At 60.6% G+C, this 57,671-nt stretch carries 51 protein-coding genes and 1 pseudogene (2 of these 52 running past the window's edge); 18 read left to right on the top strand and 34 right to left on the bottom strand.

The genetic code is table 11. The annotated features are described in order from the left end of the window. A protein-coding gene (locus AC3EA7_RS19740) for a transposase (protein WP_488615786.1) crosses the window boundary here: on the top strand, positions 1-475 show its 3' portion. 179 nt of this gene lie to the left of the window's left edge; 475 of the gene's 654 nt are visible here — the last part of the coding sequence; its start codon lies beyond the left edge, outside the window; the stop codon is at positions 473-475. A gap of 143 nt (positions 476-618) precedes the next feature. Then, positions 619-762: a hypothetical protein gene (locus AC3EA7_RS19735; RefSeq protein ID WP_488615785.1), complete on the top strand. Its 144-nt coding sequence runs from the start codon at positions 619-621 to the stop codon at positions 760-762. A 4-nt stretch (positions 763-766) separates the two neighbouring features. Here the strand turns inward: AC3EA7_RS19735 and AC3EA7_RS19730 are convergent, their stop codons facing one another. The 7 genes and pseudogenes from AC3EA7_RS19730 to AC3EA7_RS19700 all read right to left on the bottom strand — a co-directional run bounded on the left by AC3EA7_RS19730 (position 767) and on the right by AC3EA7_RS19700 (position 3,868). Next, positions 767-1,093 carry a hypothetical protein gene (locus AC3EA7_RS19730; protein ID WP_488615784.1) on the bottom strand — a complete coding sequence of 109 codons (327 nt, stop codon included), beginning with the start codon at positions 1,091-1,093 and terminating at the stop codon, positions 767-769. A 54-nt stretch (positions 1,094-1,147) separates the two neighbouring features. Continuing rightward, positions 1,148-1,867: pseudogene (locus AC3EA7_RS19725) on the bottom strand (YwiC-like family protein); the annotation flags it as partial. Positions 1,868-1,966: 99 nt separating this feature from the next. Then, entirely contained in the window at positions 1,967-2,443 is a 477-nt protein-coding gene (locus AC3EA7_RS19720; protein ID WP_488615783.1) for a hypothetical protein, read from the bottom strand. A 7-nt stretch (positions 2,444-2,450) separates the two neighbouring features. Beyond that, positions 2,451-2,774 carry a cupin domain-containing protein gene (locus tag AC3EA7_RS19715; protein ID WP_488615782.1) on the bottom strand — a complete coding sequence of 108 codons (324 nt, stop codon included), beginning with the start codon at positions 2,772-2,774 and terminating at the stop codon, positions 2,451-2,453. Then, positions 2,771-3,118, bottom strand: coding sequence for a hypothetical protein (locus tag AC3EA7_RS19710; RefSeq protein WP_488615781.1), 348 nt, complete (start codon positions 3,116-3,118; stop codon positions 2,771-2,773). Before AC3EA7_RS19710 ends, AC3EA7_RS19715 begins: the two co-directional genes overlap by 4 nt. Before the next feature lie 33 nt (positions 3,119-3,151). Continuing rightward, complete coding sequence (locus tag AC3EA7_RS19705; RefSeq protein ID WP_488615780.1) at positions 3,152-3,535, bottom strand: class I SAM-dependent methyltransferase; 384 nt, start codon at positions 3,533-3,535, stop codon at positions 3,152-3,154. A gap of 90 nt (positions 3,536-3,625) precedes the next feature. Beyond that, positions 3,626-3,868, bottom strand: coding sequence for a hypothetical protein (locus tag AC3EA7_RS19700; RefSeq protein WP_488615779.1), 243 nt, complete (start codon positions 3,866-3,868; stop codon positions 3,626-3,628). 574 nt (positions 3,869-4,442) lie between these two features. Between AC3EA7_RS19700 and kynU the strand changes: the two genes are divergently transcribed. After that, positions 4,443-5,693 (top strand): kynureninase, encoded by a 1,251-nt coding sequence (gene kynU / locus AC3EA7_RS19695; protein ID WP_488615778.1) that lies wholly within the window; start codon positions 4,443-4,445, stop codon positions 5,691-5,693. Between the two features lie 6 nt (positions 5,694-5,699). On the opposite strand, the gene AC3EA7_RS19690 is transcribed toward kynU, so the two are convergent. Further along, complete coding sequence (locus AC3EA7_RS19690; protein ID WP_488615777.1) at positions 5,700-6,923, bottom strand: trans-sulfuration enzyme family protein; 1,224 nt, start codon at positions 6,921-6,923, stop codon at positions 5,700-5,702. A gap of 324 nt (positions 6,924-7,247) precedes the next feature. On the opposite strand from AC3EA7_RS19690, the gene AC3EA7_RS19685 reads away from it, so the two are divergent. Beyond that, positions 7,248-8,546, top strand: a complete 1,299-nt coding sequence (locus AC3EA7_RS19685; RefSeq protein WP_488615776.1) for a (Fe-S)-binding protein — start codon at positions 7,248-7,250, stop codon at positions 8,544-8,546. Between the two features lie 31 nt (positions 8,547-8,577). Here the strand turns inward: AC3EA7_RS19685 and AC3EA7_RS19680 are convergent, their stop codons facing one another. Next, positions 8,578-9,924, bottom strand: a complete 1,347-nt coding sequence (locus tag AC3EA7_RS19680; protein WP_488615775.1) for a CehA/McbA family metallohydrolase — start codon at positions 9,922-9,924, stop codon at positions 8,578-8,580. Positions 9,925-10,843: 919 nt separating this feature from the next. On the opposite strand from AC3EA7_RS19680, the gene AC3EA7_RS19675 reads away from it, so the two are divergent. Together AC3EA7_RS19675 and AC3EA7_RS19670 are read left to right on the top strand one after the other, a co-directional pair. After that, on the top strand, positions 10,844-11,647 hold the full coding sequence (locus tag AC3EA7_RS19675; RefSeq protein WP_488615774.1) for an HpcH/HpaI aldolase family protein: 804 nt from the start codon (positions 10,844-10,846) through the stop codon (positions 11,645-11,647). A gap of 146 nt (positions 11,648-11,793) precedes the next feature. Beyond that, positions 11,794-12,429 (top strand): HD domain-containing protein, encoded by a 636-nt coding sequence (locus AC3EA7_RS19670; protein WP_488615773.1) that lies wholly within the window; start codon positions 11,794-11,796, stop codon positions 12,427-12,429. A 155-nt stretch (positions 12,430-12,584) separates the two neighbouring features. On the opposite strand, the gene AC3EA7_RS19665 is transcribed toward AC3EA7_RS19670, so the two are convergent. The 5 genes from AC3EA7_RS19665 to AC3EA7_RS19645 form a co-directional block, all read right to left on the bottom strand. Beyond that, positions 12,585-13,373, bottom strand: coding sequence for a sirohydrochlorin chelatase (locus AC3EA7_RS19665; RefSeq protein ID WP_488615772.1), 789 nt, complete (start codon positions 13,371-13,373; stop codon positions 12,585-12,587). 230 nt (positions 13,374-13,603) lie between these two features. After that, positions 13,604-14,722, bottom strand: a complete 1,119-nt coding sequence (locus AC3EA7_RS19660) for an MFS transporter (RefSeq protein ID WP_488615771.1) — start codon at positions 14,720-14,722, stop codon at positions 13,604-13,606. Beyond that, on the bottom strand, positions 14,722-14,883 hold the full coding sequence (locus AC3EA7_RS19655; RefSeq protein ID WP_488615770.1) for a hypothetical protein: 162 nt from the start codon (positions 14,881-14,883) through the stop codon (positions 14,722-14,724). The genes AC3EA7_RS19660 and AC3EA7_RS19655 overlap by 1 nt, the downstream gene beginning before the upstream one ends. Before the next feature lie 822 nt (positions 14,884-15,705). Then, complete coding sequence (locus AC3EA7_RS19650; RefSeq protein ID WP_488615769.1) at positions 15,706-16,314, bottom strand: SH3 domain-containing protein; 609 nt, start codon at positions 16,312-16,314, stop codon at positions 15,706-15,708. A gap of 139 nt (positions 16,315-16,453) precedes the next feature. After that, complete coding sequence (locus AC3EA7_RS19645) at positions 16,454-16,888, bottom strand: hypothetical protein (protein ID WP_012119378.1); 435 nt, start codon at positions 16,886-16,888, stop codon at positions 16,454-16,456. A 554-nt stretch (positions 16,889-17,442) separates the two neighbouring features. On the opposite strand from AC3EA7_RS19645, the gene AC3EA7_RS19640 reads away from it, so the two are divergent. Next, positions 17,443-17,634, top strand: a complete 192-nt coding sequence (locus AC3EA7_RS19640; protein ID WP_488615768.1) for a hypothetical protein — start codon at positions 17,443-17,445, stop codon at positions 17,632-17,634. 273 nt (positions 17,635-17,907) lie between these two features. Here the strand turns inward: AC3EA7_RS19640 and AC3EA7_RS19635 are convergent, their stop codons facing one another. The 3 genes from AC3EA7_RS19635 to AC3EA7_RS19625 form a co-directional block, all read right to left on the bottom strand. After that, positions 17,908-19,104 (bottom strand): radical SAM protein, encoded by a 1,197-nt coding sequence (locus AC3EA7_RS19635; protein ID WP_488615767.1) that lies wholly within the window; start codon positions 19,102-19,104, stop codon positions 17,908-17,910. A gap of 119 nt (positions 19,105-19,223) precedes the next feature. Continuing rightward, positions 19,224-21,392, bottom strand: coding sequence for an ATP-binding protein (locus AC3EA7_RS19630; RefSeq protein ID WP_488615766.1), 2,169 nt, complete (start codon positions 21,390-21,392; stop codon positions 19,224-19,226). A 53-nt stretch (positions 21,393-21,445) separates the two neighbouring features. After that, positions 21,446-22,126, bottom strand: coding sequence for a response regulator (locus AC3EA7_RS19625; RefSeq protein ID WP_488615765.1), 681 nt, complete (start codon positions 22,124-22,126; stop codon positions 21,446-21,448). Positions 22,127-23,080: 954 nt separating this feature from the next. On the opposite strand from AC3EA7_RS19625, the gene AC3EA7_RS19620 reads away from it, so the two are divergent. The 3 genes from AC3EA7_RS19620 to AC3EA7_RS19610 all read left to right on the top strand — a co-directional run bounded on the left by AC3EA7_RS19620 (position 23,081) and on the right by AC3EA7_RS19610 (position 25,236). Next, on the top strand, positions 23,081-23,653 hold the full coding sequence (locus AC3EA7_RS19620; RefSeq protein WP_488615764.1) for a DUF2085 domain-containing protein: 573 nt from the start codon (positions 23,081-23,083) through the stop codon (positions 23,651-23,653). Positions 23,654-23,791: 138 nt separating this feature from the next. Continuing rightward, a complete protein-coding gene (locus tag AC3EA7_RS19615) occupies positions 23,792-24,367 on the top strand; it encodes a TlpA family protein disulfide reductase (protein ID WP_488615820.1) in 576 nt (191 codons plus the stop codon). Positions 24,368-24,378: 11 nt separating this feature from the next. Next, a complete protein-coding gene (locus AC3EA7_RS19610) occupies positions 24,379-25,236 on the top strand; it encodes a DUF2085 domain-containing protein (RefSeq protein ID WP_488615763.1) in 858 nt (285 codons plus the stop codon). Position 25,237: 1 nt separating this feature from the next. Here AC3EA7_RS19610 and AC3EA7_RS19605 read toward each other — a convergent pair whose 3' ends face one another. Beyond that, positions 25,238-25,678 carry an RrF2 family transcriptional regulator gene (locus tag AC3EA7_RS19605; protein ID WP_488615762.1) on the bottom strand — a complete coding sequence of 147 codons (441 nt, stop codon included), beginning with the start codon at positions 25,676-25,678 and terminating at the stop codon, positions 25,238-25,240. A 540-nt stretch (positions 25,679-26,218) separates the two neighbouring features. Here AC3EA7_RS19605 and AC3EA7_RS19600 point away from each other — a divergent pair. From AC3EA7_RS19600 to AC3EA7_RS19585, 4 genes are all read left to right on the top strand, one after another. Beyond that, positions 26,219-27,145, top strand: a complete 927-nt coding sequence (locus tag AC3EA7_RS19600) for a DUF4007 family protein (RefSeq protein ID WP_488615761.1) — start codon at positions 26,219-26,221, stop codon at positions 27,143-27,145. A gap of 1 nt (position 27,146) precedes the next feature. Next, the gene (locus AC3EA7_RS19595; RefSeq protein ID WP_488615760.1) at positions 27,147-27,662 is read left to right on the top strand and encodes a hypothetical protein; all 516 of its coding nucleotides are present in this window, start codon (positions 27,147-27,149) and stop codon (positions 27,660-27,662) included. A gap of 207 nt (positions 27,663-27,869) precedes the next feature. Then, the gene (locus AC3EA7_RS19590) at positions 27,870-28,913 is read left to right on the top strand and encodes an HNH endonuclease domain-containing protein (protein WP_488615759.1); all 1,044 of its coding nucleotides are present in this window, start codon (positions 27,870-27,872) and stop codon (positions 28,911-28,913) included. Continuing rightward, positions 28,885-29,685: an HIT family protein gene (locus AC3EA7_RS19585; protein ID WP_488615758.1), complete on the top strand. Its 801-nt coding sequence runs from the start codon at positions 28,885-28,887 to the stop codon at positions 29,683-29,685. The genes AC3EA7_RS19590 and AC3EA7_RS19585 overlap by 29 nt, the downstream gene beginning before the upstream one ends. Positions 29,686-30,890: 1,205 nt before the next feature. On the opposite strand, the gene AC3EA7_RS19580 is transcribed toward AC3EA7_RS19585, so the two are convergent. The 9 genes from AC3EA7_RS19580 to AC3EA7_RS19540 form a co-directional block, all read right to left on the bottom strand. Continuing rightward, positions 30,891-31,757, bottom strand: a complete 867-nt coding sequence (locus AC3EA7_RS19580) for an FAD binding domain-containing protein (RefSeq protein WP_488615757.1) — start codon at positions 31,755-31,757, stop codon at positions 30,891-30,893. Positions 31,758-32,041: 284 nt separating this feature from the next. Further along, positions 32,042-34,423 carry a xanthine dehydrogenase family protein molybdopterin-binding subunit gene (locus AC3EA7_RS19575; RefSeq protein ID WP_488615756.1) on the bottom strand — a complete coding sequence of 794 codons (2,382 nt, stop codon included), beginning with the start codon at positions 34,421-34,423 and terminating at the stop codon, positions 32,042-32,044. Positions 34,424-34,504: 81 nt separating this feature from the next. Then, positions 34,505-34,987, bottom strand: a complete 483-nt coding sequence (locus AC3EA7_RS19570; protein ID WP_488615755.1) for a (2Fe-2S)-binding protein — start codon at positions 34,985-34,987, stop codon at positions 34,505-34,507. A gap of 58 nt (positions 34,988-35,045) precedes the next feature. Continuing rightward, positions 35,046-35,750: an SRPBCC family protein gene (locus tag AC3EA7_RS19565; RefSeq protein WP_488615754.1), complete on the bottom strand. Its 705-nt coding sequence runs from the start codon at positions 35,748-35,750 to the stop codon at positions 35,046-35,048. 174 nt (positions 35,751-35,924) lie between these two features. Next, positions 35,925-37,454: an HD domain-containing phosphohydrolase gene (locus AC3EA7_RS19560; protein ID WP_488615753.1), complete on the bottom strand. Its 1,530-nt coding sequence runs from the start codon at positions 37,452-37,454 to the stop codon at positions 35,925-35,927. Between the two features lie 248 nt (positions 37,455-37,702). Next, positions 37,703-38,122 (bottom strand): response regulator, encoded by a 420-nt coding sequence (locus tag AC3EA7_RS19555; RefSeq protein ID WP_488615752.1) that lies wholly within the window; start codon positions 38,120-38,122, stop codon positions 37,703-37,705. 219 nt (positions 38,123-38,341) lie between these two features. Further along, the gene (locus tag AC3EA7_RS19550) at positions 38,342-39,208 is read right to left on the bottom strand and encodes a PHP domain-containing protein (RefSeq protein WP_488615751.1); all 867 of its coding nucleotides are present in this window, start codon (positions 39,206-39,208) and stop codon (positions 38,342-38,344) included. Further along, positions 39,205-40,338, bottom strand: coding sequence for a patatin-like phospholipase family protein (locus AC3EA7_RS19545; protein ID WP_488615750.1), 1,134 nt, complete (start codon positions 40,336-40,338; stop codon positions 39,205-39,207). The genes AC3EA7_RS19550 and AC3EA7_RS19545 overlap by 4 nt, the downstream gene beginning before the upstream one ends. A 67-nt stretch (positions 40,339-40,405) precedes the next feature. After that, the gene (locus AC3EA7_RS19540; protein ID WP_488615749.1) at positions 40,406-42,559 is read right to left on the bottom strand and encodes a glycosyltransferase family 39 protein; all 2,154 of its coding nucleotides are present in this window, start codon (positions 42,557-42,559) and stop codon (positions 40,406-40,408) included. A 292-nt stretch (positions 42,560-42,851) separates the two neighbouring features. Here AC3EA7_RS19540 and AC3EA7_RS19535 point away from each other — a divergent pair, with 292 nt between their 5' ends. Beyond that, complete coding sequence (locus AC3EA7_RS19535; protein ID WP_488615748.1) at positions 42,852-43,301, top strand: hypothetical protein; 450 nt, start codon at positions 42,852-42,854, stop codon at positions 43,299-43,301. A gap of 373 nt (positions 43,302-43,674) precedes the next feature. On the opposite strand, the gene AC3EA7_RS19530 is transcribed toward AC3EA7_RS19535, so the two are convergent. Beyond that, complete coding sequence (locus AC3EA7_RS19530; RefSeq protein WP_488615747.1) at positions 43,675-44,340, bottom strand: HAD family hydrolase; 666 nt, start codon at positions 44,338-44,340, stop codon at positions 43,675-43,677. Positions 44,341-44,390: 50 nt separating this feature from the next. Between AC3EA7_RS19530 and AC3EA7_RS19525 the strand changes: the two genes are divergently transcribed. Continuing rightward, positions 44,391-45,170: a class I SAM-dependent methyltransferase gene (locus AC3EA7_RS19525; protein WP_488615746.1), complete on the top strand. Its 780-nt coding sequence runs from the start codon at positions 44,391-44,393 to the stop codon at positions 45,168-45,170. Between the two features lie 825 nt (positions 45,171-45,995). Here the strand turns inward: AC3EA7_RS19525 and AC3EA7_RS19520 are convergent. From AC3EA7_RS19520 to smc, 4 genes are all read right to left on the bottom strand, one after another. Beyond that, a complete protein-coding gene (locus tag AC3EA7_RS19520) occupies positions 45,996-46,610 on the bottom strand; it encodes a WD40 repeat domain-containing protein (RefSeq protein WP_488615745.1) in 615 nt (204 codons plus the stop codon). A gap of 306 nt (positions 46,611-46,916) precedes the next feature. Continuing rightward, positions 46,917-47,294 carry a hypothetical protein gene (locus AC3EA7_RS19515; RefSeq protein ID WP_488615744.1) on the bottom strand — a complete coding sequence of 126 codons (378 nt, stop codon included), beginning with the start codon at positions 47,292-47,294 and terminating at the stop codon, positions 46,917-46,919. Between the two features lie 664 nt (positions 47,295-47,958). Beyond that, a complete protein-coding gene (locus AC3EA7_RS19510) occupies positions 47,959-48,624 on the bottom strand; it encodes a hypothetical protein (RefSeq protein WP_488615743.1) in 666 nt (221 codons plus the stop codon). 1,014 nt (positions 48,625-49,638) lie between these two features. Further along, on the bottom strand, positions 49,639-53,241 hold the full coding sequence (gene smc / locus AC3EA7_RS19505; RefSeq protein ID WP_488615742.1) for a chromosome segregation protein SMC: 3,603 nt from the start codon (positions 53,239-53,241) through the stop codon (positions 49,639-49,641). A 124-nt stretch (positions 53,242-53,365) separates the two neighbouring features. Between smc and rny the strand changes: the two genes are divergently transcribed. Further along, a complete protein-coding gene (gene rny / locus AC3EA7_RS19500) occupies positions 53,366-54,973 on the top strand; it encodes a ribonuclease Y (protein ID WP_488615741.1) in 1,608 nt (535 codons plus the stop codon). A gap of 199 nt (positions 54,974-55,172) precedes the next feature. Beyond that, positions 55,173-55,514: a stage V sporulation protein S gene (locus tag AC3EA7_RS19495; RefSeq protein WP_488615740.1), complete on the top strand. Its 342-nt coding sequence runs from the start codon at positions 55,173-55,175 to the stop codon at positions 55,512-55,514. Between the two features lie 81 nt (positions 55,515-55,595). On the opposite strand, the gene AC3EA7_RS19490 is transcribed toward AC3EA7_RS19495, so the two are convergent. Together AC3EA7_RS19490 and AC3EA7_RS19485 are read right to left on the bottom strand one after the other, a co-directional pair. Beyond that, complete coding sequence (locus AC3EA7_RS19490; protein ID WP_488615739.1) at positions 55,596-56,528, bottom strand: 2-dehydropantoate 2-reductase; 933 nt, start codon at positions 56,526-56,528, stop codon at positions 55,596-55,598. Between the two features lie 408 nt (positions 56,529-56,936). Further along, positions 56,937-57,671: the 3' portion of a Mut7-C RNAse domain-containing protein gene (locus tag AC3EA7_RS19485; RefSeq protein ID WP_488615738.1), read on the bottom strand. It continues 66 nt past the right edge of the window; 735 of the gene's 801 nt are visible here — the last part of the coding sequence; the start codon falls outside the window, past its right edge; the stop codon is at positions 56,937-56,939.

The following is a 57,671-nucleotide window of genomic DNA, read 5'->3' as shown; positions in this document are numbered from 1 at the left end:
ACCCAGCAGCGCAGACCAAGCCAAAGAACGGCACACCTTGGACAAAAAATACTTCGAACATTTCGACGCATGGCTCGACCGCTGCGTTGAAGAAAGCCCGCGCTGGCTAGCGGATGAGCGCATGGCACACATTGTCGCCGATGAAATTCACAGGCTAGACGGGCAACGATACCTATTGATAGCCTATTGTCTCATGCCCAACCATATCCATTTGGTCATTAAGACAACAGAACACTCCTTCAAACCAGCGCATACAGGAGTCACAGCCAAATATCCGCTCACAGACACCATGAAACGGCTCAAAGGCCGCACGGCGCGGTTATGCAATCAAGTGTTAGGAAGAAGCGGCTCGTTTTGGCAAGCTGAAAGTTATGACCACGTTATCCGCAATCAAAAAGATTACGAAAATGTCGTCTGGTACACGCTCAACAACCCTGTCAGAAATGGGAAGACTGGCAGCACACATATTTTGTAGGTCGGAATTAATTCCGACCTACGTGCAGGCAAGAGGCATGTGCTCACTGCTTTTGTATTGGGCTGTTTGCCGGGCTGCTGTACACCTTTCAGCAGGGAGGCATTCCCACCCTCAACACGCTCACTGCGGTCGAGTACGCCAAAGTGGAACGGGGTCTGACTCGCGCGCTCGACGCCTTCCTCACCGGCGTCACTGTGGTGGCGAATCTGGCAATGCTGCCGCCGCTGTGCTCGTTGGCGCGTTTGTGGAAGGAGCGCCGCTCGTTGTACTGGCGAGTTCTGGGATAACCTCTCAGTAGATAAACTCTTCGAGGTGATGCAGCGCCACTTTCACTCCGCCGCCGCAGACGCTCCGTGCGCCGGATTTGAGGCGCTCGAGTTGCTGGCGAATGGCGTCGGTGTTCAGCGGCTCGCTCTGCGCCTCGCGCAATGACTGCATATACGGACTATCAGGCGGCACAATCAGCGGCGATATGTATACTAGATCGCCGTCTCCTAGATTCATCGCTGCCAGCGCATCGAGCGAATGGGCGACGTGCGCTGCCGCCAGGCGTGTTCCTCCCGCACCTGCCAGCAAAATAATGCCCATGTTGATACCGGCGGATTTGATCGTCTGCACAGCCTCGACGCAGGCTGCCGGAGAACCGGGCTTGTTCGATGCACGCAGTATCCCTCACCAACCCATTGAGAACCCCACAGCGATTGCGGCGACGGTGAGCAGGCTAAACCCCAGTTCCTGCACCCCTACCATAGCAGTTGGCGTCTTCAGGCTGCGCGGCAGCAACCCGATCGCCGCGCGCGCCAGGAGGATGACAAAGGCTGCTGCTGCGAGCCACGGAACGAGATTGATCGTCGCCAGCCCGGCGACCGCCGCCAGTGCGATGGCATGCGCCAGATAAACCGGCGCGCGCGCAGCGGGAACATTGCGCGCCAGGCGAATCCGGGCGCGCACATAGATGATTGCAGCAGTTGCTTTGAGCGCCAGCAGCAGCCAGAGCATGAGCGCCGGGATGAGTTGCCATCCGCCGCACAGCGCCAGCGCCGCTGCCAGTGACGCGAGCGCATTCGCACCACAGACCTCCGCCGCCAACGACCGGCTCTCTTTGAGCAGGTCGTAGCGGAACTGCACGAGTGCGAGCGGCGCCGCCAGCAGCAGCGGCAACCAGAATGGATGCGCCGTCGTCAGCCAGGCGGCAAGGAACGCCAGCAGCGCGCTGATGCCGTACAGCGCGACGAATCGCTCCGCCCACGCCGTGCGCGGATAGCGTTTGCCGCGCTGCCGGTCGCCGAGCGCCAGTTTGAGCGGTTGGCGCGTCAGAAAGACACCCAACGCCGCCAGGCTCAGCCAGAACCCCGCAAGCGACGGTGCCGCCCACATGCCAAGGATGATCGGCGCGCCAAGAAACCCCTAGCCGCCATGTTCAATCGGGAGAGCAATCGGGCGCAGCCGCACCGAACCAGGAGTTGTTTCCGCCATACCAGCCTCCTCTGGCTACCACTCCCAGCCCAGACGCACCAGCGGTCGCTCGTGCGGCGTCCAGGGCCAGGGGATGGCGGCAAATGCAATCAACAGGCTGATCGAGAAGAACAGCGCGGCGCGCCGGTGGCGATCCGCATCATTGCGCCCCCTATGCGCCAGCGTGCTGCCCATATGCGCCAGACTCAGCGCAACAACCATCTGCACGCTATGTTCAACGACAAAAAAACGGAGTGATGGTTCACGCATCACCGCATCCAGGTTCGTCCAGGCCAGTTGCGCAACTGAGTCGGGCAGGCAGTAAAAGACCCCGCCGATCAGCAGTTGCAGCGAGAGCGTCAGGGCGAACCAGCGTCCAGCGCGCTGATCGGCGGAGGTCCATGGATGCGCGCTGAACCAGCCGCGATAGGCGCGGTACAGCGCCCAGATCGCAGCGATCAGCGTCACCCAGCGCATCAGGTTGTGGAGTGTGAGTAGGGTGAGATAGAGCATGTGGCGGTCAACCCTTTGCTTCTCTCAGCAACAGTAACAGCATGATTACCGGCGTTCTGGCATGAATGCTGTGCGGCAGGTGCGCTGGCATATGCATCCACGTGTTTGGCTGCGCATCAATCGTATCGTTCCCGAGCGTCACCCGCGCCTCACCCTGAACGAAGTGCATGATCGCCGGCATCGATGCAGTGTGTTCCGACAGTTCCTGCCCAGCGGCGAAGCCGAACAGCACGACTTTCAGTCGCTCGTCCTGGTACAGGGTACGGCTGATCGTACCGTCTTCGGGAATAGTAACCTGTGCTGCCAGATTGACAAATGTTGTGGCGTTCATACAACCTCCCCTGGTTTGACCGCTATGAGTGAGATGGCTATTAGATGATCCTGGTACGTGTGAAAGACGCGCCGCATTGCCAGGATGCGCTGGCGTGCCGCCGGTGTGCGAAGAATGTTGAAGAGAATCTGCAGCGCCCGTGCCAGTCCTTCATCTTGAATCATCCGCTTTGGTTCCAGCAGGTGCATCGGCGCAGTGAACGCTGTGCATACCTGAAATCCTTCAGACTCCAGAATGGCGCGCCATTCCGGGGAGGTCAGCGGACGGGCGCCGACGTGAATTGCTGTGGAGAGATCGCGCAGAATGGCATCTTTTGTTGCTTCGCTTAAGTCATCGGGGGTCAAACCCAATTCATGAATGCCGTATCGTCCGCTGGGTTACAGAATACGATACGCCTCGCGGATAATGCGCGCCTTCTGCCCTGGTGTGTGCATCGTGAGCATCGCCTCACCATAGACGACCGTCGTCGATGCGGCGTCCAGTCCGGTTTCTTCGGCGCTCCCCACCAGACAGCGGTGGCGCGTATCGGTCAGAAACGATCGCACGCTCTCTGCAGCAGCTTCATCACGCTCAATGGCAGTATATGACGCTGGTTGACGTGCAAGTGTCAGGCGCGCCGTTACACCCAGACCCGGCGCAAACTCGACAACGTGATCGGTTGAGTTAATGGCTAGTGCATCGAGCATCTTCCGGGTCAACTCAAGACCGCCGGGACGCAAGACACGCTTGCCCATCCGTGCTAACAGCCAGTGTCCGGGCATTTTTGCAATATCTAGGTGTGCGCCGGGTATCTAAGTCGTCTTTTCTTCTGACATGCTGAATCTCCTGCCATCTGTTACGGTTCTCCGCGATCAGCGCACATCATCACGGGCGTGCATCGCCGTCTCGTCTGCTGGCGACCGATATGTTTCCCGGTTCAGCCGCTCCACGGTGCGGGTCACAATCTCGACAATCGCCGCGCGCGCCGGCAGCGGCAATGACTCGCCGCTCTCTTGATGATCGGCGCTGCGTCGCTCGATTTCCTCATCGAGCAATCGATTGACCAGCGCCGTCAGACAACCGTTGCGTGGTATGGATACGGTAGCAGGCAGCATAACGCCCCTCCTTTACGATATCTCCTCCGTCGCTGTATGGCGTGACCGTTGTGCACTTCCGGGGTCGCAAGATTGCGTTGATTGGCGGTCAGGAACGCGGCGCAAGACCGGGGGACGCTGACGGCGCGCCTGGATGCGTGCAGCGGCAGTTACACCGATCAGCCAGCAGCACAGGGAAAGAATGCCCAGCGCAAGCGCGATTTGAAGGAGTGTGATCCAATCGACTGGAGTTGCGCCGGGCATTATGGGTTCCTTGTACGAATAATAGTGATGGTTCAAATCTGTAGAGTTAGCATATCCTAATAAAATCGATTTGTCAATATAAAACAGAGAAAATAGACCAACACATAATCTCCACATGTTCTATGCTATAATGCCGTCCACTTTTACTGTGCCGCACCGTAGCATCCTGACGGACTTTGAAGACATGCTCCACGATCTGCGCACTCGCCTGGCGACCGAAGTCGCAGGCTCCGGAAAGCGGCTCGCCTGCGCGGGCTAGACCGGGGCGAGAACGGATGAATGGCTCGAAGACTGTTAGAAAGCCATCGGAGACGCCTGGAAGGAGATCGCCATGGGTTACGATGTTCCGGTTTCTCGTACCACACTCATCGCGCGCGACGCCGCCGATCCGCTGGCGCGCTTTCGCACGCTCTTCCACATACCCGACGATCTTGTCTACCTGGACGGCAACTCCCTCGGTCCACCGCCGCAGCGCACCATCGAGCGCATGCAAGAGGTCATTCAGGAAGAGTGGGGACGCATGCTCATCCGGGGATGGACGGCGTGCGACTGGATCAATGCGCCAGCGCGCATCGGCGGCAAGATCGCCCGTCTGATCGGCGCCCGCCCGGACGAGGTAATCTGCGCCGACTCGACCTCGGTGAACCTGTTCAAAACGTTGGCGGCGGCGCTGGCGCTGAACCCGGATCGGCGCGTAATCCTTTCAACGCCGGATAACTTTCCGACCGACCTGTACATGGCGCAGGGGTTGATCCGGCATCTTGGCGGCGTCCACGAACTGCGGCTGGCAGACGGCGAGCGGATCGAGGAGCAGTTGAACGATCAGGTTGCCGTACTGCTGTTGACCCACGTGAACTACAAAACGGGGCGCATGTACGATCTGGCGCATCTGACGCACCAGGCGCACGCCTGTGGCGCGCTCGCATTGTGGGATCTGGCGCACTCAGCCGGAGCGGTTCCGGTGGACCTGAACGGCGCTGATGTCGATTTTGCGGTGGGGTGCGGCTACAAATACCTCAACGGCGGTCCCGGCGCGCCCGCCTATCTGTTCGTTGCGCGCCGATGGCAACCGGCGTTCAGTCAGCCGCTCTCAGGGTGGATGGGGCATGCCGCGCCCTTTGCCTTCGACCCCATCTACGAACCTGCGCCGGGGATCGGGCGCTACCTGTGCGGCACGCCGCCGATCCTCAGTATGATTGCGCTCGAATGCGGTATCGACCTGCTGCTCGAAGCCGACATGCAGCAGGTGCGGGCAAAATCACTGGCGCTGACCGACCTCTTCATTCACCTGGTCGAAATGCGCTGCGCCGGGTATGGGCTGGAACTCATAACCCCGCGTGACCGTGCCCTGCGCGGCAGCCAGGTCAGTTTTCGTCACCCTCAGGGGTATGCGCTGATGCAGGCGCTGATTGCCGCAGGAGTCATCGGCGACTTCCGCGCACCTGACATTGTGCGTTTCGGATTCGCGCCGCTCTACCTGCGTTTCGTCGATGTCTGGGACGCAGTTGACCGCATGCTGCACATCCTCGAAGCACGCGCCTGGGATCGCGACGAGTTTCGGCAGGTGAAGCAGGTGACATGAGAGGGGTTAGGGGTCCTCTCCCAATGCCTGTTGCAGGTCTGCAATAATGTCGGCGACATCTTCGATCCCCACCGAGAGACGCACCATGGCATCAGTGATGCCGCGCGCCGCCCGCTGTTCCGGCGTCAGTTCCCGGTGCGATGCGACGGCTGGCGCGCTCGCCAGTGTATAGACATCTCCCAACGTTGTGGCGGGCAGAATGAGTCGCAGCGCATCAAAGAAACGCGGCAGCGTCGTGCGGTCCGCCCCGCGCAACTCGAAGGTCACCAGTGCGCCGAACAGTCCGCCGAACGCCTCTGCCGCCAGCGCATGCTGCGGATGGGTTTCGAGACCCGGATAGTGAACCGACGCAACCGCCGGATGACGCATCAGCCACGCAGCAATCTCAGCAGCCGAACGGCACTGCTGCCGCACGCGCAATGCCAGCGTCTTCAAGCCGCGCAGAATCTGATGCGCCTCGAACGGTCCCAGCGTAGCGCCCAGCAACCGCGCCTGACGGCGCAACGTATCACGCACCAGGCTGGTGCGCGCCACAACCACGCCGCCGCCGACATCGCCGTGCCCGCCGAGGTACTTCGTCGCGCTGTGAACGACCAGGTCGGCGCCAAGGGTCAACGGTTGCTGCAGGATTGGCGTCACGATCGTGCTGTCCACTACCAGGCGCGCGCCGACCGAACGCGCACGCTGCGCCAGCGCGCGAATATCCACGACGCGCAGAAGCGGATTCGATAGCTGCTCGACCAGCACCACATCGGGCTGAACCTCTTCCAGTGCTGCATCGACGGCATTCAGGTCGCACATATCACAGGTTGCAATGTTCGTTCCGCGCGCAGCAAAGAACTCCTGGAGCAGAAGGGTAGTAGCGCCATACATATCGCGCGCCGCCAGGATCGCGCGCGGCGCGGGCGCGGTGGCGCCACGCGGCGTGCCGGCCGCCAGCAGCGCCGCGTACAGCGCCGCCATCCCCGACGCAAACACCACCGCGCCCGCGCCGCGCTCGGCGATTGTCATCGCTTCCTCCAGTGCGGTCACGGTAGGGTTGCCGTGGCGGGTATAGACATACCCGCTATCGCTTTCGAGCGCGTCATCGAGCGCTGCAAAGTTGGGATGCACATACGTTGCACTGGTGTAGATTGGCGTTACAGTTGGCGTAGCAGCCGGCGCTGGCGCGCGCTCGCCGGCATGGACCAGGCGGGTAGGCAGACGCCATTCAGGTTGCTGAGTGTTCATAGTCAAACCCCGGCAAAGGATGCTCGCGCTATCTTATCATGATCCGGCACGATTTGTAGTACAATGCGCGGAAGCGAAGATACGGAGTCACAGAAACAGCCGTCCACCCTCGGATTCCCTGCGGTCCCTGGAAACAGGGATAGGGATTGTTGTTGCTCTATGTGTATTTGATTCACATATGAGGGACGATTAAGAACACACAATCGCTCGTGGCTGGCGGTTGGCATGGACCAGGGACGTCCGTAGCGGGAGATGAACCGCCTCTGGAGTCACGCAATGTCGCTCAGGAATCTCGCCGTTCTGTAACAAGCAGCCAGGAGTGTTATGAGCCAGGTTATCGAGTTGCTGCAGAGCAAGGAGTATCGCGCAAAACTGGATCAGTGCATCCACTGCGGACTCTGCCTCCAGGCATGTCCGACCTACGATGTGTTTGGCACGGAGATGGACTCACCGCGTGGTCGGATTGCGCTGATGCGCGCGGTCAGTGAAGGCAGGATCGCAGAAGATCAGGTCAATGGCGCATTTGCAACACATATCACGCGCTGCCTGGCGTGTCGCGCCTGTGAAACGGCCTGTCCGTCCGGCGTGCAGTATGGCGCGCTCCTCGAACCGGCGCGTGAACTGGTCGAGCGCCATCGCGCCGTCTCACCGGCTGAGCGTGTGTTGCGCTGGGTGGGGCTGTATCAGTTGACGCCCCATCGCAAACGCCTGAAACTGCTGGCAGCGACGTTGTGGCTCTACCAGAAAACCGGTCTCCAGAAACTCGTTCGTCGCGTGAATGTGCTGCCGTCGCATCTGCGCGCGATGGAGGCGATCATTCCGCCGCTCACACCGTGCTATGTCGATTACCGCGCACCCGCTCCCGCTGCCGGCGAGCGACGTGGACGGGTGGCATTCGTTATCGGGTGTATCCAGGAAGCGTTTCTGGCGCCGGTCAATCAGGCGACGCGCCGGGTGCTGCGGCGGAACGGCTTTGAGATTGTGACGCCAATGGCGCAGACATGCTGCGGTGCGGCGCATGCCCACGTTGGCGATCTTGATGCGGCGCGTGCGCTGGCGCGGCGCAATATCGATGTGTTTCTGGCGGAAGACGTGATGGCGATCATTGTCAATGCCGGCGGGTGTGGCCTGGCATTGAAGGAGTATCCGCATTTGCTGAAAGACGATCCGGTCTATGCCGAACGGGCGCAGCACTTTGCGTCACTGGTGTGCGATGTGAACGAGTTCCTCGCCGATCACCTGCATCATCCGCCGCGCGGGGAAGTCCGTGTTCGCGCCACCTATGTCGATTCGTGCCATCTGCGCCACGGACAGCGCGTCTTGCGCCAGCCGCGCGACCTGCTCCGCGCTATTCCTGGTCTGGAACTGATCGAACTGCGCCAACCCGACCGCTGCTGCGGCAGCGCTGGCGTCTACAATATCGCCCAACCCGAGATCGCCGATCAGGTGCTCGACGCCAAGATGAGGGATGTTGCGGCAACCGAAGCAACGCTGGTCGTCACCGCCAATACCGGCTGTCACCTGCAACTGATCGCAGGCGTGCGCAAGGCCGGGTTGAACGCCAGGGTCATGCACGTCGTCGAAGTGCTCGATGAATCCTACCGGCGTGAACAGGTGCGATAAGATCTGCGTGTTTCACGTGAAACACGTGTGCTTATTCTTCGGGAGCAAAGTAGATCGGATTCGTCACCGCCAGCAATTCACCGTTCGCTGCACGGATCTCGGCGACGCACCACTGCGCGGCGCCTTCGTTCAGATTCCAGGTGCGCTTCCCGGCAGGCGTGGCGATGTCTTCGCTGAGTTGCGCGCCATCGGCGATCAGGCGCAGCCGCGCATTGGCGGGAACATCCCGCCAGTGCGCGTGGATCGCCGCCGTGCCTTTGGGAAGCGTGTCTCCCATCATCGCAGTTGTGTCGCCGCTCACACCGGTCAGCTCAAGCGCCGGACCGCTGCTCAGGTAGAGCCTGCCGTGCGCGACTGCGCGCAGGATCGCGGCTTCATCGCGGCGCGCGGCATAGACGACGTTGAATCCGGGGCGCGCCTCCGGCGGCGCCTGACCGTGTGCGTCGGTTCCGGCAGTTGCCGTCAGGTGCAGTCCCCAGTTCAACCACTCATACCATAGCGCGAGGGCCGCTTCATTGTTGCTGTCGCCGTTCCATAAGCCATTCCACACCTCAACCGCGTGCGCCGCGCCCGGCATCATTTCGACATACCGCCAATCGCAACCGGTACAGGATGGGTCGCCAGGCGCCAGCGGATGGGCGATGACGAACAACCCGCCTTCTTTCTCGATTTCGGCGGCAATCTGCGGCATGCTGCGTTCACCAGGGCGAATGCGCCAGTCGATCCAGCGGCGTGTTCCCAGGCTCAACGCATGTCCCCAGAACGTGGTGAGTTCCATCCCTCCCATGACCAGCAGGTCGTCGGTCGTCAGCATATCGATATTGCGGAGTTGCGACATCGTGTTGTGATCGGTGAGTGTGACAAAATCGAGCCGGCGGGCGCGGGCTGCGGCAAGAAGATCCGGGATGTCCCAATCGCCATCCGAATGAATCGTATGCGCGTGGAGGTCGCCACGGCGCCAGCCGCGCCCCGGCGTCCTCACCGATGGGACCGTCGGCACTGGCGCAGGTTCTGCCACAGGCTCATCGGTCGCGCGAATCTCAAGGGTATAGCGACACGGTGCGCCAGGCGCTACCATGTGCGTATCGATCACCGCGTCCCACAGACCGGATGGCAGCGATCCGGGGAGGTAGCCGGGGGTGGCGTTGGCTGCATCGATGACAACGTCATGCTGCGCGCCGCTGCGATGCCCGGCGCCACGGAATCCCGCCGGGTCGAAGAGTGAGAGGCACAGCATATTCTTGACGCCATCGATAACCGGCGGATCGAAACGCAACCGGATGAAGAGCCGGGTTGCGCCAGCAGGAACCTCGAACGGATGACTGATGTGTCGTTTCCAGTCGCGTTCGGTCAGAATACCCTCGAATGCTGTGTGCATACCTCGTTCAACCTTGTAGGTAAGGGTTAGGGGTTACGAGAACCAAGAACCGAGAACCAGGAACCAAGCACTGAGCGCCGGGAAAGGGTCAGGATTAGATTGCTGAGTCCACTGCAAGAAGGCTTCACTACCAGGGACCCGAAGCGCACGAAGGTGATAAAGCGCATTTCCTTCGTGTCCCTTGGTGACCTTCGTGGTTACTGCACACCGGCTGAACCACCAGGGACCCGAAGCGCACGGCGGGGAAGAACCATGAATCGCATGTCCTTCGTGTCCCTTGGTGACCTTCGTGGTTACTGCACACCGGCTGAACCGCCAAGGACCCGAAGCGCACGAAGGTGATAAAGCGCATTTCCTTTGCGTCCCTTTGTGACCTTCGTGGTTACCGCTTTGTGCCGTGAAGTAACCACCAAGGACACGAAGTGCACGAAGGGGAAGAACCATAAAGCGCATGTCCTTCGTGTCCCTTGGTGACCTTCGTGGTTACTGCACACCGGCTGAACCGCTAGGGACCCGCAGCGCACGAAGGGGCAAGAAGCGCATGTCCTTCGTGTCCCTTGGTGACCTTCGTGGTTACTGCACACCGGCTGAACCGCCAGGGACCCGCAGCGCACGAAGGGGAAGAACCCATGAAGCGCATGTCCTTCGTGTCCCCTGGTGACCTTCGTGGTTAAGGTGAAGAAACATGAAGCGCATTGCCTGTGTGTCCCTTTGTGACCTTCGTGGTTAGCTTTTTGCAGTGAAGTCATCGCTGGACTTCACCTGGACCGATTCCCTTTCAACCTTCCATCCCGTTACCAGCCGCCTTGCTGCCATATGCAACCGTTCCACCTTTCGCCTTGCGTTACCTTCCCACGTTGCGCCGTCCTGCGCATCCTAGTCTAAACCGCGGTAGAATGCAAATGAAAGGAGAAATGACATGCTGCCTATCAACCATGTGAAGCAAGCGCTCAAATCCGGTCAGTCAGTCTATGGAACCATGCTCGTCGAAAGCGCGTCTACGGCCTATGTCATGATGCTGGCGCATGCCGGGTACGACTTTGTGTTCATCGATATGGAACATGGAGTCTATGATCTCGGCGAGGTTGCCGGGATGATCAGAGTGGCGCGTCTGGCGGGTTTGACCCCGCTGGTGCGCATTCCCGATCTGGCATACGATCTGGTTGCACGCGCACTCGATGCCGGCGCAATGGGGGTGATGCTCCCGCGGGTCGAAACTGTCGAACAGGCGCAGACGCTGGTGCGGTATGTGAAGTATCCGCCGGTCGGCGTGCGTGGCGCCGCTGCCGGGCGCGGGCATACCGACTACCGCAGTGCGGGACCGCGCGACCTGGTGCGTCATATGAACGAGCATACGCTCGTCGTTCTCCAGATCGAACGGGTGGAAGCCGTGCGCTGCATCGATGAACTGTTTGCCGTTCCGGAAGTCGATGTCGGGCTGATTGGACCCTTTGATCTGACCATCTCGTTGGGCGCTGCCAATGTCACAGATCCCGAAGTGGAAGCCGCTATTGCGCAGGTGCTGGAGGCGGCTCAGCGTGCTGGCGTGGCGTGTGGGATTCACAGCAGTGACCCGCGCGAGGTGGCGGCCTGGAAGCAGCGTGGCATGACGATGCTGATGAGCGGCAGCGATGCTCAGTTCTTCCATGCAGGCGCGCGCCAGGCGCTGATCGCTATGCAGCAGAGCGAATCCGCGCCCATGACGCATTCCGAAGCAGTATAACGTATCATGTACTAGCCTGCTGCGCATGCATATCCTTGCCAGGTAGCATATAATGACAGGAAGGTGATGGGTGCGTTGGTTGACAGCCGCAATGACAGCGCTGAAGATCGCCCCTTCCATGGATGTGTGTCTGAGGACAGACGAGCATGACTGAACCGGACTTCGAGAGCGCACGTGCATACGCTCTCATACGACTCGCCAGAGAACTGCCGGAAATAGTAACGTATCATTCACTGCAACATACCCGCGATGACGTTGTGCCGGCCGCCGAACGTCTGGCGCACGCCGAGGGAGTTAATGGAGAAGACCTCTTGCTGCTGCGTACCGCAGCATACTTTCACGATCTCGGATTTGTGGTGCGCCGCGAAGGGCATGAACTGGCAGGCGCCGAAATTGCGGCGCAGGTATTGCCAACCTTTGGGTACACACCAGAGCAGATTGAAAAAATCTGTCGCATGATCATGGCGACACGCATTCCTCAGTCACCGACCACGTTGCCAGAGCAAATCCTGGCGGACGCCGATCTCGATACGCTTGGCAGCGATCATTTCTGGCGGCAAAGCGAGAAGCTGCGTGCTGAAAATGAAGCGTTCGATGGCCCCATGAGCGATGTGCAGTGGTATGCAACTCAGGTGGCATTCATCGAGAACCACCGCTACTGGACGGCATCGGCGCGCGCAAGGCGTGAACCGCGTAAGCAAGAACATCTGGCACAGTTGCGCAGACTGCTCGAACAGGCGCTGCACCATGCTTCTGTTGCACAGGAACCTGACCCCTCCTGATGGACGTATTTACCTCATAACTTCACTGCAAAAAGCTAACCACGAAGGTCACAAAGGGACACACAGGCAATGCGCTTCATCACCTTTGTGCGCTTTGGGTCCCTGGCGGTTCAACCGGTGTGCAGTGGACTCCCCGAATGCAAAAGCATGGCGTGCTACCCGTGGAGGCGCACCCGGTCAGCAATTGCTTTCAATAATCGTCGGTCATACGCCAGGTGTTCCGCCTGAACGACGATAATGTCCGGATATCTGGCGCGTATTTCGTCAATGGCGCGTTCAATGGCGGCAGCGACAATTGTACCCTGCTCCAGTACATATGGCGCGATGATCACCCACCGGCATCCCTGCGTCATCAGTGCTTCAAGTGGTGCGTGCAGGTCCAGTTCGTCCTGATCGATGGCACAAAAATGAATACCGATGTAGCGTGGCGTATGGTGGTGCAATGCCAGCACTTCCTCCTTTAGCGTCGCCGGAATGCCTGCCGGGCTGTCGATGACGATGACAAGCCCGATAACGTGTTGCTGCTGCCATGGGGGCCAGGAAGTGCGCTGCTGATGCCCCCATAGATGATGGGCGGCAACATAATCCGCTTCGATAACGCGCTGGACGAGCACCTCCGCCAATGCAGCATGATGACCCAGCGGCCCGGTGATGCGGAGCGCGATGTGGGGATTCGTCTGATGCACGCTGTCCGCCAGGCGTTCCAGTTCCGCCCGATCGTGCTCTGACAGCGTCAGCGCATAGGGCACGATAACGATGTCCTGGGCGCCCTGAACGATACACTGAGCGAGCGCTTCGGCGAAGGAAGGGCGCTGGTGATGGACAAAACAGGCGGTGACCATTGGTGCAATGCCTGCAGCGCGACAACGCGCTGCGAGACGAATGAGTGACGCCCCTGCTCCGGGCGCCGTCTGCCCGCGACCAACCAGCATAACAGCACGCATGCAACTCTTATGACCCTGCGAGGCATTGTTGTTCATACACCTCAATTTACGCGGTATTCCTGCCAATGGATGGAAGGAAGAAGAAACGTCAGAGGGCGCAGCGCCACAGGCGCGCGCCCTCTCGTGGCAAACGCAACGTCATCAGTGCGATAAAACGTTACGATCGCTATGGATTGCGCCGTGATACAGAATGTGCACTCGTCATCCGGCGCTCATCGTCGCCGCCAGTATCACTCCGTCTCCATACGTCCGATAACCACGCCTCCCTGCGGCTGTTCGACCGGCTGCCGGATTGTGGGCAACAGCGCCGAACCGACGACCATGACCGCCAGAGCGATCAGGACGCCCCCCAGATAGTATGGCGCTCCGGTGTCGATGCTGTCGAACGTCACTCCGGCGAAGATCGGACCGATAATCATCGTCAGGCTCGTCACTGCCTGCGTGCCGCCGAGCGTCGTTCCCTGCTCGTGGGCGGCGACCCGGCGCGAGATCAGGCTGGTGAGCGACGGCGTCGCCATACCGCTCCCAATCGCTACCACACCCACGACCGGGAAGAGCATCCATGCCTGCGGTACAAAAGCGATAGCGACAAACCCGATCGCCATGAGCGTCAGTCCCGCAATGACAAGCCGCGCTTCGCCGAAGGCAAGCACCAGACGGCGGATGAGCACACCCTGCATCAGAACGGCCAGCAATCCGACCAGCGTAAAAATGAGCGCATTGTCGAGCGGACCAAACCCAAAGCGGACATCGCTGAACACCGCAAAATTGCTCTGCAGGCTGGCAAATGCCAGGTTGAGGAGAAATACGCCGATCAGCAGCGGCCGGAGGCTTGGGCGTCGCACCAGCGCCTGTACCCGCTCCAACGGATTCACGCCGCGCACCGGCGTAACTGTCCGACGCTCAGGCGGCAGTGACTCCGGCAGATTGAAGTAGCCGAAGATAACATTGACCAGCGCCAGTCCAGCCGCAAAGAAAGCCGGCGTCGCCAGGCTGATCGTGCTCAACAACCCGCCAAGCGCCGGACCGAGCATAAATCCCAATCCAAACGCCGCTCCGATCATGCCCATTCCCTTCGCTCGTTCTTCGGGAGTGGTCACATCGGCAATATACGCCTGCGCCGTTGAAATGCTTGCCCCGGTGATGCCGCTCAGGATGCGACCCAGGAACAGAATGGCCAGAACGGTCTCCACGCCAAGGAATGAAAGATATTCCGCGACGCCGAACAGCGCATACGACAGAGCGCTGCCTAGCAAGCTGAGGATCAGGATGGGTCGTCGTCCATACCGGTCCGATAGTGCGCCGAGCACCGGAGCGAACAGGAATTGCATCAGCGCAAATGATGCCATCAACAAGCCGACAACGATGGCGCGATTGTTTGCCAGCCATGGAATGCTCGATTGCTCGACGATTTTGCGTAGTATGGCATCAGCGGTAAGACAATACCGACGCCGAGAAGATCGATGAGCACGGTCAGGAACAAAAAGAGCTTCGGTGAACGCGGTTTCATTGTTACTCCTGGTTTGCTTGACTGTTCAGTAAACCTCACGAACATATCATAGCCCAATGTCGATGTCTTGTCAATAGCTTGCAAAGATTTTGTAGGGGAAAGTATCCTGATAATGGCAGGAAACATATCACCGGCGCTCGCCATCATGGCAGACTCTGTCGGAACAGGTCTTAACCTTTCCTTCTATGCGCTTATGCGTGACTACAATACTGAAGAAGGCGTCCTGACACCACCAGGATATTCGAAGGTTCGGTTCGCAAGGCGCAACCGTCGACGCGCACCGGCAGTCGGGGATGGCATGACCGCGCATCGGCATCAGCAGACCCAGCGGTGCTTCCACTTGCGGTGAGCATGGTCGAACCGCGTCTCAGCGAGGGCTTTCGTCCGCAGCGCCAGGCGTCCCGCTGCACCCACCGGCAGTCGTGAACGCATGACGGTGCACTGGCATCAGAATTGTATCTTTGAACGGGAGTTAGTGTGAGAAATAAAAAAGCGCAGCCCAATTAGGGCTGCGCACAACCTAACTCTTGCCTGCTCCTGATGCGAGCAGGCGTCCGTCAGATGTTCACATGAGCCAGCGACCTATTCCTCGGTTGGTTGTGTTTCAGGATTCGTCACCCACGTATACACCAGCGACACCGCCAGGGGGAGAAACGGAACCAGCACGAGAAAGAACATGAAGGTTGCGACCATCCAGTTCATAGGAGACCTCCATCGACATCAGCACCAATACTGATTATACGACGTCTTGACCAGAGTTGGAAGTACGAACGCGCGTGACATTTGCTGCGACTTCGATATACAAATCCTCCACATCATCGCTCATTCCACCGGTATGAGCCAGACGACGCCTTCGAGCGATTGCTGCGCCGCCCACCCCGTTCCCTCACGCCCTTCGACGCGCCACCAGATATACTGATCGGCAAGAACCGGTCCCTCCAGGATGCGCACCCGTTCACCTTCTGCGAATGCAACGCGCACCGGCGCTTTCAACCCTGGCGCTGCGCGTCCACGCAGGGCGCGTCCCTCGGTGTTCGCCACCTGTGCAAACCCATCGACCCGCAGGGTCAGCACTACAGGCTCAGGCGTCGCGTCCGGCGTCGCCGTTGGGAACAATGGTGTGCGGGTAGGACGTGCCGTTGCAGTCACAGCCGTGTCAGTAGCGGGCATTGCGAGGATGGCGGGGTCTGTCTCCTGGCTGTTGTACCAGATGCCGCTAACAACAACGATCAGTGCAATGGTCAGCGTCGTTCCCCCCAGCAGCGCCATCCGACGACCGTCTGCCAGCGCTGACCAGATCGGGCGACGCATACGACGCTGCGCCTGATCATAGCCCCGACGGTAGTGGTAGTAATGCTGGTAATAGAACGGGTGCAGCTCGCCGCGCTCGGCATCCGCCACGCCACGTTCGTACATGTCTTCACTGCTCATTGGCTCGTGTCAAGCGCACAACCGAACGCTGGAGTTCTCGCCAAACCTGCAGACAGACCACCAGCAGAAAAACAGGTGAGAAACGGACGGTAATGCACGTATCCCGCAGAACCGCTGCTGTTCGGGGATGTCACCCGTCCTATGTCAATACCAGATCGGCGCGCCCCATCTCGCGCAGCAGACGCGGATACATTTCATACATGGGCTCAACAGCGGGCAGGAGTTTGAGAATCTTGGGGATGGGTCCCTTTGCAATGATCTGACGCCGCGCCAGCGCTGTCATCAGGTTGATTTTGCCGTGCCAGAACTGATGGGCAATATCGGCTTTCATGCTCATTTCAACATCCGGTTTCAACCCGGTATCGTCGCCCCATAACACATCGAAATATGCCCCGGGTTGTGTTGGCGGAGCAGCGGCATTGATGGTCACGACTGCGCGCGGATCTTCATAGCGGAACTGGATCACGAGATGCGAGTCGCGAATCTTCGGCGCGATGCGCGCGTCGCACTTCGCCTGATCGTACAACGTGCTCAGACACTGATGAAGCTCAGCATAATCCTTGAACACAGGCATACCTCTTCCTCCTGAAGGCAGTTGTAGAATTGGGGGTGGTTATGATTATAACATACTGAGGTCCATGGAACGCAAGGCATGAGGCACGAGGCGGGCGGTGCGCATTCGTTCTGCGGTTCGCTGGCGGCGAAGAGGCGTCGTACACGTGCCGATGTCCGGCGAACGTTGTATCGTTCGCTTTGGGCATCGGGACGCCTTGAAAGTTGACGCCATATGCCGCTCTGCACCGGTCTGCCTGGCGACTGACGTCGCAGGTTGTGGACGGCAAAGCCCGCCTGCACGGGGTAGACCGGGCGATGCCGGATGATGTGCTCACAAACCGTCACGGTCAGAGGAGTGCGGTGGGATCTGTCCTTTTGTTCATCAGGAAGCCGCTCTCGGACATATGGGTAATGGATCGTGCAGAAGAAGAGGGCTGGGAGATAAGGGGAAAATAGTTATAGAGGCGCCAATACGCGCAAAAGGTTGCCCGGGTCCAGGCGGCGATCAGTCAGCCACGATGTTCGCGCGCCCGGCGCTCACGGCGCCACGTTCCACACCGCGCATCGGCAGTCGTGGACGCTGACCGCGCCCTGGCATCAGCGGTCCCGGCAGGGCTTGCACTTGCGGTGAGCGCCGTCGAACCGCGTGCGGTGAGCGCCATCGAACCGCGTGCGTTGAGCACGGTCGAACTGCGTCCTCAGCGAGGGCTTTCACCCGCAGCGCCCTGGTGTCCTGTTGCGCGCCCCGGCAATAATGGTTTTTGAATGCCTATTCCGCTGCCCTCGTCCGCCCGGCGGCGAAAGCAGCGGGCTACGGTTGCGAAGCCCGCCTGCGCGGGCTGCACCGGGCGATGCCGGATGCTGTGCGCATCCTCACGTGCGGTCAGTCAGCCACGATGTTCGCGCGCTCGGTTCACGTGAAACAACACGCAATGTTCATCAGGAGTATTTCACGAATGACTGCACATTGGCATCAGTTCTCGGTTCTCGGTTCTCGGTTCTCAGTTCTCAGTTCTCAGTTCTCAGTTCTCGGAACCCCTACCCTCGTTCGAGCACAATTTCGGAGGATGTTTCATTGGGTTGCACGTGGCGCTGCCAGCACCTGCGGAGCAACCCTGTTCGACCGACATACCAGATCATCGTACCAAGGCGGATGCCGAACCGATCAATGAAATACTGCCGACCGCGGCTGATCTGATAATGTTCACGGGCGCGCGCGATCAGTGCGGCGATCTCTGCTGACTCTTCGCTATCGCCGGGCGCCTCTGCGTGCTTTGGTACAAAAAAGCGCACTTCATCCAGTCCAAAGGTTGCCGACATATCAACGACCGCCGGGATCGCCGGATACTGCGAATCGAGGGCGATATGCCCATTGACGCGCATTCCCAGAGCGCGCGCTTGCCGCACTGCGTCGATGAGCGCATCGCGTTCATGCTTTGCGTCGAGTACCGCGAGCGCCGCAAACTCAAACGTCAACGCTTCGCAACCAGAGCGGTACATTGATTCAATCAGGCTATGGGTCAGGTGCGTGTGCGAGACGCGACCTTCCCACTTAATGCCCAGGTGTGTGCGCGAGATTTGAGACAGAAAGGCGTACAGCCAGTTGAGATCGTCGGTCAATGCCAGTCCTTCGAGGATGACGTGGCGCACGCCGTGTTCCTGCACGATGGATCGCAGTTCGGCATCCAGCAGTGCAGGCTGGCGAAACATCCGGGCGCCATCTTTGGAAACTCGCCCGATCAAAACGGGTGTGCGCAGCTCATCCTCTGATGTGACCAGCGGATACCGTTCGAGCGGCAGCAAATGACGGGCAGGGAAAGGCAGATTGTCGAGCGATTCGTCGAGCGCCAGCAGCCCGCACGCAACCAGATTCTTCGCATCGGAGGCATGGGGCGGGAAGCGATTGAGTTCAGCGAGCGCCTGCGCTGCAAGCCAGGGAGGGAGATGATCGCGTACCCCCAGCGTCAGCGGCAACACCAGGCCGCCGGTTCTCAATCGTTCGGCAATAACCGTTGCATCGGCAGCGTCATCGGCGGCGACAATGGTGATCTGCGGACGAAATGCGCGTACCGCTTCCAGATGGCTCACCTGCGGATCACCACGATAGAGCGCCAGATCATAGACCCGAACGATATGCCGTTGCTGTTCAAAAAACGCAGCCAGGTAGCACAACGGCAGGGGAGGCGTTGTGCGAGATTCATCCAAAAGGGGCAGGGCGACCAGAGCGATCTTCAAGACTCCCTCAACCACAAAACTCTGGCGATGATCATACCGCTACCAGGTTGATCAAAGTATAGCCAAGATCGTTGAGGAGTGAATGAATAGCCTGCTTTTGCCGGTAAAAGAAATGTAACTTACCCGGCAACGCATTCCTCGTTGACCACCAGCGGCAGCGTGAAGGTAAATGTCGTCCCGACGCCTTCTTCGCTTTCAACCCAGATGCGTCCGCCGTGCCCTTCGACGATTTGCTGGCAGATTGCCAGCCCCAGTCCCATATTCGTTCCGTGAGCGCGGCGATGTTTTGCCACCTGATAGAAGCGCTGAAAGATCTTCCCCAGTTCACTGGCGGGAATGCCCACGCCTGTATCGGAAACGCGCACACGCACTTCCTGTTCATGCACCTCGGCGGAGACGCGAATGATGCCGCCGGCTGGCGTCGCCTTGATTGCATTTTCGATCAGATTGGTCAACACCTGACCGATACGCTGATTATCGAACCGGCACAACGGCAGATTTGGCGTCTCGTTGACGAGAGACAGTTGTTGCTGCTCGGCTTGAAGGCTCAGTCGGTTCACGGTTCCCGCGATGAGCAACGCAAGATCGCCGACCTCGGGTTGGAGCGACAGACGACCGACTCTGAAGCGATTGTATTCGAGCAATTCGGACACACGACTGCTCAACTGCTCAATCTGACCATCAGCCATCGAAAGGAAGTCCTGCTGCAATGACGTCAGTGGTCCTGCACGGCCCTGCAGCACCAGTTTGACGAAGCCGTTCAGCGTATGGAGCGGATTGCGCAGTTCGTGCGACACCATCGAGATGAAGTCCATACGCGCGCGCTCTTCCGCTTTGTGATCGGTGATGTCATGCAGCACAATCGCGGTCAGATCGGGCAGATCATCGTCGGTGCGCACCCGTGACGCGACGGCCTGATAGACGATGCATCCCTCCTCGCACTCCGGGTCGCCGACGATCCATTCTGGTGATGCCACCGGACGACCGTCGTCGGAGAGGCGGCTTGCCAGTTCACGCATACGTTCCAGCCAGGGCTGTGGCGCCGAGGTGTCGTTGAGGAGCGCCTGCCCGATCGGATTGGCCAGCACGACGTTATACTCCTGATCGAGTACGATTAAGCCGTCGTTAATGTCACGGAGCACCGCCTGGAGCAGATGTTGCTGGCGACGCAGGCGGCTGTGCAGCTCGGCGTTGCCGATGGCGATGCCGGCCTGAGCGGCGAATGCCGAGAGATGACGGGCATCGCTGCTCGAAAATGCGGCAAATGTCGCACTGACGACGGTGAGCGCGCCCCGCGGCGGACCATCGCCAACAAAGAGCGGAACGCAGATGATCGAACGCACCCCGATTCGACTGATTTCACCGAGATCAGGGTCGAGCGCCGAGTCGGTCACGACGGCCGGCGTCTGATCCCGCATCACGCGGCGGATGAGCGGTTCGACCCACTGCGCCTGCAATCGTTTGTCGCGTGCATACATGCGGTTGTCCAGCAATCCGTCGGTTTGCAGCGTCAACACAACCGCATAGGTGCGTTCACCGCCAAACGTCTGTACAGTGCTATCCAGGATCTGCTCCAGCACATCGTCAAGGCTGAGGGTGCTGGTAATGGCGCGCAATCCTTCTTCGAGCGCATGACGCTCACGCATGCGCATGCGCAGTTCGTTTGCCAGATGCTCCAGTTCCTCCACGCGCGCCTCGCGCGTGTTCCGCTCGCGTTGCAGGTCGCTTCGCAACTGATGGATCAACGTCTTCTGCCGCGCACTCCCCATAATGGCAACGATACCGCACCCTAGACTCCCCGCGAGGAGGCCGGCCACACCCCATTGCTCGCCCGGCGTCAGCGCCGTGTTGCCGGCACGGTTCAGCAGCAACTGGAACAGGAAGATCGGTCCGAGCACGAACAGAATGACGGTCGTCGCAGGGTTACGGCCATAGCCGGAGAGGGCGCGCCACGCAATGAGCACATACACCGGCAGAAAATGCAGCAGCGATGTGGGGTTGCTGATCATGACGATGCTCAACGCTACATCGACCATGATCGACGCCCAATCGGTATGCGGCAGTCGCGCGGCGTTTCTGAGGGGATGGTCATACACTATCCAGAACAACCACAGATGGATTGCTGCATACCCGATCAGCGCCATCCAGATTGTTTCAGGCAGTGCGGCAAGCGACAGCCACAAAACCAGCGCAAGCGCCGGCACGGGCGCAAACAGATGGGTGAGATGTTCGCGGCGTTCAACCAACCAGTAAGGCAATTGTCGAGTCAGGCTCTCTCCAGCGATCATGGCTGCGTCCTCACGATAATGAGCGAACACGCACGTTGCGCCCAGGAACAACGTCAGGCTTCAAACTTGTAACCCAGGTTGCGGACGGTCAACACATGCCGTGGGTGTTCGGGGTCGCGCTCAATCTTCGTGCGCAAGCGGCGGATGTAGACGGCAACCAGATTGCTTTCGCCTTCGTAATCGTACCCCCAGACCTTATTCAGAATCTGGCTGGTATTCAGCACTCGCCCGGCGTTCTTCATCAGGTAATAGAGCAGGCGAAACTCGAGCGGCGTCAGTTCGATGACCCGACCATCGGCGAGCAGCACTTTGTGCTCAACCGGATCGAGCGTGATGTCTCCCTGGCTCAGGCGCGCCGAGGGGTTGAGCAGGTCGCTGTTGCGCCGCCGCAGTACCGCTTCCACCCGCGCCAGCAACTCTGACGGTTCGAAGGGCTTGACCAGGTAATCATCGCCGCCGATCTGCAACCCCGTCACGCGATCCTGCAACTGTGACCGGGCGGAGAGGAAAATGATCGGGACATCGGAGGTGCGACGAATCTGGCGGCACACATCAAACCCGTTCGTCTTCGGCATCATGACATCGAGCAGGATGAGATCCGGGTTGTGTTGTTCGACCGATTGCAGAATCGAGGGTCCGTCATAGGCTTTGATGACTTTATAGCCTGCTTCTTCGAGGAGAAAAGCCGTCAGTTTGACATTCGGCAGATCATCATCAGCAACCAGGATATACATACGCCTGTTCCTCTCTGTGTTCTGTCACACTGCCTCTGAGTCAGGACGAAGCCGGGGGTATCGCCCGCCATGGCTCTCATGCGTGATCGGTCGTATCGCAGTGCTGCAGTGCTCTCTACAATATGAACAGCATCTTCGCCGGAAAAGTTACGCAGCGGCGGGTAAGTTGCAAACAGTTCATTTTTGATGCGAGCTGAGAACTGAGAACCGAGAACCGAGAACTGAGAACCGAGAACCGAGAACTGAGAACTGAGAACTGAGAACCGAGAACTGAGAACCGAGAACTGAGAACTGAGAACTGAGAACTGAGAACTGAGAACCGAGAACTGAGAACCGAGAACTGAGAACCGAGAACTGAGAACCGAGAACTGAGAACTGATACCAATGTGCGGTCATTCGTGCAATACTCCTGATGAACATTGCGCGTTGTTTCACGTGAACCGAGCGCACGAACATCTTGTCTGACTGACCGCACGTTCGTATGAGAACCGAGAACTGATACTAAACGCCGTCATTCGTGCAATATTGCCGATGGACGCCCGCTGTTCCACGCGAACCAGGCGCCTGAATATCTTGTCTGACTGACTGCGCGTTCGTATGAGAATGCGCGGTCCTTTGGGCCATCAATGGTTATGGTTGTTGATCACATCATCGGGCATCGCCCGGTGCAGCCCGCGTAGGCGGGCCTGGCGCCCGTAGCCCGCGGCTTCAGCCGCCAGGCGGACTGACCGCACGTTCGTATGAGAACTCGAGAGTGCAGGGCTTTGTACGACGCCTGACTTTATCGGAGAGTTGCCAGATGCGTGGCGGGCTGTCATGTCCATCAGACGCGCAGGCAATCTCCTCTGAGGCTGTCATGTCCTGAGCGATACCGCATCTTCGTTCAAGTCATGAACGCATCCACGCTCGCGCCTCGTGTGGCGCAACCCGTCCCCCATCTGCTATAATCATGCTATGATGATCAATACTCCATCTCGTTCTCCATCCTGGATCGATCAGGCGGTCGCATGGATGTTTCGCCGCTGGCTCCTGATCACGAACGTCCTCCTTGGCATGTACGCAGGGTTGCCGTGGTTGTCGCCGTGGCTGAAGGCGAATGGACATCCGCTGGCAGGCGAGATCATCTTTCGCATTTATACGCCGTTGTGCCATCAGCGACCTGAGCGTTCGTTCTGTTTCTGCGGCTATCAGGTGGCGTTTTGTCACCGCTGCACATCGTTCTACGGCGGGTTGTTCATTGCTGGTGTGCTGTTTTCCGTTGTGCGGCGCTGGATTCGCCCTGTATCGTTGCGCTTCGGCGCATTCCTGCTGCTGCCGATGGCGCTCGATGCCGGTTCCCATATGATTAACGACATTCTAGACCTTGGTTGGCGCAGCGGCGGCGATGATGTCGGGTCGCTCAATTTCTGGCTGCGCATGGTCACCGGGGCGCTGGCGGCGCTCGCGGTGCTGCTGGTGGTCTACCCGCGGCTCGACCGCGAACTTCCGGCGCAGGCGCCGTCTATCGGATCCCCGATCGGCGGCTGATGGCATTCACTGTGCGCCTGGCGACTGAAGCCGCAGGCGACGGAAAGCGAAGCCCGCTTGCGCGGGCTGGCCTGGACGATAACGGGTTAATTGCTCAAACGCCATATGAGACAACGTAGAGCGTCAGACTTTCCCAGAGTGCAGTTGATACGGCGATGGACCGCCGTTGCGCTGCTGGCGCTGGCTGCGGCCCTGGCGGGGTGCGGCGGGCAGCGCACGGGATCATCGTCTGACGGTGACGCACCGATTGATATTCCGCCGGGCGTGGCAATCGAGTCGCGGCTGGTCGATCGCCGCGGCGGCGTGCCTGCGCCGGGGGATGTCGCGCCGGATTTCACGTTCACCTTTGCGAATGGCGAGACGCGCCGCCTGAGTGATCTGCGCGATGTAAAGGTCGTGATCAATTTCTGGGCTACGTGGTGTGCGCCGTGTGAGGAAGAAATGCCCGATTTGCAGCGTCTCGATGAGCGCGGCGATGTGGTGGTGCTGGGGGTGAACCGTCTCGAACTGCCGGATGTGATCATTCCGTTTGCGCGTGAGCGCAATCTGACGTTCACGCTCATCGCTAACCCCGACGGCGACATTGTGGAACGGTACGGTGCGAAGAATATTCCGGTCAGTTACTTTATCAACCGCGATGGCACGATCGGCTACCGGCAACTCGGCATCATGACCTTCGACATGATGCGGGAGCAGGTTGATCGGCTGCGCTGATGCGAGGCGCTATGGAACGAACGAGCGAAGAAATCATCGAACTGGCGCGCCGCGAAATTGCCGCGCGCAGGGAACGGGAACGCAGCGGGCGCGACATTACGTGGCGCTTCGCCTTCATTGGGCTGCTCGGCGCGATCCTGGCAGGGATGCTTCTGTGGCCCGGCGCGCCGGTGAACTGGAAGATGTACGCCGCCGTCCACGGCGTCTGCGCGCAGGTACACAACGTCTCGCTCGGCGGCGAGCAACTCCCGCTCTGTGCCCGCAACACCGGCATCTACAGCGGCTTTCTGCTGACCTTCATCTATCTAGTCCTGCTCGGTCGCGAACGCGCCGCAAAACTGCCGCCTCCCGCGATCGTCGTCGCACTGGCGGCGCTGGTCTTCATTATGGCGGTGGACGGCTTCAACTCCCTCTTCGTTGACCTGTTCCTGCCGCACCTCTACACGCCGCGCAACGAACTGCGCACCCTCACCGGCATCGGCATGGGCACAGCGATGGCGGTCGCGATCCTGCTCGTGCTGAACCTGTCGTTGCGGCGCGACCCCGACATGGAACAGCGGGTGATCGGCAACTGGCGCGAACTCGGCGGCGCGCTGCTGCTCGGGTTGCTGGTGCATGCCGCGATCTACGGCAATGTCGCCATCACCTACTGGCCCATCGCCATCGTCGCCTGGACCGGCATCGTCGGTATTTTGTTCCTGGTCAACCTGCTGATCGTCGCACTGGTGATGAACTACGAGGGTCGCGTGACACGGGTGATCGAACTGGCGCGCCCGGCGACCGTTGCTCTCGCGCTGACTGCCATTATGCTGGGGTTGATGGCGTGGGGACGCTTCTGGCTCGAAGCGCAGGGGTTGATGGTCTCGTAACTCAAATGTAGTACATCACCGTGCCGGAGCGTTGCGCCTTGCGCTGGCAGAGGTCTTCGAGCGTGACGCTCGCCAGGTAGCGCTCCAACATTTCACGCGCTCCGTCCCATACTTCGCGCACAAGATCGCGATCCATCGGCTCGGTTGGCGCAGGCGCGTCCCGTCCGCTGTCGAAGGTCAGCAATGGGCCTTCGAGCGCCAGAAGCGCGTCGAGCACCGTGATCTGCGACGGAGGGCGCGCCAGCCGATGACCACCCTGCGGACCGCGGATGCTTTCGATCAGCCCGGCGCGGCGGAGCAGGATCAGAATCTGGTTGAGGTAGTTCTCGTCGATCCCCTGACGGAGATGGATGTCGTGGCTCTGGATGGGTCCTTCACCGACGCGCTGCGCAAGATCGAGCAGCGCGCGCAAACCGTATTCGCCTTTGCTGGAGATGCGCATAGTCGAGTGATCCGGTCAAGTATTGTTATTATTGTAGCATAGCATGGATCGGGGGGAGAGGCAAGGGAGTCGTTGTCGATGGGGTGCAGGCATGAGTTGTCAGGAAACGACGCTACGGTTACCAGTGATTGAAATCGCCCCTGATGGGCCTGCAGCCGACCCTCCGCCAACGCGGACGGGAACGGCGGCGTCCACGCGCGGTGAGCGTGCCGAACCGCACAGGTGGACGCCCGGCGCGCACGCTCCCCAAGGCGCGGTTTCAACCGCCAGCCATGGTTTGCCGATTATATGTAGTTAATCTTCAGGGCTAGTTTGAACCGGGCGGCCTGGACCGCACAAGGGCAGGTCTCAGACGCGCCCTTACGTACCTCGCAGGGCTCGTTTCCCGGATGTGCGTGGTTTGGAGGCACACCCGTGCGCTGGGGCCTTTCGGAAGGGCGCCTGGTGTGCATATGCCTGCGCGAGCAGGCGTTTGGTTAGGCTCCACCTCTGTGGACGCTACTGTATCCATAGACGTGATTCGAGAAAGGCTTCTAGTCCATGCATGCTCTTTCTCTCGGTGCGCCTGCAGTGTCGGCTCCGTTGACATTCAGTGGGCACGAGACCTTCGCGCTTCGCAGCACCTGGCTCAAGAAAGCGTTTGATGTCCTGCTCGAAATCCCCGATCTTTTCTTCCGCGAAGATGCATTTGTTCTTCTGGGAGTCGGCAAGAATATGGCGCAGTCAATCCGCTATTGGGGAAAGGTTTGCGGGGTATTCGAGCGAACGCCTGATGGTTCGAGCCACACCATTACCTGGTTGGGAAGGAAGCTTCTGGCGGACGACGGATGGGACCCGTTTCTCACCACACCAGCAGCGAGTTGGCTTCTGCACTGGCAGATTGCAGCACGCCCCGAAGCGGCTTTTACCTGGTACTATACGTTCAATCTGCTCAAAGGCGGTGAGTTTGCACCTTCAGATCTCGTGCAACAAATCCTATCATTCCTCGTAGAAATCGACCATCGTCTCCCTTCCAAAGCAACCCTGACCCGTGATGTCGAATGCATGCTGAACTGTTATCTCCCGCCAACCGCCCCTAAGCAGGATGAGGAAGACAGGGTCTTGTGCCCGCTTACCAGCCTTAATCTGATACAATTGCTCCCAGGACAAAACAGTCGCCGCCTGGTGTCGGGGCGCCAGGAAAGTCTGCCGGATGCACTGGTCGCCTATGCCATTTTGAAGATGCTCCAGGCGAGCAAGCGCGCGACGGTTGCGTTCAGCGATCTCGCCTATGCGCCTCGTTCGCCAGGGCGTGTGTTCCGTATCGAGGAAGATGAATTGTTGCGCCGTCTCCAACGGTTGGACGAGGTGACCGACGGGCGCGCCTATTACACCGATCAGGCAGGCGTTCGGCAGGTCGCCTGGACCAATGGAGAAGAGCCGGATGTCGCTGAGTTTCTGCTTGATCGCGCGTTCCAAGAGATGTAGCATGACACACCGGAACGTATCCCTGCCGATTGCTCCGCGATATATGCGCTCGGTCCATCTCCTGCGGGATTGGTCGCCGCAGGGTGTTGGCATCCGCGACTATCAGATCACGCCGCTGGTTTTGCACACCGCAGAACGGATCATTGCAGGATTAAGCCCAGAAGCGCCAAGCCGGGCGTTCTCATTAATTGGACCCTATGGTGCAGGAAAATCTGCATTTGGCGTGTTTTTTGCCAGCCTGCTCCACATGAGTCCGGCCAATCGCCGGCGGTTGCTGGCGGAGCATACCAGTGCGTGTGTGGATCGCATATGCGATGCCCCAATGCTCTATCCCGTTCTGGTCAGCGGGAATAACAGTTCGTTCCGGCGGGCTGTCATGAGCGCACTGGCGGCATTGCCCGAAAGCCTGCCGCCACTCCGTGACAAACGTTTCAAGCTGCCGCGCGTGCTCAATGAGAGTGCTCAGCGAGCAGACATCGATCCGCAGCGTGTTGCGCTCTTCATATGGAACGAATGACAAGTAACCTTTCCATCTCCCGAACGGTAATAAATACAACAAAACATAAACCTCTTTACAGACTGCCAGTTTATGTATCCCTTACCCTACTCATCTCATCTTCCAATTTCTGCTCTGGCGGCGAGTTTCAACGATGTGACAAACTCGTACAAGTTCTATTGGTTTCTGTCCATTCTAGAAAAGATAAAGGATGAGCAAAGGCGAACGTTGCCCATTCTTGATCTTCTGGCACATATGCTCGTCATGGTCTGGTACCCTGCCAATTATTTTCGCCTCTCGTGTGGCAAGCAGGATCGGTTGGGCGATATTGCGGTGCTATTGGGAAAACGCGCCGGATTGCCGATGAATGCTGCTGCTGATCTCATCGCTGAGACTGTGATGAGACATGTCTCAAGTGGCGATGATCTGGGCAGATCAATACTGATGCTCGCTCGATATGTCCCCTATCGCTTCCTTCGTCCATTCTTCGCACAGGATCTGAGATGTGTCAGAGACACAGAGGTCAATAGTCGCATCGTGGGTCTGGCTTTTTCTATGTTTCATGACCCTGTATCTCCTTGCCTGTATCGATTTGTAGAACTTCAGCAACTATGCATCGAGATTCAACCGCTGTGGTTTGATTATCTCCAGCAGAACATGTCCATCCTGAGAGGTTTTTGTCTTTGGCATCTCGTTCAATACCTGCAAAAGAACAATCCGAATGTGCCGAATATTGCAGGGAAGTTGTTTGAGCCGCAAGAAAGAGATCTAAGGCAGGCACGGGAGTTCTGGAATATTATTTTAGAACAAAAAGGTTGGTTGGAGTGTATCTATTCGGATTCCAAACTGGGAAGGGGTCAATTTACGCTTGATCACTTCATACCCTGGAGCTTTGTCACGCACGACGCTCTCTGGAACATTGTGCCTGCCAGTAGATCGGCTAATTCTTCCAAGAGCGACAATCTTCCGAACATTGACCGATATTTTGGTTCCTTTTCTGCTGCACAATTTGAAGCTGTGAAGATTATTTCGGGAAAGCCTTCATTTTCGAGACTGCTCGAAGATCATGTTTTACTTTTCAAGGTTGCGTCTCAGGATGATTTTTTGCGAATGGATCTCGAATCCTTTGGAAGAACCCTCTTTAATTCAATTGCTCCACAAATTCAGATTGCTAGAAACATGGGCTTCCCATCCGACTGGGTGTATATTCCTCAGTCTACATCGTTATCAGGGGGAACTTCAAATGAATCTCGTCTTTCGTTCAATTCATAACCCTCATAGCCATCTTACTGTCAAAGAGCGTACTCAGGCATCCTTCCCGCTCAGGCATCTGCTCACACGAGGGCTAATCAACGGACGAGTGCTTGATTTTGGATGCGGATTGGGAGTAGATGTCAATCACCTAAAGAAGCAAGGCCACGATGTTACTGGTTATGATCCTTACTATGCGCCCAATGTCCCAAAGGGAAAGTTCGATACAATTATATGCCTGTATGTCTTGAATGTGTTGCTTCCAGAGGAGCAGTCTCATGTGTTGATGGCTATCTCGGAATTGCTATATCCAACCGGAAGCGCGTACTTTGCCGTTCGCCGCGATATTCAGCGTGAAGGTTTTCGCAACCACTTCAAATATCACAAGAACGTTTATCAATGCCAAGTCACGTTGCCCTACCAAAGCATCTTGCGCACTGATCATTGCGAAATTTACCGGTATCGTCATATTAATCAGTTGCAGGCAAATGAATCCTGTTCTTTCTGTGCTCCGGCAGGTAATTGTGATTTGTTGACCGAGTCTGCTAACGCCTATGCTGTTTTGGAAAAATCCTCATCTATACCTGGTCACACTCTCGTGATCCCCAAGCAGCACGTCAGTTACTTCAATCTTTCACTTTATGACAGGAATGCCTGCTGGCAAGTGGTAGATCGCGTGAAGATGCTGCTCAGCGAGCGTTTTCATCCTGATGGTTTCAGGGTGAAGGTCGGTCAAGGCATAGCCACAGAATGTGCCGGTTGGCACGGGTGTATCCATGTAATCCCCTGTTAGACATATCGAGCGGTAATAATAAGGAGTGGCTCGCCATACCTTACCCAACACACGGTCAACGCAGCAGCGTGCGCCGCAGGCGCAGGACGGGTATGGCAGGGCAACCAGGTGACAGGGCGCGGTCTGAGTCGTGGTCGCCCCCCGACGTGTCTGTTCGCGGCGCGCTCGATGGCAGGGCAACCAGGTGACAGGGCGCGGTCTCGTAGAGCGAACAACCCGATGTTGCCCGATCATTGCCCGTGTTGACCGGCTTGCGGCTGACGTTGGCTGAGCCTGTCGAAGCCAACGTCAGCCGCGCCACATCCTTGATTGTCCAGGTTGCAGGTGATCGCTCTATAGGTATAGACCCGCCCTTCCGCTGTTCAGCGACAGAATGGCAATTCAGAATAGCCTGTGCTACTCGAATCGTATGGGGCAAGCCCTTTCACGTCTTTCCATTTGCGCGCGAGGAGTTGCAGAAAGAGAGAACCCGATTCGTATGTGACAAGCCCTCCACGTCCTCAGCAAGGGACCTCAGCCCGCAGCGTCCTGCGCACGCCGCCCCGCACATACGCAAAGACACAGGAGCGCTCCTTCACCCCCTCTGCGCTTTCGCGCCTTTGGGTGATGCGGGCGCGCGTGGGCGTGGTGCGCAAGAGACCTTCGCCCCCTCTGCGCCTTCGCGCCTTTGGGTGATGCGGGCGCGCGTGGGCGTGGTGCGCAAGAGACCTTCACCCCCTCTGCGCTTTCGCGCCTTTGAGTGATGCGGGCGCGCGTGGGCGTGGTGCGCAAGAGACCTTCGCCCCTTCTGCGCCTTCGCGCCTTTGGGTGATGCGGGCGCGCGTGGGCGTGGTGCGCACGAGACCTTCGCCCCCTCTGCGCCTTCGCGCCTTTGGGTGATGCGGGCGCGCGCGGGCGTGGTGCGCACGAGACCTTCGCCCCCTCTGCGCTTTCGCGCCTTTGGGTGATGCGGGCGCGCGCGGGCGTGGTGCGCACGAGACCTTCGCCCCCTCTGCGCCTTCGTGCGAACCACAAAGCTCAAGCTGGCATCGATAGCCGCTGCTGCTCCTCGCCTCTCGCCTCTCGCCTCTCGCCTCTCGCCTCTCGCCTCTCGCCTCTTGCCTCTCGCCTCTTGCCTCTCGCCTCTTGCCTCTCGCCTCTTGCCTCTCGCCTCTCGCCTCTTGCCTCTCGCCTCTTGCCTCTCGCCTCTCGCCTCTTACCTCTGCCTACCCCCGCGCCCGGCGCACCGCCTCGGTCAGCGCGCGGCGGGTGTAGACTTTCACCATCGCCTGGCGGTACTCCGCCGATGCGTGGATGTCCCCCAGGTAATCGACCCCGTCGCCGGCGGCGCTTGCCGCCGCCGCTACGGCTGCGTCGTCGCCGGATGTGCCGACGAGCGCGGCTTCGGCGTCCGGCTGCCGCACCGCAACCGAGCCGGCGCCGGTGACGCCGATGCGACAGGCGGAGACGGTCCCGCCATCGAGTTTGACATACGCCGCAACCCCGACGATCGCGTAGCGCGATGCCGGGTGGCGCAGTTTGGCGTATGCCGCGCCTTCGCCTTTGCCCAGGATGGGGAAGATGACCGTCGTGATCACTTCATCCGACGAGAGCGCCGTCGTCAGCATGGCGACGAACATATCGTCGGCGGCAATGCTGCGCGCACCGGTCGGACCCATGACGTTGAACGTTGCGCCAAGCGCCAGCGCGACGGCCGGCAGGTCGGCGGCGGGATCGGCGTGCGCCAGTGAACCGCCGATAGTTCCGCGATTACGCACCTGAATGTCGCCGATCTGACCGACGCACTCGGCGAGGACGGGGCAGCCGGTGCGGACTGCGTCGTTCGTTGCGATCTCGTGGTAGGTTGCGCTGGCGCCGATCACCAGACGATCCCCGTTCGCCGTGATGCCCTTCAGTTCCGAGACGCGGCTGATGTCGATCAGCACGGCAGGTTGCGCCAGGCGCAGTTTCAACGCCGGCAGCAGCGAGTGACCGCCTGCCAGGAGTTTAGCATCGTCGCCGTGCTGCTGGAGCAACCCGATCGCCTCGTTGACTGTTCTGGGCGCAAAATACTGAAAGGGTGCCGGTATCATGAGCAATGCTCCTTAGTTTCAGGTATGCGCACCCAACGGACGCGCCGGATGCGCAACAACGATTTCGTACTGTATTTCTCAGCGAGGTTGATGCGAAATCGCAGCGTTTCGCAGTCATTACGCCTTTCTTTGCGTCAACTCGAATAGAGCGATCACGCCGTCCTGGAACATCTGGACTGCACATGGGGAGCGGTTGGCGTTGGCTGAGCCTGTCGAAGCCAACGCCAACCGCGCGATAGTCGTCTGGTGCAGCCTTTTCCATACTCAGCGATCGCTCTATAACATCAGGAAGTCGCCTGCGCCGAACGGATCGCCTTCCACACGTTTTCCGGAGTCGCCGGCATTTGCATGTGCTTGACGCCGAACGGCGAAAGCGCGTCGATGACCGCATTCATCACCGCTTGTGCGCTGGCAATCGTTCCCGCCTCGCCGGCGCCTTTTACTCCCATCGGGTTGACCGGGCTGGGAGTGACGGTGCGCGCCGTCTCGAACGGCGGCAGCATATGCGCTGCGGGAACGGCGTAGTCCATGAGCGTGCCGCTGATCAATTGCCCGTTCTCGTCGTACACGGCGCGCTCGTAGAGCGCCTGCGCCACGCCCTGGGCGATGCCGCCGTGGATCTGTCCATCGACGACCAGCGGGTTGATGACGTTGCCGCAGTCATCGACCGCCACGTAGCGTTTCAGATCGACGATGCCGGTATCGGGGTCCACCTCGACAATGGCGATGTGCGTGCCGAAGGGGAAGGTGCAGTTCGGCGGATCATAGTAGCTGGTTTCGTCGAGGAAGGGTTCCATACCTTCCGGCAGGTCGTATGCCACCGACGCCTGGAGCGCGATCTCCGCCAGCGTCTTCGCGCGGTCGGGCGACCCCTTGACGTAGACGCGCCCATTTTCGTACACCATGTCGTCGGGGTTGGCTTCGAGCATGTGCGCGGCGATCTTCTTCGCCTTTTCCTTGATCTTCGCCACGCTGCGGTAGACCGCCGTGCCGCCGACCGCCAGCGAGCGCGATCCGTAGGTGCCGTAGCCAAACGGCGTGCCCGCCGTGTCGGAGTGCTCGATCACCACGTCGTCATACGGCACCCCGAGTTCGTCGGCGACGATCTGGGCGAAGGTGGTCTCGACCCCCTGCCCATGCGGCAGGGACCCGGTGGTCACCACGACCGTGCCGGTCAAGTGGATTCGCACATTGGCGCTCTCCCACAAACCGGCGCCCCACCCTTCGCCGGGGAGACCGATCCACTTGCTCGGCGCGACGCCGCAGATTTCGACATACGAACTGAGCCCAAGCCCCAGGTATTTGCCCTGTTTGCGCGCCTCTTCCTGCTGCCTGCGGAAGTCGGCGTATCCGACGATCTCAAGCGCCTTGTTGAGTGCTGCTTCGTAGTTGCCGCTATCGTATGGGAGCAACCCCAGGCCATTGTCGTAGGGGAAGGCGTCGGGCGGGATGAAGTTCTTGCGCCGCACCTCTGCTGGATCCATCCCAATCTCGGCGGCGAAGCGGTCGACCATGCGTTCGATCAGGTACGACGCTTCGGGACGACCGGCGCCGCGGTAGGCGTCGACCATTGCCGTATTGGTGTAGACGCCGTACACTTTGACATGAGCAGCGGGAATGCGGTAGACGCCGGTAATGATCCGCCCGTAGAGAGTCGTCGGGATGCCAGGCGCAATCGTGCTGAGGTAGGCGCCAAGGTTGGCGTAGGTGGTGACGCGCAGCCCGGTGATCGTGCCGTCGCGGTTGCCGGCGATCTCGACATCGGTGATGTGGTCGCGCCCGTGGGTCGAGTACTTGTAGTTCTCGCTGCGGTCCTCGACGAACTTGACCGGGCGACCGATCTTGCGCGCCGCCCACATCGTAAAGGCCATGTCGTTGTAGCAGAAAATCTTCTGCCCGAAGCCGCCGCCGACATTCGGCGAGATGACACGCAGTTTCGTTTCGGGAATGCCGAAGACGAACGCCGTCAGCAGCAGACGCATGACATGCGGCGCCTGCGAGGTCGTCCAGAGGGTGAACTCGCCGGTTGCCGGTTCATAGCGCGCAATGGCGCCGCGGGTTTCCATTGGTGTTGGAATGAGGCGCTGATTGATAATCTGCTCGTGCACCACCACCTCAGCGGCGGCGATGGCGGCATCGGCTTTCGCCTTGTCGCCCGCATCCCATTCCATAACGATGTTGTTCGGCGCATTCTCGTGGAGTTGCGGCGCGCCGGGTTCGGTGGCTTTCTTCGCGTCCACCACCACCGGCAGCGGCTCATACTCGACCTCGATCAGGTCGCAGGCATCGCGTGCAATGTAGCGATCCTCGGCAATCACCAGCGCGACCGGATCGCCGGCGAAGCGCACCTCGCCGACTGCCAGGACGCGCGGCGTGTTGACGTTGTTCGTCACGCGCCCCGCCTGCCAGGCGCACGGCAGCGGGTTGAGGTCGAGCATATCTTCGCCGGTGAAGACGGCGATCACTCCCGGATGGGCTTTGGCTTTACTCGTGTCGATGGATTTGATTTTTGCGTGGGCATAGGGGCTGCGCAGCACGCAGGCGTGCGTCATGCCCGGGAGTTTGATGTCGTCGAGGAATCTGCCCTGTCCTGTGATCAATTGTGGGTCTTCGCGGCGCTTGATCGCCTGACCCACCAGCCGCGTTGGCATCGTTTCAGCCGTCATTGCTGTTTTGTTCCCTTCTAGTGCGGAGAAAACCAGAAGTCAAGCAACAGGTGCGGTTGTTCCAGCCAGGCAGAGCGACTCTTATGCCGTCACCTCTTCGCCGCGCATCTTTGCAGCGGCGTACTGTACAGCGCGCACAATGTTGTGATAGCCGGTGCAGCGACAGAGGTTCCCTTCCAGCCCGTGACGCACCTCTTCATCGGTCGGGTTCGGATTTTGCTGCAGCAGGTCGTAGGCAGCCATGATCATGCCCGGCGTGCAGTAGCCGCACTGCAAGCCGTGGCGCTCCCAGAACCCTTCCTGAAGCGGATGCAGGCGCCCATTCTGCGCCAGACCTTCGATGGTTAGCACATTCGCGCCATCAGCCTGCACTGCCAGCATCGTACACGACTTAACGCTGACACCGTCGACCAGCACCACGCATGCGCCACACTGGCTGGTATCGCAGCCGATATGCGTGCCGGTGAGGTTCAGGTGCTCGCGCAGGTAGTGAACGAGCAACGTGCGCGGCTCGACGTGGCTGGTATACGACTTGCCGTTGACCGTAACCGTGATCGTTGCCACTGTTGACACCTCCTCATTGAGCAGCGGATACCTCTAGACTACGGAAGCGGGGGATATGCTAGCGTTCCCGGCGGCTGCGCGACCGACCGAGAATGTAGCCGATCAGGAAGGCGACGATAATCCAGGGCGCCCAGGGGCGCTCAGCGATGAAATCGTTGACAATGCCGAAGATAACCGACTCAGGACGCAACTGTTCTTCAGGGGGCACCACCACCGTCCGCCGTTCAGGTGTAGGGGGCGCTGCGGCGGCGGGCGCTTCAACACCCGCCGCAGCGGGCGCTTCGACAGCGGGAGGAGGCGCGCCAGCGGCGATCGGAGCGGCGACGCGGGTTGCCACTTGCTCGGCGAGCGCCTTGAGCGACTGATTGATCAACTGGCGCGATGCGCCTTCGATCAGGCGCTGACCGACGCTTGCCAGCGTTCCGCCGACCTGCGCCTCGCCGCCGTACATGAGCAGCGTCTTACCGTCCTGGCTCACCAGATCAACCGTGCCGACGCCATCAACCACGCCGTTGGCGCTTTTCCCGCTGGCAATCAGTTTATAATGGTTGGGCGGGTCAATATCTTCAATGCGAATGCGCCCGTTGTAGACGCCGCGGATCGCCTGGATGCCGATCTTGATCGTTCCTTCGTATTCGTTGTCGCCTACTTGCTCGAGGCGTTCACACCCTGGAACGACACGCGCCAATACCTCGATATCGTTCAGCGCTTCCCACACGATGTCACGCGGCGCGTCGATCGTGTAACTGCCGGAAATCTTCACTGAACCGATCCTTTCGTTGCACCAGGAGACTTCGGAGCCTGGCAGACCAGCGGGACACAGAAACGCGATGCAGACAGAATCAGGCATATGCGGAGAGCGACCAACAGCGCCTGACCATGAAACTGCTGCACTCGTTCTTTATGGTACCGACAGGCGTGATGTTTGTCAAGCGCATCAGAACGGCGGCAACACGATCTGAGGAATGTGCACCGTTGCCCGTTCGAGTGACATCTGTGCGACGCGCGGATGCGGCAGGCGCAACAGGCGCGCCTCGGCGTGCAACAGATCGATGAAGCGGTCGATCAGGTCGGCATCCCACTGCGTCGCGCGCCCGCACCGCAGTTCGGCAATCGCCTCGTCCTGGCTCATCGCGCGGCGGTAGGCGCGATCCGAGGTCATGGTATCGTATGCATCGGCGATGGCCATAATCCGGGCTTCGAGTGGTATCTGATCGCCGGACAGTCCATCGGGATAGCCAGCGCCATCAATCCGTTCGTGGTGATGGCGAATGATCGGCAGCACGGCGCGCAGCGCCTTGATGCCGCGCACGATCTCGACGCCAACCACTGCATGTGCGCGCATAATCTCCATCTCTTCGAGCGACAGGCGCGCCGGTTTCAGCAGAATTGCGTCTGGCACGCCGATCTTGCCGATATCGTGGAGCAACCCGCCGTAGCGCAGCGCCTCGATGCGGTCACGTTCCAGACCAACGACCTCGCCAAGGCGCACGGCGTAGCGCATCACCTGCAACGAATGCCCGGCAGTATACGGATCGCGCGCGTCGATCGAGGCTGCCAGTGCAGCGATGGTTTCGAGATTCTGTTGTTTCAGTTGACGGTAGAGGCGGCTGTTGTCGAGTGAAGCGGCAATTTGTGATGCACAGATCGCCAGGAGGGTGCGGTCGTCGCCGTCGAATGCAGGTTGATCGGGGGCGCGGCTCAGGTTAAGAATGCCAACCGGCTGATCATTACTGCGCAAGACAAGCCGCACAACGTGGGAAGGGTCAACCGCTTCGGGATTATCGACCAGTCGCGCATGCCCTTCAAAGAGCGCCTCGCAACAGACCCCCTGCCGGATCGGCACGCGAGCGCCGACCGCAGTGCGCGGCGATGCTCCCCGATGGGCGAGCAATTCGAGTTCTTTATCGTCGGGATGCACCAGCGACAGCGAAAGTGCCGCCGGTGAGAAGCGTCGCCAGAGTAATTCAACAATTTCGCGCACGGCGGTTTCGGTATCGAGCGTACTGGTGAACGTCTGACTGATCTCATACAGGGCGACGACTTCAGAGAGGCGTTGCCGCTCCTGGCGCACCCGCCGCCATTCGGCTGCGCGACGAACGGTTCGTTCGAGTTCATCGACGCTGAACGGCTTCGTCAGGTAATCGAACGCGCCCAATTTCAGCGCCTCTCGTGCGGTTTCGACCGTCGCATACGCCGTAAACATAATCGTGTCAATATCCGGGTAATGGTTGCGCATTTCCCGCAGCAGCGCCATGCCGCCCATCTCGGGCATTTGCAGATCGGTGAGCACCAGATCGAACTGATGGGTCTGAAGGATATCTAAGGCTTCCCGTCCGTTGAACGCCGTCCTGACTGTATACCCTTTCATCTGCAACAAGCGTGTGCAAAAACTGCTGACCATTGGATCGTCTTCGACGATCAGCACACATACGGGGTCAGTGCTGGTTGAAACAGAGCGGCTCATGAACGCCTCGCTTCATTATGTTTTGCTCAATCGCGGTCAGTCATACAAGATGTTCAAAGGCTCAGTCCACGTGGAGCAGTAGTGTATGAACAACCGCGCTCTGGTATCAGTAAACCGTCATGCATTACAGCGCGCGGTCATTTCCGTTACGTACCATAGTACCAGTTTCGAGACACATCTGGCAACAAACGCAAAAACCGCGCCGATCAAGCGCGGTTGGTCTTCCGGTGGGAGGGGTGCAGAGCCAATTATGGTGCGAGAGGGCGCTGACGGTTCTGGAAGTAGGTATGAACCCGTCGTTCGAGTTCTTCGAAGTCGAACGGTTTTGCAAGATAATCGTTGGCGCCGAGGCGCATAGCCTGCTTTTGCGTATCGGGCGTGCCGAATGCCGTGATGAGAATAACGTAGATGTCGCCAAAATCCTTTCGGATGGCCCGGATGAGGTCCAGCCCGTCCATGCGCGGCATATTCATGTCGGTGATCACCATGTCGCAATGGTGGCGTTGTAACACTTCGACTGCCGCCACGCCGTCTTCGGCTTCCAGGACGAGGTAACCGCCGTTTGACAACAGAAACTTGTAGAGACGCCGGGTGGCCGCGTCATCTTCAACAATCAAGACCGTATCACTGTTGTGGCCGTTGTGTGATCGTTCTGCTGTCTGAGACATATGAACGCCTCCACTATCCTTTGCAAACCACGGAGTGACCAGCCATCACCTCGCCATCGGCGGATTTGGGTAGCGTAACTTTGCCTGGGAGTCGCTTGAGAACTCGCGGCTTTTCAGCGGCTGTGCTCTGTTATAGATAAAAACGCCGGAACAGCCGGTAACGATACTGCTATTCTAGCATACTTTTACAGTTGCTCAGCAACGCTGAAACTATCGTAATCACTTCGTAATCCTGCCTGCCCCCAGCCTCTCCAGGAAATCCTGGCACCATGCCACGGGCCAATGCGCCAGTGGTTGGTCTGGATGGTGCGAGTCGGATCCGCCTGTGATCAGCAATGCGTGCCGTTGCGCCAGGCGCCGATACATTGTCACCTGATCGGGACGGTGGGTCGGGTAATAGACTTCGATGCCATCCAGCCCCGCTGCCGCCATCGCAGCAATATCCTCCGCAGTCGCCGGTATGGCGTACACCCCTTTCGAGCGACCGGGGTGCGCCAGCACTGCCACGCCGCCTGCGTCATGCGCAACGGCGATGATTTCATCGACGGCGGGAGGGCGATAAGCGCCGGGTAATTGGGTCAGGATATAGCGCATTCCTGCACTTTCGTCAGTATCGTCGGGACTGCGATCAGGCAGGTCGTTCGACCTGCCGAGCGCCGTTCCGATGTCAGCGACGTTTGGCGGATGGTTCAGGGCATCAATGCCAACCAGACGAAACCCTGCATCTGTCAGGAAATGGCGCAGCGCCTCAGCATCGGCCCGATTGCGCTCTTCCACCGAGCGGCAGAGCGCCTGCAATTGAGGCGCGTCGGGGTCGGCGCCGTACACGAGCACATGCCAGAGTTTGAATGGTAACAGGTCATCGGAACGACCAGCGGGAAACCCGCTGTCGATCTCGACGCCGGAAATCACCCGCACGCCATGGCGCGCGCCAGCTTTCTGTGCTGCACACACGCCAGCAGTGGTGTTGTGGTCGGCGACGGCGATCACGCGCAGACCGGCGCGCGCTGCTGCGTCCGCCAGCGTCTCCGGCGTCCACGTCGCGTGATGGGGTGTGGCGTTGGTGTGGATGTGAAGGTCGATCATGGCTGGTCCAGCAGATGATCGAGCAGACGCCGGTCGAATGCGCGCAGGGCGTCATTGCGCCCCATCTCGAACAACGTCTGATGGTTGCGTTCTTCGTAGTCGATGATCCACTCCAGTGGCATCAGTTGTTGTGGCGCAATGACCAGCGGTTCGGCAATGATGCGCGGAATGCTTCCCTCCATCCGCAGTTCGGCGTTGCCGGTCTGTTGGGCAGCGCGCTCCAGTTTGTTCGCCGCCTCTGCCAGCCGATTGTAGGAGCGCAGCATTTTGATGGCGGTGCGATAGGATGCCAGCAACGCCCAATCGAGCGTCAGCGACAATGCCTGCACCAGGTCTTGCGGAACCTCCTGCAATTGCCGGCGCATTGATTCGGGATCAACGTCCCATGGCGTCATCATGACGACCACGATATCGACATCTTCTCCGGCTGCAAGGTCGATCACCGGACCCAGCGGCGTATTTGCCAGCACCGCGCCATCCCAGTATTTGCGACCGTCGATCGCCGTCCATGGATAGACGGTTGGAATGCTCGATGACGCCATCAAATGATCGATGGTGATCGTGTCGGCCGGATGGTCGCGCAGCGGTCGGTTGCAGAAGACGCGCAGGTCGCCGGATTGCAGGTCGGTGGCGGTCAGCAGCAGTGCGGGCGCATCCGGCGAGTTGATCCGATCAAAGTTCATCCAGCGGCTGAGAGTATGATGCCAGGGGGTGGTATCGAGCAGGCTGCGAAACGGTCGGCTGCGAAAGACGTTGTTGATGCGCTTGAGCAGTCCCTCGGCGCTCATCGTGCGCTCGTCCGGCGGCAGCGCCGCCGGCGCACCGCCATGCGCCTCCGATGTCAGGACGCTGTGCATCAAAAAGCGAACCAGGGGACGACTGATGGCGGGCAGATCGCTCGACAGACGATGGACATCCTCGGTGTGCATGTCGAGCCAGCGCGCCTTGAGGTCGGCGACAGTGAGTCCCGACGCCAGCGCTGCGGCGTTGATGGCGCCGATTGATGTTCCGGCAAGAATGTCGGGTCCTTTGCCATCCTGCATCCAGCCACGTTCGACCAGCGCTTCGATCACCCCGACATGATAGGCGCCGCGACCGCCGCCCCCTGAGAGCACCAGCGCCTTTTTCATCGTTTCTCGACTCCTTTGTGTCTATGATCGCTCAACCCGTGTTCCAGCAGCGTGTCCCCCTGCTTTATTATGGCAGGGTTATCGTCGTCAGCCGCAGCGCGTGTGGTCCGGCGCGCGCCGGATTCGCCGTGCTGCCGCTGCTGATGGGCAGTCGTTCACCACTGTTCGCATCGTACAGTCCGATTACGATCTCATACGTTCCGGCGGGAAGACCGGCGGATAATGGCAGCGGCAGCGGCACAGCCACCTGCTGCCCGGCCAGCCACGCGCTGGTTGGCAGGCCGCCAACGCCGGCCGGCGGTACATCGATGCCGGCGACACGCCGCCCCTGGGCGTCGATCATCTGAAGAAACACCATGTAATCGCGCGTCGGAGATACGAGCGCTCCCCAGGATGGCGTCACCGTTACATGGTCGTGCGCCGCTTCGACGGTGAATCCGTGCAGCGCGATGCTATCGCCAAAACGCGCATGGACCGCCTGATCATACGGACGCGGCAACTGGTAGATGTTCGCGTATTCGATCCCATGGATGGTGATCGTGTGGATCGGCGTCATCGCTTCGAACTGCCGGTAAATCTCAGGATGCGCGCCCCGTTGCACCGACTCCAGGTACACAACGGCGTAATTGACCGGCAATGTTCCCAGGTCGGTAATGTCCCGGACATCGACGGGCACGAACGGTTGCAGGGTTGGTCTCAATGCCGAAATCACCGGTCCATATCCAATATCGGGTCGAGCGCTCAGCCATGCGCCCGCCTGATCCATTCCTTCGCCCCATCCGATGAGAAACATCCGCTGTGCGACGGGACCGCCCCCCAGGAGGGGATTGTAATAACTCAGGTAGTACGGGTGATACCAGACAACCTGACCGACCTCGGCGATGCCGAGCGTTAGCATCGCTGCCAGCGGAATGCGTGCCAACCATGCGCCGCTGCGTGGCATGATCATGGCGCGGCGAGCAAGCCACCCCTGCGCCGCGACGTATCCGCGCGCGATCCCGGTGGCAGCCAGAACGAGCAGCGCGGGCCAGATCGGCAGCACATACCGGTCGAACTTCTTCGCCCCCGGGGTCATCGCCAGAGTCCAGAATGCGGCAAAAGCCATCAGGACGACAAGAATGCGGTATCGGCTATCGAACGGCGTATCGCCTCGTTTTCGGAAACGCCAGGCATCGAAGATGGCGAAGGCGCCGAACATCAACAACCCGAGCAGCATTGCCGGCGTTGTGCGAAACAGACTTGCGACAGGATAGAACCAGACGCCGGGATCGCCGACCGCCTGGCCATTGAAGAACTGCCCATCGCCATTGGGTCGTCCGCCGTTGAAGATAATCTCATCGGCATATGCCTGGATTGCTGCGCCCGGCGCCGCCCACAGCGCAGGCCATCCCACGAATGCAACACCGAGCGCGATTGCCAGCCATGCACCGTACCGCACAACGGCGTACCGCAGGCGATGGGCAAGGCCTGATGCACTCCACAGCATGGCGCTTTCATGCCGGGAAGACGGTGCATCGGTTGGTACGAGCGCAAAAAGGAGCATGCCGCTAAATGGCAGGAAAATGAGCGCCGGACCCTTCGTCAGCAACGCCAGTCCGGTCAGCGCCCCGGAACCGAGCAACGTCGCCCATCCGCCCTCGCCCGCCTGCTGTTGTCTCCAGGATACGAGCAGCAAGAGCAGGCTCAGCGTGATCAGACCGGTCAGAAGCGCATCGAGATGCAGCACACGACCATGGGCGATCAAATAGGGTGACATTGCCCACAAAAATGATGCGATCAGCGCGACCAGCGGATCGACAAGGCGACGCAGCAAGAGCCATGCAGTCACACCGAAGATCGCCTGCAGGATCACGCCCGGCAGCCGAAGCCAGGCGAGATGCTCGACCATCGTCGTTGCGCCAATCCAGCCTATTTCGCGCGCGGCGCGCTCGAGCATCAGCCCGATGCGCCCCAGCCAGAACATGGTGATGCCGGGATGCCCGACATAGATGGTATCCGCCCAGCGACCATGGGAGAGCGCCGCGTCGAATCGTTCGGTGAAGCGGATCCAGTGGTACGCCTCATCGGTTGTGAGAAAATCGGCAAGCCCGAACGCGCGCGGCGCGAGCATCAGCGCGCCAAGTATCAGCGCCATGCTGAGCGTTCTGCCGGTCGCCAGCGCCATATCATGCGCCGGAAATACGCTCGCGCCGCGCGCGGCGTTTTGTTCGATCCTCTGCATTTCTGCATCCTGCCACGCCAGTGTTCAGCCATGATTGTAGCAGAGATACGCGCCGGTCAGATCTACGACAGATCTGCGTAAGTACTGTTCCACATCAGGACTCATGGCGCGTTGCTTCTATTGGTTGTCAAACGGTATAATCACTTATAATGGAAATGACAATCTATTCATTCAATAACGACGTTCATCTTTGTTTATGCGATAACGGCTTTCATCTATGGATGTTGAGCATCCCCGGAACGATGCTGGAGAGTCCACGTCGAGTCCATCCAATCAAAGCAGGAGCATCATAATGCTAGAGTCATCTCCTCCGCTGTCGGTCGTGCTGATCCAAGCACAGTCGTCGTCGCCTGACATGCACAAAAGCAGTCATCGTCGTGCGGCGCTCCAGGCGATCATGCGTCAGCTCAGCAAGTCGCTGACCGTGCTTGCCAGCGCCGCCGATATGATGGTGCAGGGGCAAACCGACGGCGTTGCATCGCAGTCGTTCCTTATCTGGCTGCAACCGAATGCGCGTCAGGCAGAAGACGCATTGCGGCGCCTGCGCGAATATCGTCTGACCGGATCGGCGGCAGCGACAGAACTCATTCAGTGTCTCACAGTGCTGGTGCTGGCAGCCGATATGATCGTCCAGGGGCAGCTCCGAGGCGACGCTTCGATTGAGACGTATGATCTCCTCCGCCGTAACGCTGATCGGGCGATCAAGAGCCTGGAAGATCTGAAGAAAGAAGTGCTGTTGTAAGAGTCTGTCCAAAAGATCGCCACGTGACATGCGGTTGGGTAGGCGAAGGCATCGCCGTACCCTGGAGCGGGAGCGTGGTCGCGTCGGTCGGGGCGGGTGTGAGACCCGCCCTTACGATGGGCGGCGGGAGGTCGGGGCGGGTGTGAGACCCGCCCTTACGGTGGATGGGCAGGGGCGCGAAGAACGGAGCGTAGCGCAGCTTTTGTGCGAGAGTAGTTCTGAAGCCTCGTCTCATGAGGTGCAGTTGGGTGGGCGAAGGCGCTGCCTTCGTTCCCCGATTGACTTTTTCAGACGCGCCTGGAGATGCCGTTCCGATTGCCGCGCCTCATGCGCCTTCGCGTTCTTCGTGTCAACCGTTGCGAAAAATGCTGTTTCAGGGGAAGGGAAACAGCGGAGGCATCACCCGGAGCAGCTCGTCATAATCGGTAACAATCAGGTCGGGCGCAGCGGGGCGCAGTTCGTCGGCGGCGTGGGTGGTGGCCAGCGCAATGCAGCGCATGCCGGCGGCGCGGGCGGCGGCAATGCCGGCGTGCGAGTCCTCAAAGACGATGCAGCGTTCGGCGGGTTGCCCGAGACGCCGCGCGGCTTCGAGGAAGATGTCGGGCGCGGGCTTGCCGCGCGGCACTTCTTCGCCGAGGGTAATGGCCGCAAAACGGTTCGCAATGCCAAGCGCGTCGAGGGTTGGGGCAACATTGTCTCTGGGGGCGGATGTTGCCAGTCCAATGCGCACCTGCCGTTGTTCGAGCAGATCGAGGAAACGCAGCAGACCGGGCAGTGGCGTGACGCCTGCCAGCAGACTGCGGTAGATCTCACCAGCTTCGGCGCTGTAGCGCGCTATTTCTTCCAGCGTCAGTGCGCGCCCGAAGAGCGCCGGAAAGATATCACTCTGCCGCATGCCGATCAGTCGAGCGGCTTCGGCAGGCGGCGGCGGGCGTAAGCCGTGTCGCTCGATGAATACGCGAAATGCCCGATAGTAGAGCGGCATGTTATTGAGCAGGGTGCCATCCATGTCGAAGATGGCGGCAGTGAACTCGCTCATTGATGGTATACTCCTTGCGCCAGCAGGTTCTGACAGAAATCAATCCTGTGATGTTGACCCGGATACGTGTTGCGCTCCAATCGCGCGACGCTCTACGCCGCACTGTTGATTTTTTGATCGCCGCGATCCTGTTTCGATTGCCCCCATCGCTGCGGTCGGCGCTGTTTCGCGGCGAGCGCCATGAATGTCCGCTGTGCGGCGCACACCTCTCAGGCTTTCTTGTGCTGCACCGGCCATTCTTTCGCTGGTGTCCAGTCTGTCGCTCGTTGCAACGTCACCGCGTTAGCTGGCTGTTCATCAGGCAGCATATCCTGTCGGTGCACCCTATCCGGCGGATGCTCCACATCGCGCCCGAAGAGGCGCTCAGGCAGGCATTTCAACGTTTGCCAGACATCGAATATGTGTCGATGGACCTTTACGCTGCCGATGTGCTGGTGCGCGCAGATGTCGGTTGGTTGCCATTTGCTTCTCATGCGTTCGACTTTATCTATTGTAGCCATGTTCTCGAGCATATTCCCGATGATCGCGCTGCGATGCGGGAATTGCAACGAGTGCTGCGCCCTGGCGGCGTGGCGCTGGTGCTCGTTCCGGTGTGGGGTAAGCCGACATTTGAAGACCCGGGCGTGACCGATCCGGTCGAGCGGGAGCGTTTGTTCGGTCAGTTTGATCATGTGCGCTGGTATGGGTTCGACATCGTTGATCGTCTGACGGACTCAGGCTTTGCTGTTCAGGTGATACGCGCCGGTGATGTGGCGGATGTTCGAGCGATCAATCGTTTCGGTCTCGATCAGGCGGATGTGCTCTTTGGCTGCACAAAGCCGGCGAGATGACGGCATCGAGTCTGCGCATACGATGATTCCGTCGGTCGACGTATCGGCGCGCGCCCTCTGGCATGCGCGCTGCGCCCGGCGGCTGAAGCTGCAGGCTACAGGTGCGACGCCTGCCTGCGCAGGCTATCCCGGATTCATAAGCCCTCGCGGAGGACGCGGTTCGACCGTGCTCACCGCACGCGAAAGCCCCGCCGGGGCTGCGGATGCCACCAATGCACAGCCATGCGTCCACGACTGACAACGCATGTCGTAGATCGTTACGCCTTGCGAACCGGGTGCGCGAATATCTTGTCTGACTGACCGCAAGTTAGTAGAAGAACCTGGATCGCTTATAGGGCATTCCTTTCGGGCGTGGCCCGACCACACCCGAACGCCTGTATCAAGCCATTGTGTGTCGCTGTGACACATCCACTCTTCGCACTTCCCTTTCTCACGCAAACAGGGTGTGTTGCAGGGACACACCCGGTACAGCGCCTACGCTATCGGGTGTGTCGTTGCGCCCCATCCATTGCCGCTCCTGCTGACGGTCAGGACCGCGCCATCAATTCTCGCTGCATCACCCCATTGTCCGGCAGCAGGCGGCGTTCGCCCTGTTGTGGTCAAACAAACGATGCTGCTCGGATGTTGGCGCCCTGCTGTTCAAACGCGACAGCGCCGTTCGTGCCGCTGCGCGACCACGGGCGCGCTTCGTGGCGCCTGTCGTCGCACAGCAGCGGTCCGACCAATCGTGTCCATGACCGAATCGATTCAGGTGATGGGCAGTCAAGGATCCGGCCGTCGTACCGGCGGTGCGCCCGCACGTGTGGACGGAGCGCCGTCCCTCGCTCACCGCCGCACCCCCCACAGCCGCACCGTCCCGTCTACCGCCACCGACGCGAGGGTCGCGCCGTTGGGTGCGAAGGCCACACTCGTCACGCTATCGGTATGCCCCTCGAGGGTGTGCAGCAGCGTTCCGTCTGCCACCTGCCACAGCCGCACCGTCCCGTCGCCTGACCCCGAGGCGAGGGTCGCGCCGTCAGGCGCGAAGACCGCGCTCGTCGCTCCGGCGGACATGGACATACCCGCAGGCGGGGTTGTCTCAACGATAACACCGTCAGGCCCGATGATCCTCATCACGTTACCGGTATGCCCCGCAAGGGTGCGCAGCGGCGTCCCGTCCGCCGTCCGCCACAGCTGCACCGCTCCCTCCGATCTGGCTGCGAGGGTCGTGCCGTCGGGCGCGAAGACCACGCTCGTCCAAATGGCATGCCCCGCAAGGGTGCGCAACAGCGTTCCGTCCGCCGTCCGCCACAGCCGCACCGTCCCGTCCGCCGATCCCGAGGCGAGGGTCGCGCCGTCGGGCGCGAAGGCCACGCTCGTCACCGGCTGGTCGGTCGGCAGGAAGCGCACCTCGTCGAAGGTCGCCGTATTGTAGAGGCACACCCCTATTGTCGTCCCCACTGCGAGGGCGGACCCGTCCGGCGCGTAGGCGATGGCCTGCACCCGGCCTTTGCCCCAGCGTGCCAGGAGCGTCACGCGGTCGGCCGTTTGGGGCGAGATGACTGCGACCGGCGGCGGCACGGGCGTCCCGGAGAGTGTCGGGGCGTCAGCCGACGAGGCCGGGATCGCCTGACACGCCTGGCCGAGCCACGCGCCTACGAGGAGGGCGATAAAGAGCAGGAGGGTGCGCTCCCGGCGTCGAACGGTCGGCGCGCGCAAGGGCGCCGTTGGCAGCAGGGGAAGAAGCGCAAGCCAGGCGCGCCCCTGCTATGGTTGGCGCTCCTCCGTCAGGTCCGGCTTCGCCATCACTGCCGCCGCGACCGACCGGCTCATCTGCGGCGACGGTCCGGCACGCCGCTGCGCCGCCGCCTCGCCGGAGACGGCGGTCGCGGCGTTCCCCCGTCCCTCATCCTGCTCTGGCGGCGCACAGTCAGGGGTTCCAATGCGCGTATGCGATCCAACTGCCTTGTGCTGGACACACTCCGATGGGACGTCCTCGATGACAACCGAGCGATTCAGACGGGCGTCTTTCCCTGGATGTGTGATGCCGACACCGCCCTGACCGAGCGCCGTAGCGACGACTTGACCGCTGCCGTAGAAGCAGGCGCCAGACGGAAGGATGGGAGCGACGGAGGCGCTGCGCACCGTCGGCGCCAGGCGGTGTCGGGTGCACCGACAGTGCCGCAGGTCGGATCATACTTCATAGACTTCCTCCATTGGGTATGCTAGAGCCATCCAAGAACAAGCGTACACGGCGCGCGCCCGCCGTATGTGGCAAGCGCGACGCCCCTACGTCGCCGACGGACTGCCTGCAGGCGGTGCGCCGGGGCGGGTTGCGCAGGACGGATGAACGGCGGCGTGTTGACGGTCGGTCACCAGTTGGGGCATACACCGATCGGCGGCTGTTCGTCCGACCGGACTTGTACACAGATCGCCTTCCTGTCGCCAGACGGTCGCGCCCGCTGCGCCTGCGCTCGCAGCGGTGTTTGTGAGACTATTGTACTGTAGCAGGCATCGACTGGCAAGACACGCCGCGTGTGGTGGTGAGGGGAATGGCGCCCCGCCCGCGCCGCTGTCTAGACATCCAGACAGTCGTGATGCATCTCAACCATCTCCCGCCGCGTCGTGCCGCCGCGCCCGCACTTCGACCCGCGCAGCGCGCCGAAACCGGCGGCGCAGGCGACGCCTGACCCGCACACGGGCGCGGCGCAGGGACGCCGCTCGTAGCGGCGACGTGCAGCGCCAAACAAAGCCGGTCCAGGAGCGAGTTGCGCCCCCGAACCTGAACGCGCCGCGATCCTGGCGGCGCTCAGCGCACGACCAGCGGCAGGAAGACGGAAACATTGGCGGCCTCCCAGCGCGCCACATAGTCGGCTGCGGGGATGCCGTCGGCGTTCCTGAAGGCGCCGCCGACGTAGACGTCATTCCCGCTCACCGCCAGGGCGAAGACCCCACCGTTCAGCGCGCCGTCGCCGCCGCTGCCACCGAGGGCGCGCCAGGCGCTGCCGTCCCAGCGCGCCACATAGTCGGCTGCGGGGATGCCGTCGGCGTTCCTGAAGGCGCCGCCGACGTAGACGTCATTCCCGCTCACCGCCAGGGCGGAGACCCAATCGTTCAGCGCGCCGTTCGGACCGGATCCCAGGTTGTTCCAGCGGGGGGCGCCGCTCTGCGGGGCGAAGACGGGACCGCGTTCCGGGTCGAGCGTGACCTGCCAGCCGCTGACGTCCAGCGCGCCGCTGAACGTCCCGTCCAGCCGCAGCGTGCCGTCCGGGTTTAGCAAGGCATCCGGCGGCGTGGACGCCGCCGGCGCCGCCGTCGGCTGCGGCGGCGCCGGCCAGAGCGAGCAGCATACCGAGCAGCATGAGGGTGATGGTCCAGGTGCGGGTGCGCATACGGTGATGTTCTCCTTTCTGTGATGTTGAATACATGTGGACGAGCAACGACCGGCGCCGACAAGACGGAGACCTGCACTCACGCACCATGCGGGCGTCGGAGACGGCGCGTGCGAGATAATGATGGCGCAACGCGCCTCCTTCACGGTCGTGACTGTTCCCCGCTCCGTCGGTCGGCGGCGCGCCTGCCGTCGCCAGGCGTCGTGACCGCGCCGATGGGGTCGTCAGGCAGTGGTAATGGCGCCATGACGTGTTACAAACGTATCCCGACGTGCGGGTGATATGCGGCAATGCCGGAGATCTGCGGAGGGGGAGGGAAAGCCGGCGCCGCTCGCTGCCGGAACCCGCATGCGGCGTAACGCGCGGTCCGTTTCCAACCCCGGCGGGGCGGCGCCGGGCGTCTTTCTTGTGCATCTTCCGACGCGGGCGCCGGAGCGTGGCGGATGGAACGCGCTTGCGGGCAACGAGGGTTCCTTCACAATACGCTGGCGCGCCGCGCTGCCGCATACCCCGCTGCGCACCGTCTGTGGGCGTCCTGTGCCGCATGCCCACGGCGCATGCCCGCTGTCTGGACATCCAGCCAATCGTGTGTTCCTTCACCATCCCCCGCTGCGCCGTTGCGACCGCATGACGAGGGTGGCGGGGCAGGCGTTGATTGCTGGCGCTTCGTCTCGCATCCACGCGGTTCTCACACGAAATAGCGGTCAGTCAGACACGATGTTCGAGGGTTCGGTTCGCAAGGCGCAACGGTCAACACACACCGGCGTCCTGCCGCGCGCCAGCGGTATGGTCCAAATACCCGATTGGGCGGGCGAAGGCACTGCCTTCGCTTACCCAACGCCAGCCGGCTATGTGGAGGTGATTGGCCCAGGGATCGACAGGGTTCTTGCTGTCCTTGTCGCTTTGTGTCACATCTTTTGCGAGGTCTCTCCGGCTTGCGTCACCCGTTGAAACGTAGGGCGGAATGAATTCCGCCCTACGTATATTGCAAGGTTTTTCTGGCTCGTGTCACCCATTCTGCCGATCATCTCTCGTTGGAAGCGGTCGATCCGCGCGGCGACTGCGGGATGTTATTTCCGCTCGGTGGTCTTGCCTCCCTATGGACGGTCAACCTCCTCGAGGCGGAGCGAGAGCACCCGTGATGCGCCATCGTCGCCCATGGTGACGCCGTAGATTGTATCAGCCACCTCAATTGTGCCACGGTTGTGGGTGACGACGATAAACTGCGTCTTTTCGCTCAGTTCGGTAAGCGCGTCGCGGAAGCGCCCGACATTCGCCTCATCGAGCGCGGCATCGACCTCATCGAGGACGCAGAACGGCGTCGGGTTCGCCTTCAAAATGGCGAAGAGCAGCGCCGCAGCGGTCAATGCGCGTTCTCCGCCCGACAGTAGCGCCAGGTGTTGCTGCCGCTTCCCCGGCGGCCGGGCGATGATGTCAACGCCGAGTGAGGCGATGCCTGGCGGTTGGACGCCATTCTGATCGTGGTCATCGTTGTCGTTGTCGTTGATCAAGACCAGGCGCGCTTCGCCGCCGCCGAACAACCGGGCGAAACTACGCTCGAATTCGGCGGCGACGACGCGGAATGTCGTCTCGAAGCGGGTGCGCATGGCATGGTCCAGTTCGACGATCAACTCGTTGAGGGTTGCCGATGCAGCGCGGAGATCGTTCATCTGATTGCTCAGGAACTCGTAGCGCGCTGCGGCTTCATCGTACTCTTCGAGCGCCAGTGGATTGATCATTCCCAGCCGGGAAATGCGCTGCTTCAGTTCGACAATACGCTGATGCAACGTGTCCGGGTCGCCGTCCGGCAGATTATCGGCATGGGATTGGGTGACGGCTTCGATATCGATGCCGTCGCCGGCGGCGCGCTCCCATAGCGTTTCCAGGCGATCCCGCGCGCGCTGCGCCTCGATTGTTGCCCGGTTGTACGCTGATTCTGCATCGATCAGGGCGCCGGTCAGACTCTGCGTGTGCGCTTCGCTCGCTTCACGCTGCTGTTCCAGCACGTGCAACTCCGCTTCAGCGGGATCGATGCAAGCGCGGAGCGCATCGATCTGTTCCAGCAGCGCCTGATGACGGTCGGCCATACGAGTCAGTTCGCGCGCCAGCGTTTCACGTTCGTGCTGGAGGCGCTCAATGCGTTCCAGCAGCGTCCGGTGTTGTTCGTCGATGCGGGCCAGTGCCTGTGCGCCGGTGTGCAGGACGGCGTGCAGGGCGCGCATCTCGCCTTCGGCGTCGGCGCGGCGCGCGCGCAGTTCTGCCAGCGTTTCGTCGGCGGCAGCGTCTTCCGTGTGCTGCGCTGCGTCCTGCGCCTGCAACTGATCGATCTGCGCGCGCGCCGCGACTTCGCGCTGCGTCAGGTCTTCCTGTTCGGCGATCACAGATTGGAGACGGTTGTGAAGCGCGATGAGTTCGGCGTCGATCTGTTCGATGCGCCGCTGCTGGATGAGGCATTCCGACTCGGCGCGGTCCACGGCGCGCTGCGCCTGGGTCGCAGTGACGCGCGCCTGGTCGAGGTTGCGCTGGACCTGACGCTGGTGACGTTCCGCTTCGCGCGCCGTCTGTTCGGCAGCGGTATGCGCTTCACCGGCGGCGACGAACTGTGCGTGCGCCTGTTCGACGGCGCGGGTTGCTGCATCCAGGCGTTCGGGCAGTTCACGGAGTTCGCGTTCGCGCCGCAGCGTTCCGCCCTCCTTCACCGCTGCGCCGCCGGTGACTGCGCCGGCGGCGCTGATCTGCTCCCCCGCTAGGGTCACGATGGTCCATCCGCCGCCGATCCGCTGGAGTTCGCGTCGGGCGACCGCCAGCGTGCGCACGACCAGGGTGCGACCGAGGAGCATGTCGGCGACCGGACGGTGCCGTTCATCGATGTCGATCAGGTCGGATGCCACTCCCAGCACGTCATTGTTCGGATCGAGCGTCCTATGCGCCCGTCTGCCATCGTTGTCGCGCACCCGGATGGTATCGAGCGGAAGGAACGTTGCCCGCCCTTCGCCGCTTCGTTTGAGCGCTCCGATGGCTGCCTCGGCGTCTTCCCAGTGATCGACGACGATGTTTTGCAGGCGTGAACCGAGGGCTGCTTCGATCGCCGTCTCGAGTTCCGCAGGGACGCGCAGCAGGTTGGCGACGAGGGCGAAGCCGGTGCGCCCCTGCGCTTCCGCCCATTGCATGGCGGCGCGCACGCCGGCGAATGTTCCGGCGTAACTGCGATGGAGACGTTGCAATGTTTCGAGGCGCGCTTCCAGATCCATCTGTTGCCGTCGCGCGGCTTCGAGCGCCTCGGCGGCGGCAGTGCGCGTGCGGCGACAGCGTTCGACATCGCCAATCGCCTGTTCGGCGCGGAGTGATGCGCCGGTCAACTCCTGCTCCAGCGCCGCGATCTGCGCGTCCGCCCGATTGCTTTCAGCGCGGCGCGCAGCCAGCGCTTCCTGCGCAATGGCCAGCGACTCCTCGGCAGCCAGACGCTCGTGTGACAGGCGTTCGCGTTGCTCGTGGATCTGCGCTATCTGGCGCCGGGTTGCGTTGAGCGCCGCCTGGACCTCCATCAGAGTGCGGCGCGCCTCGTCGAGCGCCTGGCGCAGTGTGGCGCGCTCCTTGATCCGTTCCGCGCGACGCGCTTCGTGCGCGGCGTATTCCTGCCGCCATTGTTCGAGACGTTGTTCGGCGCCGGCGAGTTGTGCCGCCGCAGTTTCCTGTTCTGCGCGTTGGGTGGCGCGCTGATGGTCGAGGTCGCGCAGGGTGCGCTCGTGGTCCTCAATCTGGCGCGTCAATGCCGCGTGTCGTTCATGACCGACCGCAAGCGCGCGCTGGACTGCTTCGGCGTCGGCATGGAGCGTGCCGCTTTCAGTATGAAGCGCGCTTATGCGTGCGCGAATAGTGTGGATCTGCTCGCGGACGTGTTGCAGTGTCGCGGAGGCGGCGGCAACCTCCCTCTGGCGCGCGGCGAGCGCATCTGCCAGCGTCTGAACGGATTGTTCGGCAGTGGCGCATTCAGCCCGGGCAGTACGCCACAGATGAGCATAGTACACGCCGAGCAGCGCGTGCAATTCGGCGGTCAGGTCGCGATGGGAGCGGGCAAGCGTCGCCTGACGCTTCAGCGAGCGGAGACGTGGTTCAAGTTCTGTCAGAATATCAGCGCAGCGCGCGACATTGGCGTTCGTCTCACGCAGGCGACGTTCCGCATCGATGCAGCGTTGCTCATAGACGCTAATCGCTGCTGCATCTTCGAAGAGGCGCCGGCGCTCCAGGGGGCGGAGATTGAGCGCTGCATCGACCAGCCCCTGATTGATGACGGCATACGCGCCACTGATCGGCGCTGCGACTTCCTGCACATCGCGCAGCCGGACGCGCTGGCGGTTGATGAAGTACTCATTATCGCCGGCGCGCGTTGCCCGGCGGGTAATCGTCACTTCGCCGTAGGGCGCGGGCAGCAGGCGATCACTGTTATCAATTGTCAGCGAAACTTCAGCGAAGCCGGCGGGCGCGCGCCGCCCACCGCCGCTGAAGATCAGGTCTTCGGTGCGTTTACAGCGGAGCGTACCGGGATGCTGTTCGCCGAGCACCCAGCGGATGGCATCGACGAGGTTCGACTTGCCGCTGCCGTTAGGACCGACGACAGCGGTGACGCCGGGCTGGAACTCAAAGAGCGTATGCCCGGCAAATGTTTTGAACCCCTGGATTTCGAGACGACGCAGATACATTGGTTTCGCTGCAAGCGCAAAATTGGGATGCTATTATAGCATCATGACTCTTGACAATCCGTTCATCTTGACAGAAGATGTACCCGCAGAGTAATATAACATGTACTCAACCACACGTTAGCGCATGTTTGAGCCCGTGGCGACAGCCCGGCAGAGGGCTGTAGCATGCTGCACCTTTACAACTGAGCAGGAGGATGTTGTGCAATGGCTCGTATGGGCCTTGCCGGCGCTATTCATCGGACTTGCGATTGGCGCCGGCATAGGCATTCTTATCTACAAAAACAGTGTTCAGAGCCAGATTCGGCAGATCGAGGCAGAAGCCCGACTGCAATTGGAAGCGACGCGATCTGAGCAAAAAGATCTCATTCTGCGCGCGACCGATGAAGCGCTCCGGCTTCGCACCGAAGCCGAGGCGCAGATACGCGAAGCGCGTGCTGCGCTGACGAAGCAGGAGGAACGGCTGCAACGGAAGGAAGAAAATCTCGACCGCAAGATCGAGGGGCTTGAGCGACGCGAACGGCAACTCCAGCAACGTGAGCGTCAGATGGAACAACTCCACCAGGAGGCCGAACAACTGCGGCAGCAACAACGCGCGGAGCTTGAGCGCATTTCCGCATTGAACCAGGAAGAAGCCCGCGCCATTATTCTGAAACGCGTTGAGGATAAGACGCGTGACGAAGCGGCGCGTCGCATTCGTGAAATTGAAAAGAACATGCACGAAGAGGCGGACAAACTGGCGCGGAAAGTGATCAGCATGGCTATTCAGCGGTGTGCATCGGAGTATGTGGCTGAAGTGACCGTTTCGACGGTGGCGCTCCCAAGCGAGGAGTTGAAGGGGCGAATCATCGGGCGTGAAGGGCGAAACATTCGTGCATTCGAGCAGTTGACCGGGGTTGATATTATTGTCGATGACACTCCAGAAGCAGTCACGCTTTCGTGCCACGATCCGGTGCGGCGGGAAGTGGCGCGCCTGGCGCTGATCAAGTTGCTCAAGGATGGACGCATCCATCCAACGCGCATCGAAGAAGTCGTCAACAAAACGCAGCAGGAAGTCGATCAGATTATGCGCGAAGAGGGCGAACGGGTCGCCTACGAAGCGAATGTCCAGGGCTTGCACCCTGATCTGATTAAACTGCTGGGGCGGCTGAAATATCGGACGAGTTACGGGCAGAACGTACTGCAGCATTCGCTGGAGTGCGCGCTGCTTGCGGCGCATATTGCCGCTGAGATCGGTGCGAACATCAATGTGGCGAAAACTGCCGCGTTGCTGCATGACATCGGGAAAGCAGTCGACCACGAAGTGCAGGGACCGCACGCATTGATCGGTGCTGAGATTGCGCGTCGCCTTGGGAAATCGCCGGCGATCGTTCACGCGATTGCCGCGCATCATAACGATGAAGAACCCCAAACGGTCGAAGCCTGGCTGGTCCAGGCTGTCGACGCCATCTCCGGCGGGCGCCCCGGAGCGCGCCGCGAGACGCTCGACCTGTATATCAAACGCCTCGAAGCGCTTGAGACAGTGGCGACGTCATTTTCCGGCGTTCAACGCGCCTTTGCTGTTCAGGCCGGACGCGAGGTTCGGGTGATGGTGCAGCCTGACGCCATCGATGATCTCGGCAGTATTCATCTTGCCCGTGATGTTGCCAAGAAGATCGAGGAAAGTTTGCAGTATCCCGGGCAGATTAAGGTGACGGTCATTCGCGAGACGCGCGCAGTCGATTATGCGCGCTGATCGCAACGGCAGAGGCGGTCGAACGCCTCGCGGCAGGAACGGCCCCGCTACGCTGCCCTGCCGCACGGTCTCTCCGTAGCTGCTGCGAGGCGCCGCCGTATGGCGCGCGTCTCGCACAGCGACGCTTCTGGTTCAACGGCATTGCAAGTCACCAGCCGGCGCATCGGGCCGGCGCCCAACCCATTCGGAGGAGGCACGTATGGCAAGCAATCTTTCGCACTCCACACCCGTCACTCGCGCCGTTGGCGCACCTGGCGCCGACGTGGTTGAACGACAGAGCGCTGAGGTTCTGAAGGTTTCGACTCGCTCACGCCCCAGCGCCGTCGCCGGCGCTATTGCCGGCGTCATTCGCGATAGCGGTGTGGCAGAGGTGCAGTCGATTGGGGCAGGTGCAACCAATCAGGCGATCAAGGCGGTAGCGATCGCGCGCAGTTATCTCAGTGAAGAAGGCATTGACATTGTTTGTACCCCTTCGTTCATTGATGTCGCTATCGACGACGAAGAGCGCACGGCGATCCGCCTGCTGGTTGAACGGCGATAGAGGAAGACGTTGCCGGATGAGGGTGGTCGTGCCGCAGCCACGACCACCTTTTTGTTGAGACGTTGCACTGCAACGTCTCTTCTACGGCGTGATACGCCGTGCCAGGCGTTCTTGCGGCAGCAATGCGTGGTAGATGAAGGCATGCAACGGCGTCGGCACGCCCGCCGCCGCTCCCAGGCGTACAACAGCGCCATTCTGTGCATCGAGTTCTGAGGGACGGCCCGCCATAATGTCGCGTTGCATGGAGGCGGTCGTTTCGTAGGGCAGGCTGTCGAGTTGCGCCAGCGCAGCGGTGACAGCGCTTTCGTCCAGGGCAATGCCGCGCGCCTGCGCAACGGCTACGATTTCGCGCATGCCCTGGGCGAACAGCGGGCGCGTTTCTGGAAGTTCGCGCAGTAACCCCATTGGCGCTCTTGTGACCGCTCCCAAGCCGCTGGTGGTCGCTCCAAACACGAATTTGCGCCAGACTTCTGCGTCGATGTCTGCCGGGATCGTGACGCGCACTCCGGCGCGCTCCAGCCAGTCGCGCAGCGCTTCGACCCGCGTTGTGCGGCGGTTGTCGCGTTCGCCGAAGACGATGAGCGGGTGTATCCCGGAATGCCGTACTACACCCGGTGCGATCCGCGCTACGAAAATGTAACAGATGCCGTTCAGGGCATGCGCCGCTCCCAACGCCTGCGCCAGTCGGTCCGAGGCTTCGACGCCGTTGAGCAATGGCACAACGCCGGTTTCTGGTCCGATGAGCGGGCGCATCTGCATGATCGCGTCGTCGAGTTGCCAGGTTTTGGTGGCAACCAGTGCCATATCGACCGGTCCTACACTCGAGGGATCGTCGGTTGCCTGCACGGCTGCGATCCAGGCATCGCCGACGATGCTTTCGATCTGAAGTCCGCGTTCGCGCAATGCGGCCAGGTTGTCGCCGCGCGCAATGAAGGTCACGTCGGCGCCCGCCTGTGCCAGCCGCCCGCCGAAATATCCGCCTACTCCGCCAACGCCAACGATTGCGATACGCATGGTATGCTCCTGGAGAACTGAGAACCGAGAACTGAGAACTGATGCCAATACGCGGTCATTTGGACAATAACGGTGGTTGAGACATCATCCGGTATCGTCCGGTCAAGCCCGCGCTGGCGGGCCTGGCAACTGTAGCCGGCGGCTTCAGCCGGGCGAGAGCTGGCGCGGCGCGTGCCTGCTGAAGCCCGCCCTACGCTGGCGTGGCGCATGCCCAGTGAAGCCCGCGCTGGCGGGCCTGGCGCTCGTAGGCGGACTGCCAACGCGGTAGATCGTTACGCCTTGCGCACCGGGCGCCCGAACATCTTGTCTGCCCGATCGTCGCCTGGATGAGAACTGAGAACCGACTTCGCACCTTCCGATTTTTGCGCCTGCCCCCTTCGCGCCCGCCATGTTCAACGTACAACGTTCCTATCCTTCAACCCGTAACCTCTCACCGTTCGCCTCTCGCCTCTCACCCTCTCGAATCGCCTGCTCCAATAGCGCTTGCATGCGGGCATAGTGTGATCCCTGCCAGTAGATCTTGCCACACGCCGTACAGCGACGGAAGGTGTCGAAGTACTGGCGGGTCTTTGGTTCGAGCAGGTGTTCGATCTCTGCTTTGCTGACCGGCGTGGTCAGACTGTTGCAACGCATGCAGCGCTGGAAGACCGTCAGCGCCGGCGCGAGGTTGAACCGCCGCATAACCTCGACAATCTGGCGTGACGGGATGATTTCGCGCACGAATGCGCCATATACCACCATGCTGCGTTTGAGCAGTCCCAGGTCGCGGGTCAGCAGAATGCGCTGTTCGTCGTGCGCCAGCCGCGCCAGGTCGGCGTCGTCTGCGTGGTTCTGGTAGAGACAGTCGTAGCCGAGCATGCGCAGGTAAGCGGTCAGTCGTCCCAGGTGGGTGTCGAGCACGAAGCGCTTGTCGTCGAGCGGCGGGCGCAGGGCGATGTGCGCTTCCGGCGCCGACGCAATCGGGAAGGCTTCGATAGCGTACCCTGGTTGCACCAGCTCATCGAAATCGACCGGGTGACCATCGACGAACAACGCGCCGATCTCGGGATGCGGCACACCGCATGTTTCGATCAGGTTCTTGACCGTTTCACGCCCTCGGCATGGGCGGACAAACCACGTGTTGCGCCAATTGAGCGGCAGAAA

Source organism: Roseiflexus sp., from assembly GCF_057785375.1.
The sequence above is the reverse complement of the archived record's forward strand: the minus strand, read 5'-3'. Positions and strand labels throughout refer to the sequence as shown.

Excerpts from the sequence above, each read along its gene's own strand:
- AC3EA7_RS19605 (WP_488615762.1), bottom strand. The coding sequence starts at position 25,678 with ATGCGCATCTCCAGCAAAGGCGAATACGGTTTGCGCGCGCTGCTCGAT.
- AC3EA7_RS19610 (WP_488615763.1), top strand. The coding sequence starts at position 24,379 with ATGGAACGAACGAGCGAAGAAATCATCGAACTGGCGCGCCGCGAAATT.
- AC3EA7_RS19540 (WP_488615749.1), bottom strand. The coding sequence starts at position 42,559 with ATGCAGAGGATCGAACAAAACGCCGCGCGCGGCGCGAGCGTATTTCCG.
- rny (WP_488615741.1), top strand. The coding sequence starts at position 53,366 with ATGTTTGAGCCCGTGGCGACAGCCCGGCAGAGGGCTGTAGCATGCTGC.
- AC3EA7_RS19595 (WP_488615760.1), top strand. The coding sequence starts at position 27,147 with ATGACACACCGGAACGTATCCCTGCCGATTGCTCCGCGATATATGCGC.
- AC3EA7_RS19705 (WP_488615780.1), bottom strand. The coding sequence starts at position 3,535 with ATGCCCGGACACTGGCTGTTAGCACGGATGGGCAAGCGTGTCTTGCGT.
- AC3EA7_RS19650 (WP_488615769.1), bottom strand. The coding sequence starts at position 16,314 with ATGAGCAGTGAAGACATGTACGAACGTGGCGTGGCGGATGCCGAGCGC.
- AC3EA7_RS19685 (WP_488615776.1), top strand. The coding sequence starts at position 7,248 with ATGAGCCAGGTTATCGAGTTGCTGCAGAGCAAGGAGTATCGCGCAAAA.
- AC3EA7_RS19670 (WP_488615773.1), top strand. The coding sequence starts at position 11,794 with ATGACTGAACCGGACTTCGAGAGCGCACGTGCATACGCTCTCATACGA.
- AC3EA7_RS19530 (WP_488615747.1), bottom strand. The coding sequence starts at position 44,340 with ATGAGCGAGTTCACTGCCGCCATCTTCGACATGGATGGCACCCTGCTC.
- AC3EA7_RS19580 (WP_488615757.1), bottom strand. The coding sequence starts at position 31,757 with ATGATACCGGCACCCTTTCAGTATTTTGCGCCCAGAACAGTCAACGAG.
- AC3EA7_RS19630 (WP_488615766.1), bottom strand. The coding sequence starts at position 21,392 with ATGATCGCTGGAGAGAGCCTGACTCGACAATTGCCTTACTGGTTGGTT.
- AC3EA7_RS19715 (WP_488615782.1), bottom strand. The coding sequence starts at position 2,774 with ATGAACGCCACAACATTTGTCAATCTGGCAGCACAGGTTACTATTCCC.
- smc (WP_488615742.1), bottom strand. The coding sequence starts at position 53,241 with ATGTATCTGCGTCGTCTCGAAATCCAGGGGTTCAAAACATTTGCCGGG.
- AC3EA7_RS19585 (WP_488615758.1), top strand. The coding sequence starts at position 28,885 with ATGAATCTCGTCTTTCGTTCAATTCATAACCCTCATAGCCATCTTACT.
- AC3EA7_RS19545 (WP_488615750.1), bottom strand. The coding sequence starts at position 40,338 with ATGAAAAAGGCGCTGGTGCTCTCAGGGGGCGGCGGTCGCGGCGCCTAT.
- AC3EA7_RS19680 (WP_488615775.1), bottom strand. The coding sequence starts at position 9,924 with ATGCACACAGCATTCGAGGGTATTCTGACCGAACGCGACTGGAAACGA.
- AC3EA7_RS19525 (WP_488615746.1), top strand. The coding sequence starts at position 44,391 with ATGTTGACCCGGATACGTGTTGCGCTCCAATCGCGCGACGCTCTACGC.
- AC3EA7_RS19600 (WP_488615761.1), top strand. The coding sequence starts at position 26,219 with ATGCATGCTCTTTCTCTCGGTGCGCCTGCAGTGTCGGCTCCGTTGACA.
- kynU (WP_488615778.1), top strand. The coding sequence starts at position 4,443 with ATGGGTTACGATGTTCCGGTTTCTCGTACCACACTCATCGCGCGCGAC.
- AC3EA7_RS19675 (WP_488615774.1), top strand. The coding sequence starts at position 10,844 with ATGCTGCCTATCAACCATGTGAAGCAAGCGCTCAAATCCGGTCAGTCA.
- AC3EA7_RS19665 (WP_488615772.1), bottom strand. The coding sequence starts at position 13,373 with ATGCGTGCTGTTATGCTGGTTGGTCGCGGGCAGACGGCGCCCGGAGCA.
- AC3EA7_RS19645 (WP_012119378.1), bottom strand. The coding sequence starts at position 16,888 with ATGCCTGTGTTCAAGGATTATGCTGAGCTTCATCAGTGTCTGAGCACG.
- AC3EA7_RS19690 (WP_488615777.1), bottom strand. The coding sequence starts at position 6,923 with ATGAACACTCAGCAACCTGAATGGCGTCTGCCTACCCGCCTGGTCCAT.
- AC3EA7_RS19490 (WP_488615739.1), bottom strand. The coding sequence starts at position 56,528 with ATGCGTATCGCAATCGTTGGCGTTGGCGGAGTAGGCGGATATTTCGGC.
- AC3EA7_RS19720 (WP_488615783.1), bottom strand. The coding sequence starts at position 2,443 with ATGCTCTATCTCACCCTACTCACACTCCACAACCTGATGCGCTGGGTG.
- AC3EA7_RS19555 (WP_488615752.1), bottom strand. The coding sequence starts at position 38,122 with ATGTCTCAGACAGCAGAACGATCACACAACGGCCACAACAGTGATACG.
- AC3EA7_RS19575 (WP_488615756.1), bottom strand. The coding sequence starts at position 34,423 with ATGACGGCTGAAACGATGCCAACGCGGCTGGTGGGTCAGGCGATCAAG.
- AC3EA7_RS19495 (WP_488615740.1), top strand. The coding sequence starts at position 55,173 with ATGGCAAGCAATCTTTCGCACTCCACACCCGTCACTCGCGCCGTTGGC.
- AC3EA7_RS19655 (WP_488615770.1), bottom strand. The coding sequence starts at position 14,883 with ATGAAACCGCGTTCACCGAAGCTCTTTTTGTTCCTGACCGTGCTCATC.
- AC3EA7_RS19700 (WP_488615779.1), bottom strand. The coding sequence starts at position 3,868 with ATGCTGCCTGCTACCGTATCCATACCACGCAACGGTTGTCTGACGGCG.
- AC3EA7_RS19535 (WP_488615748.1), top strand. The coding sequence starts at position 42,852 with ATGCTAGAGTCATCTCCTCCGCTGTCGGTCGTGCTGATCCAAGCACAG.
- AC3EA7_RS19560 (WP_488615753.1), bottom strand. The coding sequence starts at position 37,454 with ATGAGCCGCTCTGTTTCAACCAGCACTGACCCCGTATGTGTGCTGATC.
- AC3EA7_RS19660 (WP_488615771.1), bottom strand. The coding sequence starts at position 14,722 with ATGGCATCATTTGCGCTGATGCAATTCCTGTTCGCTCCGGTGCTCGGC.
- AC3EA7_RS19550 (WP_488615751.1), bottom strand. The coding sequence starts at position 39,208 with ATGATCGACCTTCACATCCACACCAACGCCACACCCCATCACGCGACG.
- AC3EA7_RS19620 (WP_488615764.1), top strand. The coding sequence starts at position 23,081 with ATGATGATCAATACTCCATCTCGTTCTCCATCCTGGATCGATCAGGCG.
- AC3EA7_RS19625 (WP_488615765.1), bottom strand. The coding sequence starts at position 22,126 with ATGTATATCCTGGTTGCTGATGATGATCTGCCGAATGTCAAACTGACG.